Origin of the sequence: Bacillus sp. BF2-3 (genome assembly GCF_008368795.1) — a bacterium.
Lineage (GTDB): Bacteria > Bacillota > Bacilli > Bacillales > Bacillaceae_G > Bacillus_A > Bacillus_A cereus.
In genome coordinates, this window is sequence record NZ_QOSA01000018.1 from 1 (window position 1) to 57,671 (window position 57,671).

A 57,671-nucleotide genomic window follows, 5' to 3' on the forward strand; every position below is an offset into this window, starting at 1 on the left:
TTAAGTTGATGGATGTGTGGTGCTACCCCAATAATAAATCGAAATCTCTTGATTAAATAAAAATGAATTCGGTTTCATTACTGTATAGTACAAAATTATTTTAAATCTTTTAAAGTATGACCACGTTTAATGTCTACACCTAATTCTAGCGCACGCTCTTCTAATATTTCTTCTGTAATAGATTGGGGGATAAAAAGCGTATATGGAAAATCAGTATCTAAATTTTTAAAGTTTAATCTTGTATCTAAGGTAGCAACATGGTTGGTATCTGATTTCTTACCTCTAGATAAAAATCGATTTTCAATACCTCTCATAGCCATTAATTCTAAGGAGCGAGGGTGAAGTGTGAGTGCTCTAGAATTTCTTATCCGATTTAATCTTCTCTCTAAAACGACAACTTTTACACCTTGAATAGCTAATTCACATGTTGTCATAAGTCCAACCGGACCACCGACAACTACCGCTACATCATAATAAATTTCCATGTCATACCCTCCATTTTTTTACGTAATTAAGAGCTAATACAAGAATTTGCACAAGGGATTTATAAACGGTATCTATTGTGCAAATATAATGATATTCTACTTTAGTTTCTGAAGAAACTAAAGTAGAATAACTTGAGATATACCCTATATCAAAAATTCGATATGAAGGTTAATTGGATTCAATATGAGAAAGATAATAGAGTAATCTATTTTTAATTATTTAATGGAAGGGGTACGTGATTGAGATGAATAATACATATAATGAAACGACACATACATTGATTAAACAATTATTGAACAAGTTTTCCCAAAAAGCTCCTGGCTTTTCATATATTGCTAGTTTTGATAGCGGGGTAACTTATAAAGGTGCGGTTGGCTTAGCTTCTATAGAGAAAAATTCACCTATAAACACAAAAAATATTTTTAATATTGCTTCAGTTTCTAAGCAATTCACAGCATTTTCTATATTACTCTTAGAACAAGAGAGGAAATTGAGTTTAGATGATTCAATTGTAAAATTTGTCCCTTCTGTAGGTGCATATGCTGAACCTGTAACATTGAGACATCTAATTCATCACACTGGTGGACTAGTTGATTATATGGAATTGGCTCAAGCAGAAAATATAAAATTTACTGATATATTAACTGTGGAAGAATCGCTAAAGCACCTTAAAAATCATCAAATTGCAATATTCCCAGTTGGCACAAAATTTGAGTATAGCAATACAGGATATTTTTTATTGTCACTAGTGGTAGAGAAGGTAAGTGGCAAGTCCCTACGTCAGTTTGCAAAGGAACGTATTTTTGATCCTTTACACATGAAAGACACAACGATTGTGGATTGCTACCCAACTACTATTTCAATTGCTAGAGGGTATTCAAAGAATGAACAAGGAGCATATATGGTCTATGAAAGCCCTTGGGAACATACAGGGGATGGAGCAGTTCATACAAATGTTGAAGATCTTGTAAGATGGGGAGAAAATTTAACTACAGGCACCGTTGGTGGAAAAGAACTTGTTAAAAGAATGAACGAAATAGGCCCGAAATTCTCTCCAGCTGGAGAGACAATTATTGAAAACGAAGATTATGCTTTTGGGCTGAGAGTTGCAGAAGGTTTTAAGTGTCAATACTTGGAGCATTCAGGAAGCTGGGCAGGTTACCGTTCTTACTTTATGCGGTTTCCAGGAGAATATTTGTCTGTTGTAGTACTAAGTAACTATGATGGATTTGACTCTAAAAAATATGCTAATGAAATAGCAGAAATTGTTTTAGAAAAGTAAAAAATAGGGCGTAGAAGACAGTATCTAGATTTGGTTAACCTCACGTTGTTTTAGGTTTAATTGATTATGAGAACGGAAGGCAAGCATATATTTATACAGTTAAAAATAAATCAGAAATTCTTTAAATATAGATCAATTAATGAAGTCAGATTTTAAATTTTTTAATTAAAATATAAAAATTATATACAATGATTATCAAACTTAATTTTATTAAAAATTGAAATATTAATTAATATTCCTACCGATATTAAATTGACCATTAAAGAACTTCCACCAAAACTTACAAATGGAAATGGAGTACCTGTAAGAGGAAATAGTCCCGTAATACCACCTAAATTTACAACAGATTGCATACCAATCATACACCCTATTCCAATTGCTATAAAACTGCCGAATGGATCTACACATAATTGTGCAATTTTTAAAGAACGAAGTACTATAGTCAAAACTCCAACCAATAGAATAAATACACCAATAAATCCTAGTTCTTCAGAAACTATTGCCATTATAAAATCAGTATGTGGTTCCGGAAGATAACCTGTTTTTTGTATGCTATTTCCAAATCCACGACCAGTGATTCCTCCAGAGCCAATGGAAATAAAAGAATTTACAAGCTGGTATCCATTTCCTTGCGCATCAAGAAAGGGATTGAAAATCGTAGTAATACGTGTCTTTTGAACTTCTGACAAACTATATTGAATCAGGAAATATAAGATAGGTAACCACAAAATAGAACTGATGATAGTTCTTTTGATTAGTAGATTTATATTTATTCCTGAGCAAAGAAATATGCTAAAACCTATACCTAATATTAAAAGTGCAGATCCTAAATTTGGTTGTTTAAAGATAAGAAAAAAAATTGCAGCTAAAAAAAATAAAAGTTTCCCGATACCACTCCAGTTATTTTTAGCTTGTTCTTGTCGTAATGCAAAAAAACGGGCTGTTACAAGTATTGTTCCTAATTTAAGAAATTCAGCTGGCTGTATTCCAAAGATCCATGATTGAGCATTATTTACCACTTTTCCTTTCCATAAAACTATAATTAATAAAAAAATCCCCCCAACCATAATACAGATAGATACTATCCGTTTTTTCCATATTTCATATGGGAGTAAAGCACAAACTATTAACCCTATTGTTCCTAAAAGTAGCTTTGTTAATTGAGAATTAACAAAATGGCTACTGTTATAACCGTAATGTTGGACAGCGACAATGGAGCTTGCACTATACATCATGATAATACCTAAAGTACATGTTATGAATAGAGGAAGGAGCAATAGATAATCGAGTTTTAATATTTTTTTCATTTTAATATCCTCCTGTTTTAAAACAAAACATAATATTACATTTGCTAATGAATAGAATCTTGTTCTCGTCAATTACTAAATATGACTTTTGTTTAGGAAGATTCTATCGCTTACTCCCTGTTTTTTTACGCAAAAATCCCCCTAGTATGTAACTAGAGGGATTCAAAATGGCATGACTAAATAAGGCTTTTTTCCCCCTAGTAGAGCTTTGGCACTATACAACGTAAAGTAATGAAAATTCATTACTTAGCTATCTTAAGAAGAGCCTTAATCCGACAATTCCTGTTCTACCCATTGGCGTCTTTCGACATTTTTGGGCAATAGCCTGTGTTTGCATAGGAGCCTCACCTAACAGGTTAAGCAATATAAATTTTATGTGTTTGTTTCGTGTAGCAAGCATAAATATATTTTTTTTGCTTGTCAAGCAACCATATTGCTAATTTTATTTGTTTTATTGCTTTATAGTCCTTTGAGAAATGATATGAAAAAATGTATGTAATCATCCTGTATAAGTACATATTTTTGACTTATAGTGTATCGTTTGATTAAGTAGTTTAACCATATAAATTTGATAAACAGTAAAGAAGATTTTAATCATAAAAGAAGATTTTTTTATGAATGTTCTTTTGATATACAGAATGACTAATTATTCATCTTTTGTTATAAAGTTGGAATTTGATTAAAAACAATAAGATTCATATGTTTTATAACGTTTCTTCGAATTAAATCTATTTGAATTCTATGTTTTTAAGGGCAATTTTAAATTTATAATAAAATATAATTTCATTTTCTATAAACATTTTTTTATAAATGGAATTGAAAGTCAGTTGACAAATATTAAATTCTGGTTTAAATTTTGAAGTAATTCAATAAACTTTGTTAGGTGAGGCTCCTGTATAGAGAAACGCTGCTGCCCAAAAATGTCGAGAGACGCCAATGGGTCAACAGGAACGGTCGGATTAAGGCCCTTCTTAATGTAGCTGGTTATAAAAACCTATGCTATACAGTGCTAAAACTCAACGAGGGAGTGGTATACGATTTGATAGAAAGGCACCTCTGTGATTTTGGTAGAGCTGTCTTAATAATCATTTATTTGTATTGTGAAAAAACCTTTACTCCTTTTTGAGTAAAGGTTTTTCTGTTTAATTTTATCTTGTCTATATTCAAAAAGGAGGTAATTCTAGCTAATGAATTGATTGCAATGTCACTATTATTGCTCTAATAAAAAATTAAAGAGAGATAAAATAAAACAAAACCACTCATGAAACTCTAGAGTCTCCCTTAGCAATATGAGGAGGAGTTAACATGAAGAAATTATTAAAGGAGTTACTTATAACCAAAAATAACTTGGATGCAGAGAAAGTTTTACGTCATCCATCGTATGATATTGCGCAAGAAGTAAAACAGTTTTCAATTGAAGATCAAGTCATATTGCTAGATACGATTCCTGTATTAAAAAGCTCTAAAATTCTTCAATATATGAGTGCAGAAGAAAAATATAATATCTTAATTCACTTATCTGAAAACAAAGCTAAAAAGTTAATAAATTTACAACCGATTGATGAATTAGTAGACTTGCTGCTAGCGGTTCATCCGGAAAAACAGGCTAAATTAATGGCGTATCTAGATAAAATCACAAAACATAACGTGAAAAAATTGATGACTTTCAAACCTGAAACGGCAGGAAGTCTTGTAACAAGTGATTTTGTTGCAGTTAGAGGAAATTGGTCAGTAAAAATGACATTGAAGTACATTAGGGAACATTCTAAAAATGTAGAATCAATATCTTATAGTTATGTTCTTGATAGTCATGGTTATCTTGAGGGAATCGTTTCCATACATGAGTTATTACTAGCAGCAGATGAAGAGATATTATCTACTATCATGATTCAAGAGGTAATTTCAGTACACGCTGAAGTTGACCAGCAAGAAGTTGTAAAAAAGCTACTGAATTATAATTTAGCAGCAATACCTGTCACAACAGCAAATAATAAAATAATTGGTATTATAACATTTGATGACGTAATGAATGTTATGGAAGCAGAAGCTACAGAAGATATTCAAAAGTTAGGCGGAAGTGAACCATTGAATCAATCTTACTTTGAAGCTAGCATTTGGAGCATTTTCTTAAAACGTTTACCATGGTTATTACTTCTTTTTGTTGCTGAGGCATATACAGGTACAGTATTAAAGTATTTTGAAGACGAAATTGAAACTATAGTTGCCCTTGCTTTCTTTGTTCCATTATTAGTAGGTACTGGAGGGAATACAGGAACACAGGTTGTAGCAACAATTACTCGTGCAATTGGTATTGGAGAGGTGAAATTTAAAGACATTTTCCGTGTAATGAAAAAGGAATTTGCAATTGGTATGCTTCTTGGACTTGCACTTGGGATAGCTGGGCTCACTCGTGCTTATATGTTAGGAGTTGGAACAGAAGTTGCACAAGTTGTAGCAATAACTTTATTATTTATTGTTATTTGGGCATCTCTTGTAGCAGCTGTTTTACCTTTAATTTTAAGGAAATTAAAACTAGATCCTGCAGTTGTTTCAGGTCCATTTATTACAACATTTGTTGACGGAACAGGATTAGTAATTTATTTCATGGTTGCAAAAATGTTATTAAATCTGTAAGTATACACTCAAATAAATACGAAATGTAAATTAAGTATTTTGTATCGCTTGCTAAGACTTAGTGGGGAACTCGGGAATGAGGAAAATAAACACTTTTGTCTTTATTAAAAAATATTTTAAAGGATTCATTGAATGTAATTAATACCGGAGGATAAAACTATGAAACATCTAAGAAAAATCTTCAAACGAATTTTTCTCCTATTTTCTATTTTCATGCTTATTGGCATAGGAATATTATTTGGTACTAGCTATGGCCGAGAGCTTCGTATAACAATCGCTGGGAGTATACTAACTTCTCAACATCCGCAATATGCGAAATATACATTCCTATCCCAAAAGGAACTAGATAAACTGCAAGATAGAATTAATCATCCGAAATGGTCAAACAGTGATGAGCATATTTATAAAAAAATAGCAGGAAAAAGATTAGAAGAATTAAAAAATCAGCCATTAGAAATTAATGTAGAAACAATTAAAAGCAATAAAGATAGTCGTTTTCTTTTCGAAGGAAGGTTAGTTACCATTAGCAATCCCTTCAATGTTAAACTTGTTAGCCATCAAGGAACACAGGGCGCTAACAAGGGAGAAAAAATTAGTGTAATGGCAAAACGTAATCATGCACTTGTTGCTGTGAATGCAAGTGGATTTGCTGATGAAACAGGGAGGGGTGGAGGAAATGTGGCAACTGGCATAGTAATAGAAAATGGGAAAGCTATTGATACGAATATGGATAGAAATACCCCTACAATTATTACGGGTTTAACAAAGTTTGGGCAAATGATAACAGGAAATTATTCTACCCAACAACTTTTGGATAAACAAGTTGTTTCCGCAGCTGGATTTATGCCACAGTTAATTGTTAATGGAGAAAAAATGATTACAGAAGGAGACGGTGGTTGGGGTTCGGCTCCACGAAGTATTATGGCCCAAAAAGAAGATGGTACAATTATGTTTCTAGTTATTGACGGTAGACAGACGCATAGTATAGGAGCTACGTTAAAAGAGTGTCAAGACATCCTATATGAAAAAGGAGCTATAAATGCAATGGCAATGGATGGAGGTTCTTCTGCTACGCTATATTTAGGGGGAAAGGTTATAAATTCGCCTTCCACATTATCTCATGAAGATCGTTATTTACCGAATGCTTGGGTGGTAACAGCAAATTCAAAGCAAAAAATACAGATGACAATAGATGGGGAAAAGGTAAATCCTAAAACATTAGATAATATAGGTACAAATATTTAAACCCATAACCCTTAATTATTTTTTATTTAGATTATTAATACAGTGTATTCCTTATTCCACAATCGGGCTTTTGTCTGGAATAACGAAAAAAGCCTAATTTCTCAATATTAATACTGAGAAATTAGGCTTTTAAAAATTAAAAAGATGGCGGAGTTACTCCAAATATAACAGTTACGTTGTTTAAAGAAGTGTTTTTCCATTTATGTTTTGCGTAGAGGGAGATTTTAACACTATCATCTGGATTAAGGAGTAAAACCTCATCATTTAGATATAGCTTTACTTGCCCTTCCATAATAAATACTATTTCTTCTCCTTTATGTGCCATAGGTTCTATAGATGAAGCCGTTTGAGGTAATAGATTCCTTAGAGCCAATTCCAGTGATCCATCTAAATTAGGAGATAATAACTCATATGAAACGTTACCGCTTTCAGGGAAAGTTATCTTTTTTCTTTGATTAGTCCTTGTACTGTAACAAGACCTGAAAGTCTAAACTTTTGTTAATTTTTTTCATTTTATGTTGATGGGCATAGGAAAGGATTAAATATAAAATAAGATTGACATAGAGAGATTACAAGTGTAATATTCAGTTGTGGATTACACTTGTAATCCAGGGAGGTGTAAATTTAACTAATGAAAGAATTACCTAAAATTTCGGAAGCTGAGTTAGAAGTAATGAAAGTACTGTGGTCAAAATCTCCGCAAACGGCAAATGAAGTGATTGAAGAGTTGGAGAAGAATATGGATTGGAACCCCAAAACGATTCGAACGCTGATTAATCGATTAGTCCACAAAGAAGCAGTTGCTTACCATCAAGATAAAGGACGTATGTATGCTTATTATCCTTTAGTTTCACAAGATAGTTATTTACAAATAGAAACAAAATCTTTGCTTAAACGTTTCTATGGTGCAGCATTTAAGCCCTTGCTAGTAAATTTCCTGAAAGAAGAGAAGCTGTCTTCAGAAGACATTAACGAACTTAAACGTATCCTGGATGAGAAGACTGAGGAAAACCAAAGGAAGGATAGATCATAATGATAGAAATGTTTATTAATGTCTATCTGCCTCATTTTTTCGATTGGTTGATAGAGACCTCTATTATGGCGAGTATATTAGTGGGACTAATCTTATGTATCAAGGTCTTGTTTAGAAATAAGCTAAATCCACGCTGGCAATACATGCTATGGATCATATTAATAATAAGACTTGTATTACCTTGGTCGCCAGATAGTTCCTATAGTATCTATTCTGTTCTTACATACAAGAATGATAATGCATTCATTTCTAGCCGAAACCCTGTAGCTATTTTTCTTTCAAAAGAACGCATGCAAGAATTGAAAGGTATAGACGATACAAAGGTTCTCACAAAAGAAGATACTTATACCTCAAGTTCAACACAAACTAATCAGGCAAACAAGACACAAACACACAATAATGAAAAGCAGGATGATGAGACGGTTCCATTCTATACAATCTGTATATACATTTGGCTTACAGGTGTTATTCTTCTAAGCTTTGCTACTTTTATAATGAACAGGCGTTTATTACTTTACATAAAAAAACAACCGGTTATTACAGATGAGAAGATTGTCCAGATTTTTGAAAAGTGTAAGCAATCAATGTCTGTTCATCGAGATATCCCTCTACTTGTATCTGGAAAGGTTTCCAGTCCAACAGTGTTCGGATTTATTCGGCCTAAGTTGCTGTTGTCAACAGTACATATGGAAATATTAGAGGAACAACAATTACGGTATATTTTTCATCATGAATTAGCTCACATCAAGCGAAGAGATGTTGGTGTGAACTGGATAATGCACGGCTTACTCATTTTAAATTGGTTTAATCCAATTCTATGGTATGCCTACTCATGTATGCGGGAAGATCAAGAACTAGCATGCGATGCATTAGCTCTTACATGTATAGATTCAAAGGAACAAATTGCATATGGCCATACTATTATTAGTCTTTTGGAACATTACTCAGGTTATTATCAAGTACCCGGTGTGGCGAATTTTAGTAAAAACAAAAGAATGTTAAAAAGGAGAATTCTAATGATTAAAAAATTCCAAAAAAAATCATATCGCTGGTCTGCGCTAGGGGCTGTGGCAGTGATTGCTGTATCATCTGTATCTCTATTAAATGCCCATGCTGATAAGCCGACTAATCCTAAAAAACAACAAATAGAAGTAAAAAATAATATGAAAGAATTAAAAACACAAACTGATATTCCAATACAGCAAATTGTAGAAAAAATGATTGGTACAAAAGAACAGGCAGAGGCAGAATTTTTTATTTCAGAAGGAGAATATAATATTTTACTTACAGAAGTTGGAGTGGCGCAAAATCTGTTTACAAAAGAAGAATTTAAGCGATTTATTGATTTAGAAACAGAGGCATATACTTTAGGTAAAAAAGTAAAATTAGTAGGAAGTCCTGACAAGTTAGACCCAGAAGAGCAAAAGAAATATGAGAAAAATGATGAAGAAATAGGACCATTTAGACAGAAAATTTATTCACACTTTAATTTGACTAAAAAGGAAGCACAGGAATATCTTGATTTTCAAATTAAGAAACCAACGTATGTAGTAAAAGGGTATAAACTAAGTGGAGAAGATGTTCAAACACCGTTGGCTATTAAAAAAATGGATCCCACTATTGTTTATGAATATCGAAATGAAGATTCCGTATATATGGTGTATCAATCTGCAGTTAGAGATCAAGGAGAAGATTCGCTGAAGGGGATAGTAGGGACTAGTGAAAAGATAACTAATTATGAATTAGTTGGGACGAAAATAAGTTTATCTGAAAATACAAAGGATAAATTTAAAGTAATGAAGATGATTGTTCCTGCAAAAGGAAAGAATAATACTTATCAAGTTACAATTCTTGCAGATAATTTAAGTAAAGAAGAATTAGAGAAAATTATGCTTTCCTGTTTAAAATAAAAAATAGAGTCTCAGAATCCCGTTCCTGAGACTCTATTTTTATTTTAGGTAGAATCATTCTACGCAACTGTACAGAAATAAAGATCACTTTGAATTAATAGATTTGCTATTGAAAATCAGGGTAAAAATCTACGTACATATAATTAAAGCAAATTCCTTTATAAAAAAGTACCCACTTTCTTGTCTAAAAAGCATCCATTTTAATGTCTTTCTACAGTACAGGAGGGGACAAAATAAACTTCAACTACAAATTTCATCTTCACGTTAAATACCGTTTTAACGAATACAATCGACTTTTGGGTTAATCAGCACTTAGTAATATTTAGTAATTTAATAGAAGGAACTCAAAGTTAAAAAGAATAAATAGGAAAAGAAACATTACTTTCCTTATCTTGTTTATGTATTTCAACAGTTGAAGTTACATAAACAAATACTTAAACATTTGTTAAAAATATATTTAACGTAATCAATAACGATGAGAATTCAGACCTCCATATTTCATCTCATTTTTCTAACAAGAGAGTTTTTAAATCTTGATTAAATTAGAATTTAAACTATGTATTTTTTATATAATAAAATCAATTATTATGCGAATTATATATAGCAGTCAAATCGATGTTTATTAGGGAGAAGGAAAAGAATAAAAGCTCAGCAATTATATATCGCTGAACTTTTATTCTCTATTCTTTCCAATTCTCCCTAAACTATCTTTAATAGTTGTTTCTCCAAGCTGAGTGTATAACAAAGCTGTATCTTGACTCGTGTGCCCAAGTTGCTGCATCACTTGTAATGCATCTTTTTCTTCCATATATAATTTATTTGCTAATGTATGCCTTAATTTATGAGGAGACATTCTTTTTCCATATGCTTTAGTATATTTTTCTACTATATCTTGGATAGCCCTAACAGAAATAGGCTGTGCAGTATGTTTATACCTCGATAAGAATACATTTTGTAATTCTTTCCCTGGAGCATATTTGCTATCTCTAATTTCCATATATTTTTCAAGATCACTCAATGCAATTGGGGTAATCCATACTGAATCTTCTTTATTTCCTTTGCGAATTACATCGATTAGTCTTTCTTTTAGGTTTATATCTTCCATACGGAGATCGGCCAATTCACTTACACGAATACCACTACCAAGAAAGAGGGAGAGGATGGCTACATCACGTTCTTTATCTCTTAGGAAATAGAATAATTGATGTTTTGTTAAAGATTTTTCATGTTCGTACTTAACATAATTCAGAAATTCTTGATCATCATCATTATGGAATATTTTAGATCTCATACGTTTTGCACGAGCATTTAATGTTTCTTTATCTTTATGTATTTCAATTTTAGCCATTACATTTCTATAAAAATAGCATTCTCCATCCTCATTCTCTGATAGGGAGGTGAGGTACTTAAATAAAGACTTTAAGGCCGAAATTTTTCTGTTAACAGAGGAATTCTGCATGTTTTGTTGTAGTTTTAGAAATCTCATAAAGTTCTCAACATCTTTTTTCTTTAAATTCTCCAAATCAGAGAAGGATATGTCTTTGATAGGCTTAAATTCAATAATTTGTTCAGATAATAGCCAATTAAAGAAGACTCTAAAATCATATACATAATTCAGTAGGGTAGAGGGAGAGGCATCATGCAATTCTTTGTACTCCACAAATTCTTCTATGTAAAAGGGCATTTCATTTAAATTCTCGTACAATTTCTTACGATGTACTGATTTTTGACGTTGTTTACTGTAATCCATAAAAATCACCTCATATATACTATAACAGAAAAGATACACGAACACAAGTTCGCGTTAAATTCAATTTTTACACAGACTTATTTACATAATTAAATTATGAGATACTAAAATATACTCGAAATTAAATAAGGATATTGTAGTTATTCTAATAAAATTATAGATAAGCACGCGATAAATCTTTATTAAGCTATAAAAATTAGTACAAAAATCACATTCACAGGTGTGCAAAATAAAACAATTTATATATATAAATTCATGCAAAATGAATACACGAAAGATTTTTAACAGTTGTTATAAAATAAGAATTGGTTAATTTAATCATGATTATAAGGAGTTAAATAGATCAACATAAGAAAAACTTTTAAAAACTTAAATGTAATTTACTATAAAAATTTTGCAATGAGTAATTTAGTATTTGATAATTTCTATATAAAATATGAATTATATGGACACATACTAATTACAGAGATTCATGCTAACGAGCTCGAAATCCCTAAATACTGTATTAGATTTTTATTTATATATCTTATTGTTCGTAAAAACGGTATTTCGTGCAAACTTATAAATATTAGAAAAATAGTAGCTTTACTATCACCTTCCTATTGTTAATAAGCCCTTATTTGTTTTCTAGCTAGTGCTTCAATTACATCTTTAATATCTTTCTCAAGGGATCTTACTGAATATCATGAAATCATACTCTCACCCTTTCATATATCAATTATATTTAGGATATATACTCAAAAAATACAAAGTGATATTGTGAGCAGAATGAAAAATATAAAAAAGTTAATTTAGAAAAAGCACTGCGAAAGTCTTCAGCAATGCCTTTTGATTAGACGTACTTTGATAATGAACGTCTGTTTTCTTCTATTCGTTTGCTCATGAATAGAAGAAAAATTATTATTTAACATAGTTTCTGTATGCTCTTTTTTAGCATAATAACGATATAATTCTATCTCTCTATCAATTTTAAAGTTTCACTTCGAAGTGCACTATTATCTTTAAATATTCCTTTATAGGATGAAGTTATAGTCATTGAACCAGGTTTTTTCACACCTCTCATTGTCATACACATATGCTCAGCTTCAATTACTACAATTACTCCTTTTGGCTTTAAAGTTTCAAAAATTACATTAGCTAATTCATTAGTTATTCTTTCCTGCAACTGTGGTCTTTTGCATATAGTTTCTAAAGCTCTAGCTAACTTGCTTAACCCAGTTACTTTCCCATTATTAGGAATATAACCTATATGGGCACTTCCAAAAAAAGGTACCAAATGATGTTCACACATAGAATAGAACGGAATTTCTTTGACTAATACCAATTCTTCATGATTTTCATTAAATATTTTTAATAAGTGTTCAGAAGGGTTTTGACCTAAACCTTGAAAAACTTCCTTATACATTTTTGCTACTCGCTTTGGGGTTTCCAAAATACCTTCCCTATTAATATCTTCTCCAATTGCTTCAAGAATCATTTTTACTGCTACTTCAATTTTGTCAGTATCTATTTCTACACTTTGGATTGTCTTTAAGCTCATATATTATCTCCACCTTATTAATTTATTCTTAACATGCTCTTATTTATACGCCTCGTTTATTTCCCCATACTAGCGCGTGAAGTTGAGGTAATATTTTTGCATCATTCATTTCTTTACACTGTACAGCTTTTTCAATCAATCTTTCATATTTCAGTAATAAATTTTTAATAAGCGCTGCATCATCCATCGTTTTCGTATCATCGTTACCAACTTGTAAAAAAAATGGTACATGCGGATATCGCTTATGTACCTTTACTGCATATTCAAAATCGTAATCTTCAAATACAACTACTTTTAAACTAATATCTTTTCTTTCTAATTTACGAATAATAGAATCTAACATTATAAAATCTGTTTTCATCTTTGAACTTGGTGGTTTAGGCGAAATTGTCACTTCTTCAATTTGAAGTAACCATTCTTGCCACTTACTCCCTTGCGTCTCAATTGCTGTACGAATTCCATTCTCTTTTAATACAGTAAGAAGAAACTGAATATTTTTCAACAAAACAGGATTCCCACCTGAAATTGTAACGTGAGAAAAATTTTCTCCACCAATTTCAACAAGTTCATTCCAAATTTCTTCTGGAGCCATTTGTCTAACTTGTTGTTTTGCTGAGCCATCCCATGTAAAGGCTGAATCGCACCAAGAGCAGCTATAGTCACAACCTGCTGTGCGAATGAACATCGTTTTTTGTCCGATAACCATTCCTTCTCCTTGAATGGTTGGGCCAAATATCTCCAACACAGGAATCTTACTCATCAAGTATCCACTCCCGTCTTACTTCTGCATAACTCGTTGGTGTTTCAAAGAGACGTACGAATTCGACACGAGCTCCTTTATATTCTTCTGCTCGATACCCTTTTGTTAATGCTTCCGCCATCTTTTCATAAATCCAGACAACCATATTTTCCGCAGTCGTATTCATCACTGGTAATGTCTCATTTAAATAGCGATGATCTAAATAAATTTCGATTTCATTTTTCCAAATTTCTTTTATATCTCCAAAATCAATTGCAATTCCAATATCATTTACATATCCACTAATCCCAAATACAACTTTATATGTATGACCATGTAAATTTTTGCATTTTCCTTCATAACAGTGCAAATGGTGTGCTGCATCAAATGTAAATTCCTTGCTGACCATTACTCTTTTATTATGGTATTTTAATTGCTCAATCTGAATATCCTTGTTCATTTTTTGCAAATTTTCTACAATGCGAAACCCGAAAAAGTTTTCCATTATTTATTCCCCCCTTTGCGTTCTTGTAGATACGTATCTAACCCTGCTTTACGAAGTTGACATGCTGGACATTCACCGCAACCATCACCTATGATTCCGTTATAACATGTTAATGTTTTTTCTCTAATAAACTCGAATGCGCCAAGTTCATCTGATAATTTCCATGTGTCTGCTTTATCGATCCACATAAGTGGTGTATGAATGACAAATGGATAATCCATAGATAAATTTAATGTAACATTTAACGATTTCACAAACACGTCACGGCAATCTGGATAACCACTAAAATCAGTTTCACATACACCCGTTACAATATGACGTGCTCCAACTTGTTTTGCTAATACAGCAGCAAATGATAAGAATAGTAAATTCCGCCCATCTACAAATGTCGATGGTAATTCACCTTCTTCGTGTGTAATCTCCATATCTATTCTTGTTAACGCACTTGGAGCTAGCTGATTTAGTAGGCTCATATCTATCACTGTATGTTTAATGCCAAGCTCGTTCGCAATTTCCGCTGCACAATCAATTTCTAACTTATGGCGTTGATTGTAGTTAAATGTTACAGCTTCCACCTCCGCAAACTGTTGCATTGCCCAAAATAAACATGTTGTGCTATCTTGTCCACCGCTAAAAACAACTATTGCTTTATCATTAGAGTACATTTTATTCTCCCCTTAACTACTTGCACTGTTATAATATCTTAAGGCAAACTTCCAAAAATAAATTGAAATAATAAAAAATCCAATAGAATAACCTATTAACATGAATACATCGTTTAGTTCTAATCGATTAATTAAAGCATAAGTTGGAATATTACTAACAATAACAATAGGGAAAATAAATAAAAAAACAAATCGACTTATTCCTTTATATAAGGAAGATGGGTATCTAAGTAATGTCATAGTACCAAGAAATAACTCATGCATACCTTCAACTTTGGTTAACCATATAGATAAAGTCATTAAAATAAACCACATAGAATACGAGAGTATAATCCCTAAAAACAATAGACCCAAGAAAGAAAATCCATTTACAATACTAACACTCTCTCCCTTTTGTAATAATGCATAACTAATTAACAGTATGGCTGGTAAACAGTTCCCTAAATTCCCTAAATCAAGCTTTCTTAATGAAACTAGAAATTGACTATTAATAGGTTTAAACAATATCTGATCTAAACTTCCTTGGTTAACTAAACTCGGTATATACGGTAGATTATTAATAAAAAGAGTAAACATCAAAGATTTTATCAACTCACTTGTTCCAATTAACAAATAAATATCATTTGTATTCCAACCATTAATATTACCAAAACTATCAAATATACTATTAAAGAATACTAATGTAACAATGAACCAAACAACGCTATCTACTATATTTAAAAAAAAGTTAACTCTATACATCATAATATTACTTAAATTAATTTTAAGAATTGCTTTTAACATTTTTAAATATCTAATCATATTTATGCACCAACAGATTCATATTTATTTAACCCCTTCTTCCAAAGTACTCTAATAAGGACATAGAAAACTAAAGACCATATCACTTGTGAAATTAATCCATTTACAATTTCAGCGCTACTTAAATTTCCTAAATATACATTTACCGGAAAGTGAATTAAGTATGAAAAAGGTAAAAACTGAGTTATTGTATTTAACGGAGCTGGTAAAAATTCAAGTGGAATAAGCGATCCAGATAATAATTCTAATACTATATCTACAGTAAAGAAAAAGGATGATATCTCTACAAAGTAAAATGAGAAGAGCGATATCAAATAATAAATCATATAATATAGTATTAATGCTCCTACTATTGAAAGAATGAACAGGAAAGTATATTTCAAGGTTGGCAAAAGGAAATAATCCCTGTTCAGGAATATTATCGGTATTATTGGTATCACTGACATCACTAAATGAATAATTTTGTTACCTAAATTATGACTAAACCAATATCCAAAATATGAAAATGGTTTTATAAGATATTTTGATAATTCACCGGATTGTATTTCATCATTTATCGACCAGTGCATTTCAGGAATTAGCAAAAGTTCAATTAACTTAGCAATTATTACATAAGTAATCATCATTTCAAGAGTATAACCTTGAATATTGCTTTGTGTTTCAAAGAGGGAATGCCACAATAGTATTAAAGCCACAAGCGGTATTAAACCAAAAATCATATATAATACAACATTCATGCGATACTGAAAAACCGCTTGAAATGAAAGCATCATTGGTTTTAAATACTTCTTCATACTGTTATTTTCACTCCAGTCGATTCCATTGAATAAATATCTTCAATGAGGTCTTGTGATGACATTTCAGTCAAATTGTAGTCAATAACATTGAACTCTTTTAATATGCTAGAAATGGTCTCGTTCACTAACTTTTCTTGCACTTTTATTGTTACACTAAATTTATCCGACTCTTTAACTTCTCCATATTTCTTAAGATCTTGAGAATCTATTTCATTTTCAAAGCTAAGATATATATATTTATAACTCTTAATTTCTTCTTTTATTTTTTGGAAATTGTTATTAAAAACAACTTCTCCATTCTTCAATATTATTAATTCTTCACATAACTCATATATATCCGGGAAATAATGACTGGTTATTACAACTGTTGTATTTCTTTCTTTGCAATAATTTTTAAGGAAATTCCTGATATTCTTTTGAGCGAGAAAATCCAATCCAATAGTCGGTTCATCTAAAAATAATATCTTAGGTGAGTGTAAGATTGACGCAATTAACTCACATTTCATTCTCTCTCCTAACGATAGATTCCTTACTGGCGATTTAAGAATTTCTAATACCCCAAGATTTTTAGCTAATTCATCTACATTCTTTTTAAACTCTGTATCAGACAGTTCATATATTTCTTTATGTAATAAAAATGTTTCGTAAGGGGAAAGATCCCACCATAGCTGATTTTTTTGACCTAAAACAACACCAATAGACTTTAAAAAATCTTTCTTCTTATCATGGGGGTTAAATCCATTTACCAAGATTGTCCCGGAAGTAGGTTTAATTAACCCAACCATGGCTTTCATTAAGGTAGACTTACCAGCACCATTCGCGCCAATAAGCCCTATTATTTTACCTTCTTTTACTTTAAATGACACATCACTTAAAGCAGTAACCTTGACTTTTTCTCTTTTAAATAAACTTTTAAAAGAGTTTATTAATCCTTCTTCAATTTTTACTCTTTCAAAAGTTTTTGATACGTTTTCAATTTCAATCATATCCATCTTCTCTCTCCTTTTTACTACTTACTTACCACTCTAAAAACTTCTGCAAATTGCACTCCTGCCTGCATACCCCTATAAGAATTTAGCCCTAAAACTCCATCAACCAAATTTAATGTTTTAAGTTGGGATTCATATTTTTTAATTGATGCTTTTTTCAGTTCAATAAACCTGGTAATATCTTTTACAACCTGATAGTTTTTCATGGGAGTCCATACTTCATACTGTAAACACATCGGAGCACAGTTCTCTTTTAAGAACCCTGATTGACACAGAAATATTGCTTCTGATACAACTTCATTTACTATCCGATGATCCCTATCACTTTCCATATCATGAGGAAAATAAATAAAATTAGGCTTATATTTTGAGATTTCATGAATAATTTCTTCCACAAAATCTAAAGAATACACAAGTGATCTGTCTTGTTTCTTTAAAAATTTAACATTTTCTTTTTCTATCCCTAATGTATTACAAGCATTTATACACTCGTTCTCTCTATTTGAAATAATTTCATTTAAATCCCCTCTCCCCCCAGATAAATCTCCTTTTGTAATTATTATTACTTTTACATGTTCACCCTTACTAATAGCTTGAGCAATTGTTCCACCACAGCCAATGACTTCATCGTCATGGTGTGGCGCTATAACTAAATGTTTTTTTACAATACCCTTCACTCAGCATCACCTTTATTGAACAGGTAAATTACTTACCTATTATTTAAATTAAAAATTATCTACTCTGGAGTAAACTAACTGGATACATTTTATTTCCACTAGAAAAATATAATTTTTAAGAGCGTCTATTTTCATTGTATATCGTTAAAATTTTCCCCTTGCTGCCTACACTCGTACACCATAAATTCACTATTCCTTCCAAAAGGATTTTTATTGTAATCACCATAAAAATTTTTTATATTGAATCCTTCTATCTCTAAGAGATACTGCATTTCGGATGGTAAAGTATATTTTGCAAGAAATCTAAAATTTTTTTCACTTAAAAAATTATCTGCTATATCATAAACCTCAAAATAACAAGTGGTTTCAACTATTTGCTTATAATGATCTGCTTTTACGACATCCCATGATTTAATTTTATATTTTTTAAAATTCTCTCCTTTAATAGGGCTATTTCCCCCATCACTCACTCTCTTAGAATAAGGAAGAATAGTTGGAGGTGTAATAATATCGAAAACAAAAGTCCCGCTTTCTTTTAATAGTAATTTAATGTTCCTAAGAGCTAATTTTTGTTGTGACGATGTAAGTAAATATTCAAATACACCACCAGACATAAATATAAAATCAAATTTTCTTTCAGACTTAAAATCTGTAGCAGAAGAAACCTTAAATTCTATTTTATCCTTAATATTTGGCATCTCCTCTAACTTCTTACTGGCTTTTTCAATCATTCCTGCTGATATATCAACACTAGTTACATTCGCACCTTTTTCAGCAAGAATAAAAGACAATCTACCAGTACCGCACCCCAAATCTAAAACTTCATCATTTGGTTTTACCAAACCACTGTAAAAATCAAAAATACCATCAGGTTCTGGGATGATAATGTCGTACAATTCAGAAATTCCATCGTATTGTTGCTTCATTGTTTTCCTCCTTAATTCATTTCTTTTCTATATCCCCTATAAAAGGCAAGCTGCCAAAAGATGAGATAGAAAGCAGTTAAATAACCGTATTTTTTTTTGATATACTTATATGAGTTAATAATGGACTTCATTTTATTTTTAGGTTCATAATAACCATCTTTTTTGTGTAAAACCCCACGTGCATGACCTACACCATAATTAAATGAACTTTTCAAATCTTGCTTAATGCTTAACTCTGGATGAATAATTCTTGCTTTATCATCATATAAAATCTTAAGATTTGCAGATTTAACTCTAATATCAAAATCATAATCCTCTGTCCAAGATAAATTCTCATCAAAATAATATCCATTTACCTTCGCTAAGATTTCTTTATTAAATGCCAATGGAGGTGAATATGCATTTTTTTTGCAAGTATGAATATGTCTTGCGCGTGCAATTATTTTTCCAATTTTGCTGTTAAAAGAAAACATCACCCTTCCTTTAGCCAAAGGTCCTGCATCTAATAATTTGAATAATTTATTGATGGTACCTGGCATAAAAACACAATCTGAATCCATAATTAACACATTATCTTTACTAGAAATTTCAATTCCATAATTATAAGCTTTTGCTAAATTAGGTGTAGGTAATTCCCCAATTACTGCATTGCTAGAATAAGCGATTTTTTTTACTTCTTCTGTTGCACCATTTAAGACAACGACAACCTCTACATTTTCATCAATACTTTTTAAACACTTTCCCAATCTAACATCATTATAAGCTGGTATTACAATTGATAGATTCAACATATCTACTCACCTTATTTAAACAATTATCCATACTACTCAAAACTTCATCTAAACAATAAAATTCCCCTGAATCCTTTAACTCGACTAATTTATCTTTATTATTTCTATATGTTTCTATATCTGGGGTTAAAAGAAAAGTAATTCCTAGATCCATACAAATATCTTTAATTACAGGAGCCATTGAATATTTTTTTACCGGTATACCATATTGTACTACTACATCGTATGAATTTGATTCTAGGTAGCTCCTAATTCTTTGTATCAATTTATCCCTATATTCTTTCATTAATTCTTCATAAATTACTGGATCCTCAATGTCATCCATCCAATCGTACGCACAAAAAGTAGGATTCATTTGGTATTCATATGGTATAATTCCCGCATTTGATAGAATAATTGGATGAACCATTGGGTATTTATTTGTAACTTCTCTAATTTTTTTACCAATATATGAAAAATCATATGGTTTAGCCCAAGAACAAACTTGTAAAAAAGCAATTCTTTTCCCTTGAGGCTTTTCGTAATATTCCCCACAAAAATATTCCTGCCATGTATTGAACTCTTCGTGATGAATATACTTTGAGCAAGCTCCTCGTTTAAAAATTGTTTCCTCTTTTATTAAATCTAATAGTATATATTCCGGGTAGTTAGGATAACCTTTTTTATTAAGTACCAAATCCTTTACCCTTTCATCCTGTAGATTAGAATAATTTCTATTTCTCAAAATCTCTCCTCCTTTATTTAAGAATTAAAAATGAACCTAATAAAAGGGCATCCATCTCTGATCCATAAAATGACCTAATAGCATCACTTGGGTTACATATAATTGGTTCTTTTCCTACATTAAACGATGTATTCATAACTGCTGGAATTCCTGTTTTTTGGTAAAAGTTATAGATTGTTTCATAATAATCAGAATTCATTTCCCTTGTAACTACTTGAGCTCTTGTTGACCCATCAACATGAACTATTGCTGGAACTAAATGACGTACCTCTTTTTTAACAGTAGAATTTAACAGCATATAAGGGTTATTTATTTTTTCTTCCAATACTACAGAAGCGTTTTCATCTATGATGCTAGGAGCCAATGGTCTCCATTGCTCTCTTTTCTTAATAGTATTTACTTTATTTAACATATCCCTATTCTGAGGGTTAGCTATTATGCTTCTATTTCCTAAAGCTCTAGGACCGAACTCCATCTTTCCAGAAAATCTTCCTATTATCTTATTTTGAATTAATAACTCGGAGCATTTATCATATTTATTAGAACCTAATTCTATATATGATAAATTATATTTTTTTAATATATTTAAGATACTAGAATCAGGAAATTCCGGACCAGAATATACATGATTTTCAGTGAACATAGGCGCTATACCATTTTCGGCAAGAAACCATGTAGCTGCTCCAATACTTACCCCACTATCTGAAGCACCTGGTTGAATGAACAAATTATTCACTTCTGGTAAATCAGCTATAATTCTATTCGCTATACAATTTAATGCTACTCCTCCCGAAAGACACAAATTATCTATTCCAGTTAGATTAACAGCTTTTTTTACAAGCTTAACAATTGCTCTTTCCAAGGCTGCCTGACCTGAGGCTGCAATATTTTTATATTCCATTACTGATGAATTCATTAATAGTATTGAATCTATTGGATTATATTCATAACTAATATAATTAGGAGCTATCTTTGTTATACTATTAATAACTTTTATCCAATCTTTTAATACTGAAAAATATTTACCATTCATACTAACTGGATTTTTATTTGGTTTCAAAGGATTTTCTAGTATTTCAGGAAATTCAAATATTTCGTCCCCATATGAAGATAGGCCCATTAACTTCCCTTCATTATGCCTCCCTAAACCTGAGAATACAGTTAATGCTTCATAAAAAATACCTAAAGAATGTTCCAATGGGTATTTTTCTAGTACTTCTATTGTATTACCTTTTCCTTTTGCTATAGTTATTGACTCATCTTCTCCACTTCCATCAATAACTATTATGGTAGCTTCATTAAATCCCGAACTAAAGAACGCACCAGAAGCATGTGCCAAATGATGAGAACACATATGGATTTGAGGATCTTTATCTCTCTTAAAAATTCCCTTCGGAAAAATCTTTTCAAGACATTCTTCTTTGTTAAGCTTCTTTGAATACTTTTCAAAATATAGTTGTTCTACATTCCATCCCATAACAATATGATCTACTTCATTTGGAGTAATTTTAGCTTCCTTTAAACAATAAGCTATTGAATTATATGGAATTTTATCTAATGCCTTTTTTTGACGAATAAACCTTTCTTCTTCAGCTGCAGCAATTAATTTACCATTATAAAATAAACACGCACTTGCATCATGAACATCAAAGTCCCATCCATTGACTCCTAAAACATACATTATTTTACCTCGCAGTTATTTTATATTTTTCTTCTAATCTCATAATATTCTTGCGGAAAGAGGATTGGTTTATCTATTAATCGTACAAAAACCAACATGTCTGTTTGGATATATAAATTATGGAATGTATCTTGAGAAAAACCAATGCCATCTAAGTCTTCTTTTATTAATTCTTCATCAATGTAAGGCTCTTCAGCCACTTTATAAGAACTTAAATCGTGAATAATTTCTTTTAAATAAAAGCCTAAAGATGTCAAAAAATTCTGTAAATAAACAGCCCTATTACCTAATCTTTTAACACTTATATTTAAAAAAATTAAATCACCCTTTTGACCTTTTAATAATTCATTAGCTCTATTTAACCACAAATCTAACCCTCTACCATCATCTATAGGGTCACAATGTATTGCATCATACTTATTCCTTAAATCTTCTATAACTTCATTTCTAACATCAAAATTATAAAAATTAATATCATTACTTTCATTTTCCAAATATTCAATTAATTCTTCATCAATATCTCCTACACTTATTTCTCTGTTTTTATATTGTTCAAGGGCCAAACTTGTATAATCATCGTCTCCGCAAAAAAAGATATTTTTATTAGATGATAACTCTTGATTTATTATTTCAGCTCTCCTCAGTGAACTATCCCAAGTAGCTTTAAATTGAGCATAATTTTTTTTGTTTATTTTATTCGTATATACTGTATTAAGAAAAGCGGTTGGTTCATATAAAATACTACTTGTTAAATCTTGTGAAAACCTTATTTTATTTTCTATAATTTCAACTAAATTTCTTTCTTTTAATACTTTTAATAATCTTAAAGCCAAACTTAAAGTCCCAGTTATTTTGACTAGATCATCTAAAGTATCTACAGTATTAATGGATTTCCAAATTATAAATTCAAATTGTTTTTCACTAATTTCATACCATTTTTTCCAAAAATTCAAAAGTACCCCTCTGTTTTTTAATTTTGGTACTTTATCTAACTCTTCTTCATAGTCTAATTCAATAAATCTTTCATATAATAAAATAATCTTATTTTCTTTCATACTGTATACCCTACCTTAAAAAAAGTTACATATACAGTTAAACTGCATATGTAACCTCCTTATTTTAAAAATTAACCTAATGTCTTGCCTGCACGAATTAGTAAATCCTCTTCATCTAATTCAAGATCTTCAAGCTCTAACATTTCTTCATGAATATATTCCTTTTCCATTTCACATTCCCCCTTTTATAGATAATTTTGTATTCCAGATGTTTGTAACAGAGCTGCACAACCAATATTAGCATAAAAGTAGAATTTTCTGATTAATAAAAAAATTGTATTTATAGATAAAATTTATTCAGAAAATTAAGTTAAATTTTTCCTGATAAAACAATACTAGGAAGAATTATGGGTATTTATTTTATTTAAGTTTTTATATTAGGATTTTTTAAAAACCCAGTATAGAGCCTTTTCTTAGAGATTTTTGTCGATTTTTCTTTTTATAAATTTTTCAAAAAATGTTTATTTTCGTGGGTTATTGGGGGAAATCTATTTTATGGGGGGCAAGACAGAAAGAGGCTATATAATAACTTATATAGTTTTAAAACACGCCACTTTATAAACCTTTTTTAGTTTTATCAAAATTATAAAATGGTTCTCTTTCTCTTTGGACTATACATATTCTATTCTTATAGAAGAACAAAAGAAAAAAGTCACATTTTTGCCCAGTTCGGCTTATTATCCGGAAGAATTAGAAAATCATCATTTGAGATTAAGTTATTCTTATATGAGTGAAAAAGAATTAAAAGAGGGTGTTAAAGTTTTATGTCATATATTCCATTTGGTTATTTCAGCGAAGACAACTCATGACAATTCACCATTCTTTTAATTACAGTAAGGCGGCAGATGATTTATAGTTCAATAAATCTATTCAATCTTAAAAAAATAGCAATGTGTCATAGGTGCCATCGCTAATCTATGAGGTAAGTTCACTTTCCCTCCTTACCCGCAGATACTCCAATAAAAACTTTTGAAACAGCTTTTGGCGCTTCTTCTTTGCTAACTGAGTTAGCAGCCATTGTAAAAGCAGCTGAAAAATAGAAGGAATTATTCGAGCAATAATTGCAATGGTAAAGTTAGTTGTAAATATTGATAAAATATTGAATATTACAAAAAAATTATAACAAAGTATATAGACTGCACTCAGCCTTTTATGTTCCCTATTTGTAGCACCTTTTTTGTGCGCAATCGAACGCTTGTATGTTAGAATAGTATTTAATGTGTATATTCGAAAGGAGAAATGTATGGAGTTACGTAAAGTTATAGCAACACTTCTATTTCCAATGCTACTCTTGTCTGCATGTTCAACATTAACGGCAGAGGAGTACTTGGATGCTGTATCAAAAGAAGAGGTTGATGTTAGCGGAGGGATAGAAAAAGGGAATGACAAATCTCTATCGGTTGCTGAAAGAAAAGAGAACATTGACAAACGCCTCTCTCTTTTAGAAGATTCTAAGAAACTATCCGCCCCTTCTGAATGGAAAGACGCACACAAAGAATACGTTAAAAAATTGGATCTAGAGATTGAAAACCTTGAAAAGGCGAAAAAAAAACTTAGCCGTACATCATCTATATTTGATGACTATAGTGATAAAGACAAAGAAGTATACGATAAATATGACAAGTTATTTCTTGAAAAGTTAGGAGTTGATGCTCGCGAAAAACTTTATAAGAAAAATCGTGATTTACGTAGAGTATCAAGAGAAGAATACATTAAAGTATATCAAAAAGAAATAAAAGAATTTCTTGAGTGCTTTAAAGACGCGCAAGTTCCTACAGTTGATGGTAAAGTAGATCATCTTGCTGTCATGGACCTTGTGAACAAGGCTAGAGGGCATCTAACAAACATAATAGCTATAGTTCCGCCTAAAGAGTTAGATGAGGCAGCGGAAAAGTTTAAAGAAGCAAATAAAGAGTTTGACGCAGCACTAGATGCACTGTTTTCTGATCCTAAATTAACAAAAGGAGAAACAGGTAGTACGTTTATGTCTTCGTATCTAAAAGGTTTGAAATTAAATAAAGAATTTATGGAAAAAGTAAAAACTACATCGTAAGTACTGCGGCTTCTTCCGTTTTCGATAAGCTATAGGGTTTTCTGTATTAGATTAGTACAGTGTGAGGTTGAAGGAAAGAATACACCTTCTTACAAGCATTCCTATAATTATAAAAAAGATAACTCCATTTTAATGAGAGATTGCTCAAAATGGAGTTTTTTTGTGGGGTAAAAATAGGGTTTTATCGTTTCGTTTTATTTTAACTAGGATTTAAACTTACATCTATAGAAAAAACGACACTTGAAAGGTGCCGTTTTCTCTCATGATTAACGCTTGTAAATACCTGTCCAGTCTTTTGTTAAGTTACCAAACTTATCTTTTGTTTCATATGCATCCTTCAAATAAAATGTATATCCACATTTCACCATTGTATTTGGCAATGATCCTCTTGATGGGAAGTCATTTTTGTACCAAGCAGTAGGTAATGTTTTGCTGCAATCGATACTATACACATTTTGATAAGTTTCTGTTGCTGAATTAAAGCCTATCACCCCTGCGAAGATAAATCCTGTCACCATAACACCCAGTGCCAATTTATAATCACTTATACCTCGAATGAAAAGAGATATTAATTTCGCAAATTCCATCCGAATCTAGTCCTTTATCTGGACAAAAAAATCGTTCTAGTCAAAAATTTAAAATTGATAATTTATCTGTAGGGACTAAAGAATTAAAATGGATTATTGAGCCTTCAGAGAAAGATCATCCTTCTACTATCTCTTTCAATGTAATGATTGATGTTTCCTTGGGTGCCGATTCTATTCGTTGAAAAAATATTCTACATGGATCTAGGACTGGGGCTTACACAAATACTAAATATTATATCGCAAGTCCAATTGGTGCCACTAGCAAATTCACTGTAAAAATATACGCTATTACAAATTAGAAAATAAAAGAATCCCTTGGAGTTCCTTTTTGATGGAATACCATTGGGATTCTTTTCTGCTTTCATTTCGTAAACATTAGGATGGTGATTAAATTTATTAGTATATTATTTAAATCATTTAAACTATTAAGGGATTTATATTTGGAACGAACCTTTACTCTCAAAGAAAAATTCAAAAATGTTAACTACATTTTCCCACTTATCATTTATTCAAAACTGGCTTCCAAAGCGATAGGGAAAAAATCCAATTTGTGTCACCATTGCCTTGATAATCTTGAACTGCTTCATACACTTTTCCCTCATGTACTACTCTATCACCTTTTGTATATGCTTTTCTCGCATCCCATTTTTCATATGTGGAATCCTCTGACTTTGTTATTACATTTAATACATCACTTCTACTAGATTCATTTCCAGCTAAATCCACCGCCGTCACTACATATTTATACGATGTATTAGCCTTTAATTCTTTATCCATAAAGGATGTATTATCCGTTTCCCCAATTTTATTCATAACTCCAAAGCTTTCTCTATATACAATATAATGGTCTACACCTACATTATCTTCAGACGGACTCCACATCAAGTCAACAGTTGTTGCTGTTGTACTCATACTATGTAATCCTTTCGGTTGAGTCGGAGCTTCTATATCTGGGATTTCATTTGTTGTCTTAACCTTTAGTTCTTCACTTTCTTTTGATATGTTTCCAGCAGAGTCTAACGCCTTTATTGTATAGGTATATTCCGTATTTGCTTTTAGTTTTTTATCAATAAATGTTGTACCTGGTACCGTATCAATTACTTCCCCATTGCGTAACACTTGATATTCCTTTACACCTATATTATCCGTAGAAGCCTTCCATGTTAGTGCAACACTATTGGCAGTAACTTTAGACGCATTTAATTCAGTTGGTTGACTTGGAGCTACTGTATCGGGAGTTTCATTATTTACTAGATTTACATCAATTACATTATAAAACGCATTTGACGTATCTGATACATCCCATACAGCTAAAATAACATGATAACCATTGCGATCAGTTGGTACAGTAATTGTATGTGTTATATTATTTGATGCAGCAGAACCATCATGTTTCACAGTTCCAATTGGTTCTAATTCAGCACGTGTTAATGGTTTATTAGGATCCCATCCCTTTTTTGTAATGTAATAATGCCATTTACTTGTAGGATGTGCAGCTGTATATTTCCATGTAAAGGTATTTGCTCCACCCTTAATCGTGTTTTTGAACCAGCGATTTGATGTTTGTTGGTCAAGAATTCCTCCAAACAGTCCTCCTGCCGAAGCGATTTTCCCATCAATCGGTCCCCCATCTGGGAATCCTTTAGGTGCTTCTAGGCTTTGAGGTTCGTACATTATATTTCCACAATTTAAATTCAATGCTCCATAATTCTGACTACATAAAGCAGCACGGCTACTTGGCTTTTCAACAAATCCATGTGCATAAGCACTTTGAGGAATCATAGTAATAGCCGTTACCCCTGCAGCTAAAACACAAGCACCAATGCTTTTTTTACTTTTTCTTAATCTTTCAAATTTAGATGTAAATTTCAAATTCATTCTTGTCCCCTCAATATATTATAGTTATCGCTAATATAATAGCAATATAGAGATAAACCAGCAAATTACTAATAAATATACTAATACCTCTCATACATTAGTACGTTTATTATTATTTTTAATCTCATATAAAAATAAAATAAATACAATAAGTCTATTTTGTAACATTATGTATTAATAGAGGAATGAAAACCTCACTTAATTTCACAAAAAAATTCAAATATTAATTTAAAGAATTATATTTAACCTTATGTAAAAAAATATACTTTTAAAGTAAAAAAGTCTGTAAGGAACTGATAATATCAGTTTCTTACAGACTTCACATTCCTATTATATAACTTGCAAATAAGTCATTTCTAAAGCTAAATTCACACATATTTTCTAAACCTTAAAAAACACAATAAATACTCTACTTATATTTACATTGTGAATGCACACAAATCCTTTAATCTTAGACATTTACTCCTATAACCACATAACTACTGTAATTTATATATTGATTTGCTTAAGGATGTTCAAACTCATAGATTAAAATTACCAGGCAGAATGAACTACCCACCACTTGGCAAAACATAAAGTTGGAGCTTCTCAGTTACACGACGAAATTAACCTTTCGTTTTCCTGATCGTTTGTCCAACTTAACTTTATAGTCCTTTTTAATAGTCATCTCCTACCCTGTTAATCCTTATTTTAAACAAATCATCAAGAGATTGATTATGTAAGATAAGAAAAAGAGAATTAAAAACCCAATTTTCCCCATAACATTCTAACAATTTATTGTATTATTTTTACCTAATAAGGTACAGAAGCAAAGGAAAAAATTCAGTATGCTTTTAATACTTTTTTAGGGTGAAACGTTTAAAGGGTACATTACTGAATTTTCATTAAATGTTCCTGTACCTAATATTTAAATTAACTTATGTCAAACTATTTTACAATACAAGTGTTTAACGTTACATATTTCTATATTTAATGGTACATTTCATCAACATACCGCCCCTAATCTTTATGCTAACTATAGAAAATTAAGCTCATTAGGATTTATTTTTGGAATTCTCATCATACCAAATGAATAGATTAGGCACATAACTGTCACAAATTAATAGTTTATTTTTTTCAGCCATGAAAACTTTATTACCACTTCAATATTTACTTTTAAACTAAAACACGTCTATAGCTACTTAATAATCCTATAAATACTCTTTCAAAAGTGTCGATAGTTTTATATTTTTTTATTTTTTTATTGTACATTTGTACATTTGATGTTAGGATTATGCCTATTAAAATTGAATCCTAACGATTCTTCTTTAGAATCTATATTTTTATTAACAAATAAAAATATAGATTCTAAAACATGATCAAAATTAGAACAAAATTGTCGTTATTTTATAATGAGGTCATGAAATACCTTTAGAATGGAATGATATATGCAACAACGTGTTAAGGGGTTACAGGGGGAACAAAAATGAGAGATTTTTTTGATGATAAGTATAAAAATATTGAATTAAAAAGGAGGTTACTCAATTTAATAAGTGAAATTAGCGAATTCAAAGGAAAATTAGCTGCTTATCAGGAACAAAATCCTGACATATTTAATAGTTTAGAAAAAACTATACCACTACATTACATAAAAAATTTCACTACTATTTTTGAGGATATAAAAGTTCCTAATAAAAGATTAAAAGAACTTATTTTAGATGATATAGTACCTCAAAACATTTCAGAAGATGCTATTTTTTGTTATTATCAAACACTTTCTTTTGTACATAAAAACTCCTGTACTTTATCAATTAATCCAGCAACTATACAGGAATTACATTTTCAACTAATACATTACCTTACCTCTGACAGTGCCAAATGGCGTGAAAAACCTTTTATTATTCCAGGTATTCCTGAGCATGGAATGCACTTGAATAGTTACCGCATTCTTCCGTATGAACTCATTCCACAGTTTATGGAGCAATTATGTGATCAATACAACTCATTAAATACTAGTAAGGAGCTACATTCACTTTTATTAATAGCTCGTTTTATATTAAATTTTTATTGCATAGTCCCTTTCAATCAAGGTAATGGTAGGCTAGCATTTATGTTAATGCAGTTGCTGCTAATTAAGAGTGGACATACATTTGTAAAATATGTATGTTTGGATAAGTATATTAAGAAAAACGAATCTGAATATTACAATTCAATTTATAAATCTTCGGTAAATTGGTACTGCGAGGAACACAATAGTAGCTTTTGGTTAAAAACATTTTTAACTATTATATTAGAGGCTTACAAAGATCTGCATAACACTGTTCTTGATTCTATATGTAAACATACTAAAGTCGAGAGAATTCAGGATTTTATACTTAAACAAAAACAACCCTTTACTAAGGAAAGTATTCGTAACAGATATCCAGACATTGCAGAGAGTACAATTAGTAAGGCTTTAAACTCGTTGCAATTATTTGGCCATATTAAGCTAGTTACAAAAGGAAGAAACGCAAAGTGGACTAAAGTTTGACCTTACTTTTAATACTTTTACGGTTCAAAAATTCAATTATAACGTTATCAATAGTTTTTATGACTTTGAGCTCAAAGTCATGGAATTTCATTTTAATTTTAGGCTATTATTACTTTAGTTATATCTAATTATTACAAAACATCTTATAGGAAAAGGTACGCTTCCCTCCACCTTTTCCTATAAAAATATGAGATATCAACGTAGAAATTTTGTCGAAAAAAGTCGTATTTTAATATTTTTTCTTTATTTCCTAGTTGTAAACGTTTCAATTTCATGTTACCATCTTAATCAAACAATAGATGGTAATAAAAATGCAAGTATTTCTTTCCCTTAGAAACATATAAACGTACGGTAATCTCAAGAAAATAAGGCCAAGGCAATATTTGATACCTACCAAAATAACTAATAGGAATTTTGCGCATGCATTTTTCTGTTAATTCAGAAAAAAACATTTTGTCCCTAAACAAAATTTGTTAGCGCGCAAACTTTAATTACACTAGAATACCCAAATAAATGTAATATCTTTTTAATTGAGCATTAAGATATGAAAAAAGAATTCTTCCTACAAAATTCAGCTGATGAACTTAAAGACATCTAAATTACTACCTTAAACGCCATCTATTGTTGATAATCTATTTACCAACTATGAAAAAGAGCCTATCAAGGGTTCTTTTTTGTTATAATCATTCCAATTTCAATTCTATCTTGATACTTAGATTCCCCCGCAAATCACCTCTACTTTTTTTCTCTCAATTATTAATTTCCGTTCCCAATTTGTTTAAATTTGTGAATAAAATTCCATCTTATAAAAATAATAAATACAACTAATCGTTATATATTAAAGAGGTGTCAATTTTGTCTTTAAATGAAAAGATCTTAGAAACTAAAACAGATAAAAACATTGAAAAGATCCAAACAAGTAACTTAAAAGAACTTAAAAATACATTAGATAACATCTTTGATATTAGTGCAGATTTAATTGAACACCCTTTGCAATTAAAAACAAATACGAATATTCTACTATATTACTTTGAAGGCCTTACTGATGGTGTTGCTTTAAAAGGCAATGTTGTTACACCATTATTACAAGAAGTAAATGAAGACAGTCAAATATTTAATTCATATATTATCGCTACTCATACCAAAATAGTATATACATGGAATGAAATTAAAGAAGGATTACTTGAAGGTCAATGTGTACTATTTATGGAAGGAGAAAATCGTTCACTTCTAATAAATACAAAAGGCTGGGCAGAGAGAGCAATTCAAGAGCCAATTTCAGAAGTTACTATTAAAGGATCGCATGATGGGTTTATTGAAAATGCTACAAAAAATATAGGTCTTATTCGTCGATATATTCCTTCTACAGAGTTGAAAATCAAAAAGCTGGCGATTGGAGAGCGAGCAACTTCTTTAGTCTATTTGATTTACTTAGGCGATGTAGCAAACGCAGATGTAGTCAAAGAAATAGAAACTAGAATCTGTAATATTAAAACGGATGCGGTATTGAGTATTGGAGAACTATCTAATTATACAAAAGATCAAAATTGGACTCCTTTTCCACAGGCTTATTTAAGCGAACGCCCAGATGCTATTTCAAATCATATACTGGATGGGAAAATAGCAGTATTAGTTGATAGATCTCCTGGCGCAATGATTGTTCCAATGAATTTAATTGGATTTTTTCAAACCCCAGATGACTATAATATACATTGGCTCATTGCATCGTTTTTTCGTTTATTACGATTTGCAGGATTTATTATAGCGATTTTTTTACCCGCAATTTATATTGCTATAGTCTCTTTTCACTTTGAAATCATTCCTATAGATTTATACACTTCCATTGCTACGTCAAGAGTAAAAGTTCCTTTCTCTCCCCTCCTGGAAGCATTTATAATGGAAATCACACTAGAAATGCTACGTGAAGCTGGTATTCGCTTACCACAACCAATTGGACAAACCATTGGAATAGTTGGAGGGATTGTAATTGGACAGGCGGCTGTTCAAGCTGGTCTTGTTAGTAACGTTATGGTTATTATCGTATCTATTACAGCCATTGCTTCATTTATTGTTTCTAATTATGATTTATCAAGTTCTATACGCCTTATTCGTTTTCCAATGATGTTATTGGCTTACTTTTATGGGATTGTAGGTATTGTTAGTGGATTAATGCTCTTATTTGCTCATTTTGTTTCACTAAATTCATATGGTTCACCATATGGATTGCCAATCGCGCCATTTCGTCTCCAAGAGTTAAAAGATTCTTTTGTAAGATTTCCTATTTCTATGCTTACCAGCCGTTCGAGTACAGGGCAGCCGAAACAAAGAAAGAAAAAAGAAGGTGGTTAACATGGAGAATCTTAAATTCAAAAATATAACTTTATTCGAGTTTATTATTTTCATCCATTCGCTGCAACTTGCATCTGGTATGTTAATTATGCCAAGCCCACTTGCTACTACTGCTGGTACAGATGGCTGGATTTCAATCATTCTTGGATGGATGGTTACTTCTATAATCGGTGTATTTATTATAGTAATGTTACAAAAAAATCCAAAAAAAAATTTCTCACAAATCTTAAAAACATACTTTGGTAAATGGCTAGGGACGATTCTTTTTCTTTTATATGCCTGTTATCTATTTTTTGCTGGCTTTAATACTTTATTAAAGGCAACTGATATTGTAAAAGTGTGGATATTTCCTTCCATTCCCACTTATCAAATCACCATATTATTATTATTGCCTTTTATTATTTTAGCCCTGAGTGGGTTAAGGGCTCTTACTAGTTATTCTATGCTTGTTTTCTTCTTCACTACTTGGATGCCATTACTTCTTCTTTTTTCATTAAAGAGTATGTATGCTCCTTTACACCTACTACCTATTTTTAAAGATGGTATATACCCTATTGTAAAAGCAACGAAAGAAACCATTACCCCTTATGCTGGTTTAGAAATTGCATATTTTATTTATCCGTTCTTACAAAAAAAACAACACGCTATTAAGGGACTACTAATTGCGAATACTGGAACCATGTTTTTCTACCTATATGTGACTATTCTTTCTTATATATACTTTAGTCCAGAGGGGATAAAAGACGTAATTTGGCCAGTATTTCATCTGTTAAAAGGGGTTCGTTTTTCCTTCATAGAACGATTAGAAATTATATATATTGCTTACTATTTAATTGTATTTTCCACTACAATATACCCATATTTATTTTTCAGTTTTGATTCTGTGACCATTTCACTTCAAAAAAACGCTCGCAATTGGGCGCTGTTTGGTTTTATGGTATTAATAGTCGGCTTATTTATTTTTCTAAATCCCAATGTGGATCAATATTTGTTTATATATTCTCTTATGGATATCTTAAATGTCGTTTTCTTTATTGTATTACCCATCTTATTTTTCGCTTACAGTATTCTTTTTACTTGGATTACTAGGAGGAAACAACTTTGATTCGAAAATGGATATGGATTGTAATTTGTTGTGTATATATTATTGGTTGTGGTCAGAGAATTCCTCTTGAGAAGGTTTCATTAATCCTGTTAATTGGCTTGGATAGAACCCCTAATGGAGACATAAAAGTTGGAACAAGCATACCACTCTTTCATCATAAACAGTCAAAAAGTACTATAGAACATTGGACACAAGCATCAACTGTATATACTGGATTCAGTAAGATAGATACGAAGTTAACAGGCTTTATGACAGCTTCCAAAGCTGAAATCATTTTAATTGGGAAAAAATTAGCGCAAGAAGCAAATTGGTTGCAGGAGCTTGATTCTTCTTACCGTGATCCTTACGCTACCATTAATGCTAAAGTAGTACTTGTAGATGGACCTGCAGAAGAAATTTTTAAAATTCACAAGCCTAGTAAACCATCACTTTCATCTTATATAAATGGTGTAATTGAATCATCTATTCAAAATAACCAATCCGTCTCTTCTACAATTCAACAATTAATGAGAGAACAAAATGAAGAAGGAATGACGCAAATTATTCCAGTTATAAAAAAAACAAAGAATGAAATTGACACGATAGGAATTGCACTTTTAGATCGTCAAGGAAAATTTTTAACTCGTATCCCTAAAAAAGATGTTAAGTTCTTCAATCTTATAAATAAGTCAAAAAATACTGGCCGGATGATACTACACCTTGCGCTTCCTCCTAAAAAATCCAACAAAAAAACAAACACTTCCATCTTCCTACAGAATGCGACAAGGAAGATAGATGTTAATTTTAAAAACGGGAAGTTTTTATTTAATCTCGATATAAACGCTAATGTAGCGTTAGTAGAAAAAACCAATGCGAATTTAATTAAGGAGCATTATGATAACAAAAAAAACATAAATAATTTAGAAAAAGCTATCGGAAAAGAGATTAATAAGGAATTACAAAATATGTTGGGTGAAATACAGCAGAATAAAATTGATCCAATCGGATTATCCCTATATGCTAGAGCTTTTCAATATAAAGAATGGAAAAAAGTAAAAGGAGATTGGTTACAAGCGTTAGCAGAGGCTAAAATAAATGTAAAGACACACGTCAAAATAAAAGATACTGGGACCATTAGAAATTAATCTAGCATTTCTCAAAGGAATCACATATTGTTTTAGTGATTCCTTTGAGAGAATAATGCTTTGCTTTAACGAAAAGACACTTAAAAGGTGCCTTTTCTTCTTTTAATTTAAAAAACATTTTTCTTTTTCAGGATGATTCAACTATTTCACTAACCTAAATCTCTTATTTAAAGACAATTTGATCATGGTGCTCAAGATTTTTCGTCTATATCAACTTGTAAATTGTTCACTTCCAAATCATATTTCTATCAATATATTTGTTTTCTAAAAGATTTTCTGTATTGTTGTTAATTTTGTCAAAATCCTCATATAGCTACACAAAACATATATGCTATTATGTTTTTAAGAAACTATGTGTTCCCTTAACTCTGTATCCGGCCCTGTATTTTTTACAGGGTCTTTGTTTATTTTATTTACTTTCGGCTTATAAGAGTTAATACACACCCCATTTCAATTAGAATCGTTTATATATTAGTGAGAATTTGAAATGATAAATCTATTAGCTTTTTTGACAATTGTAATCTAATACTAGATTTCTAGATGTATACTACACTAAATATCAGTTAAAACTATACACATAGTGTTAACTATCTTAATTGAATATTAGTAATAGTAAGTATGAAGATTATCAATTTACTATATCTTACATTTATGTAAAAGTAGATGTATGTTAAGCTTTTTCAAAATCTTTCCCCTAATAAAGATTTGAAGTAGCATTTCATGATTCTCCTTACTGTTAATATGCCTTGAAAAAGAACCCTATAGGGTTCTTTTTCTTCTCATTACATCCTCAGTAATTATTTATTTAACATACAAAAAGGACTGACAATTACTTGCAATCCTTTTTACACCTTAATATACACTTGTATTAAGTACTTAACTCTTTATTTAGCATGCATATGAACTAAACCAGTCATTATTATTTATATATAAAACACTTCAAAATTTAGAAATACACAATAACAAATCTTTCCCAACTTCCAGCTACATAACTAGTAGCAGTTAATTCTCTACCACCATTTGCTGATATAAATCTACCATTACTTAACGCTTGTAATACATATATCCTATTGTCTCCACCATTATATAAGATAAATTTTTCCCATGCTCCAATTGATGTACGATCTGCTACTACTTTACCATTTGGCTCAAACGAAACGTACTTTCCATTACTTTTTGCTTTTAAAGCAAACGTATATAATTCCCCAGTCGGAATTAATTCGAATTTCTCCCATTCATTAACTGCACTACGATTTGCTACTACATTGCCCGATGGCTCAGCAGAAACATATTGTAAATTTGCAGCTTGTATAGCAACAGTCCAGCTTCCATTAAATAGACTCACACCTTTTAGTGAACCGGTATTTGATTGGTCGGCTGCCAATGCACCATTCGAGGGGGTTATCATCATTATCATTAGAACCATTGGCAACACCATTAAAACTAACTTTTTAAAGATCTTATTACCATTTGCATGAGTTATGAACCTCTTCATTCCCATTCCTCCCTTAATATATATAGCACTCATATACATCATACTAAATATGTAAAAATTTGTAATAAATAAAGATCTTTATCAACAAATACCTTATTATTCTGTTTCTTTTTTCTCAAATCTATAACATCTAAACATCAATCGGTCCTTAAACATATTTTTAAAATTAATTTCACTTTATTTTAAATAAAAGCCAAATAGCCCGTTCATAATGAACGACTATTAAGCATCTAACTAATAATTTGAATGTTTTTCATGTTAATCTATTTTGTTTAATCCCGTTGAAGTAACTTGATAGATTCTTTTTTTGCCTATATATTCTTGTTTATTATTCTCAGGGTTAGTAAGTGTAGCCCATGTCTTTTCATTTACTGCTTCCCTTTCTATATGGGTAAACTCGATATAATCTCCTACTTTAACTGGAACTTTTTGCTATTCAGCATTTTGTTGTTTGTTTCCATAAATGTCTTTTAAGTATCGTCACCTAAGTTTGAATCTTCGTATCTAATACTGTTCGATATTCTTCTAAGGTCAGTACATCAAGAAACATGCTACTTCCCTTTTGAATACTAATTAGTAATTATTTTACCAAGACTAGATTTATGTTATCGAATGAGGCTTTGATTTTGCAGCTCGTTCATACTTTTTTCTTTGTTGTAGTTGTCAGAAACGTTCGGGTTTAAGGAGTCTAAGTATGTTTGCAAACTTACACGTTCTTGTAAAATATAATACCGCTCATCTTGATCCCTGCTAATAGCTATACCTCTCTCATTTACACAGTTATACAAGATTTTTCTTCTAGTGGAATGTAATCCGCCCCTTTTAGCTCATTAAAAGGGCGTAATTGTACACTGTATATCGTTTCTCCCGCTGCTTTCATTCCCGAGAAAAAATAAATTTCTCCTTCTATTTCGTAGGCAGGACGTATGATTAGTCCTTTTTGACTTTCATATTGGACATGGCCAATTTCAACGATTCCTTCATTTAACAAGGCATCTCGAGCATTTGTATAGTCATTTCGAAAATCGGTATGAATCGTTTTATAAGACATTGTATCCCTCCAGCGTTTGATGAGTTGCTTTTAGCTATGTACATCCAGGTGTCTGGCATCTATTGTACTTTTAAATTCGATGTAGGAAAAAATAATTCCTAGTTTGTTCTTGTTCTTTTATGGAAAAGTAACATTTGTCATATTGTGTTTATAGAGTCCAAAAAGAGTAGCACCCTTTTCAGGTACTACTCTATCTTTACGCAATTGTATATATGGCTTAATATCCAAGTATGCCGACAATTTGAGTTGCTTTGTTATTACGAATTGAATAATAAATTTCTAAGCCTTTACGTTCAGCTTTTAGTACTTTACCCTTCATTTTCGATAAATGTTGTGAAACAGATGATTGGGGTATCTCTAAAATTTTTGTTAGCTGCGAAACATTAAAAGTATTATGTTTGCTTAGCTCGTTTACAATACGTAAACGAATTGGATGCGCCATTATTTTTAAAATTTCAACATCTTCTTCAGTAATATTAGTTTTTTTTGATTCCAGTACTGTGCTTGTCATAACTATTCTCCTTTATTACTTTCTTATAAGAAGTTATTTACCCTAGTATTCCGTATCGAAATTTTATATTTTATATATCTCAATAGATAAAAATTAATGTAACATTAATAAATTCTATAGTTATTATATAACGGATTTTCTATTCGAGTGTGAAGTTCATCTGGAGTTTACGTGATTTTTATATATCCTAATGTGCAACTGAGCGAATGTATATCTGAGATCTGATATTGCATAATCGTAAATAATAAAAATATAAAGTTCTCATATTTACTAAAGGTAAGTAATCCTTCTATTTTATTTTTCTACAATACAATTACGTTTTTACAGGGGGGCACCACACATCTATCAACTTAAGAATGGAAACAAAGTGTACTTTCATTTTGTGGGGTAAAGCATTCCTAAAATACAAGAATACTCTTAATAATACGCAAACCCAATAAACCCTATCGTTTTATCGTTTTCCGACAGAAGACTCCTTCCTCAAAAATGTGAAGGTGTGAAACACCAATTTTAGGTGGGAGATGAATGTCGGTTGGCATAAGCCAACATGTTTGTTATCATTTACTTGTACAGATTGCTCTTCGAAAACTGAAGATATGAGGTTGGTTGCAGAAAAACGTTGCAACCGTAAAATCTTCAACGTTCTATCGCCCCATGCTTACCGAAGTTGCGAAAACCAAGCTAAAGTAGGGAGTGTGGTGCGTTAACGTACAAGATACTTATGTTCTCACCGTAGGGACTACGGGTAGAGCCTGCTAAGATAACCGGTAGATACACCGGTGTTCGCAGGAATCTCCCACTTCAAAAAGTCCGTAAGGACGTTAAGTTGTGAGTAGTTCAATAAAAGTCAAGGAAATAGTAATGAAATCCTATATATATACGATTGAATACAATGTCACACATTTTATAAGGTAAAAAGAAAAGGATAGATGAACAGGAGAGTATACCTGTTTACATCTATCCTTTTTTACAAAAAATATGACCATATTCACTACTACAACAAGGATTTTTACCACAACAAATTTTCATATAGTTATTGAACTATTTTTAAATAACTAAATTAACCTCTTCGTTAACTTTAATTAAGAATAATTGATCCCCTTCACTTTCAATTGGATCAACTACATCTTCATTAAAAGATTCAGTATGTTATCTACCATTTCTATTAAACAAGCGGTTTTTATTTTCCCTGATTCCTTTCCATACCTAAGGTACCCAAAAGTCCACTGGATTCCCGAGGCTACCATCCACATTTGTGGCTCTGAAAAGACATTTTGTGCCACTAAACGTAACTGTAGATTCCTGAACAAGCTAAATCATGAAAATACACACAAAGATAGATTATCTTCCATTACATTACTGTTTTGCTTCGTTTGAATAGAAAAACTCGGAAGAACGCCACTTGTTCGATATCTCCTCAATGTGATAAGGTGTCGTCCTGCAGCATCCACCTATTAAACGTGCACCTGCTTGGTACCATTCTTCAGATTGAATATTCAACGCGTTACATTGTTCATGACCATGCCATGTTTTTGTTTCTGGATTATAAGTTTCACCAGAGTTTGGATAAACAATAATCGGTTTTTTTGTGTTTGCCCTCAACTCTTGGATTGCACGAGTCACAACGGTTACTGACGCACAATTGATGCCTATCGCTACAATTTGTTCACTTTTCTCAAAAGCTCGTGCACACTCCACGAGTTTCATACCTTCACTAATCTCTTTCTCATTTTTTAGCGAAAAGGAAAGCCACGCATATGTTTCTGGAAACTCACGTAATAATGTATCTAATACTCTTGCTTCTTGCAGGGAAGGGATCGTTTCAAATGCCAATAGATCTGCACCTGCTTCGATTAACGCAGACATTCTCGAACGGTGAAAGTCTGCTAATATTTTATCTGTCACACCATAGTTGCCTACATACTCTGAACCATCTGCTAGGTAAGCGCCGTACGGCCCAATTGATGCAACAACCAATGGTTTAGGCCTATTCGTTTGTGTATTTTCCTTCCAAAAATCATCTCTTGCCCTTCTTGCAAGTAACACCGTTTTCTTAATTAATTCCAAAGCTTCCTGTTCTTGTATTCCACGCTTGGAAAAACCACTAATAGTAGCTTGATAGCTTGCTGTTATGGCACAGTCCGCTCCAGCACGAAAATAGTCTGAATGAACCTGATAAATTAGTTCCGGATTATCTAGTAACACACGTGCCGACCAAAGAGGATCGTCCAAATTACATCCATGCGCCTCCAATTCTGTAGCTAATGCTCCGTCAAGAAGCATAATGGAATGTTGGGATAAAATATCATCAATTGGGTTGATTTTGTTCGACATAATCTACGCCCCTCTTTTTTAGATTTTTTGTTAGATAATAACTTCCATAGCAAAATAAAATAAACGGTATAGCGCAATATAAGGCAATTCTCTGTGTTGGATCGAATGCAATTCCAATACACGATGCCAGACAAAGGATAAAAGAAGCAATTGGTACTAATGGATATAGTGGTGTGCGATAAATCAAGTCCTTCTCAGAATTTCCTTCTTTCAAAAATTTTCTGCGAAATAGGAACTGCGAAGCACTGATACTCATCCAAACTACAACTACTGCTAGACCGGAAATGGAAACAAGTACGATATAGACAGTATCTGGTGCCACAATACTCGAGAGCAAAGCCAAAGCTCCACCCACCATGCTGAAAATGACGGCGTTGATTGGAACACCTTGCTTCGTCATTTTTCTAAAAATCGGGGATATCGTATTCTTATTAGCAAGCGACCAAAGCATTCTAGAAGAGGCATAAAGGCCTGAGTTTGCCGCAGATAAAATGGCTGTTAAGATAACGAAATTCATTATGTCAGCTGAATATGGCACCCCAATTCGTTCTAGAACTGCAACAAAAGGGCTCTCTAATACCCCCGCATCGGAAATAGGCAATAACGCAGATAAAACAACAATCGTTCCTACAAAAAAGATGATCAATCTCCACAGAGTAGTTCGAATTGCCTTCGGTATCATTTTTTCCGGGTTCGCTGTTTCTCCAGCTGCAATACCTATTAATTCTGTTCCCGAAAAAGCAAAATTAACCGCAAGCATGGTCATCATAATAGCCGTAGCACCATGGGGAAATAAACCTCCACTTGTAAAATTAGAAAAGAATGGTGCAGCTTTTGAATGAGCCATCGGAAGAAACCCTAGCATTGCCGCTACTCCTAAAACAATAAAAATCGCAATAGCTATAACCTTTATTGTTGAAAACCAAAATTCGGATTCGGCAAAAAATTTAACAGTCAGGACATTTAATACAAAGATCAAAATGGCAAAAAGAGCACTCCATACCCAAACATTAATTGATGGAAACCATCGCTTCATAAGTAATCCTGCGGCTGTAAATTCAGAACCTAAAGCAACGGTCCAAGTTAACCAATACAACCAGGCTACTGTATACCCTGTACCCGGTCCAATGTATTTAACTGCATAACTATGAAATGCGCCCGTTTCAGGCATATGTACGGAAAGTTCTCCTAAACATAGCATAACTAGATAAACCACTAGCGCACCAACCAGATAGGATAGAATTGTTCCAAATGGGCCAGCTTGTTGAATAGTGTAACCCGAACTTAAGAATAAGCCAGTTCCAATCACCCCACCAAGTGATAGCATGACTAAATGACGTGCTTGCATTTTCCTTTGAAATTCTTGCCCATTTTTGTTCTCCATTTCTACTCTCCTTTAGTTATTACCCAGAAAAAACAAAAAACGCACTCTAAAAAAGAGGGCGCTACTGACAAATAAAAACGGAAGCTCTCATCTATCAGGATTATCACCCGCTGGAATTAGCACAGTGTCTACTTAAGCAGACCTGTTGCTGAGGTTTCATAAGGCCAGTCCCTCCACCTCTCTGGATAAGAAATATTTTTTTATAACCTTATCAATCCATTCAATAACTGTCAAGATAATTCTGTTTTTTTAAAAAATTATCTATTATAGAAATACAAAATAGAGTATTACTATAACTGCAACCCAATCCTTCTTGGGTATTATTTAAAAATCGAGCATACAAAACCTCATTTATTTATGCTACGGTTCACAAGCACTTCCTCAAAACTTGATGCACTTCACACAAATTAACCAGATCCGTAAAATCAGGAACTGGTTAATTTGTGTTTAAATAGTATTTTCTATAATCTTTATATAAAAATTATAAAATTTATTATATACTTGAAACAATACATATAGAGTTACCTACCAAATTGTATCCTCCAAAGTAATTAGGTATTATAAAGTGGTCTCCTTTTTTAAAGAAATAGTGCTCACCTTCTTTAATTAACTCACCTTCTCCCTGTATTACACTAACAAGAAGGAAGGCTTTTTGTTGTTCCAAACTAGCTGATCCATCTAACTCCCATTTTTCCACTGAAAAATACGGACATTTAATAAAATTAGTTATACTCAAATCATCTACTTTTTCATTTTTAAATGTTAACTGATTCGAAATACATGGAGTTTCTATTACATCAATACTGCTTTCAAGATGAAGATCACGTAAATTACCTTCTGAATCTCTTCTATCATAATCATACAATCTATAGGTTGTATCAGAGTTTTGCTGCGTTTCTAATATCAAAATCCCTTTACCAATTGCATGAACAGTTCCACTCGGCACATAGAAGAAATCTCCAGGTTTCACCTTCACGCGATGCAACAGTTGGTTCCACTCTTTCTTTTCAATCATAGCCATGAATTCTGCTTTTGTTTTCGCATGATGTCCATAAATAATTTCCGCGTCTTTTATGGAATCGATTACATACCAGCATTCTGTTTTTCCTAGTTCTCCATTTTCATGTACGCTGGCATACTCATCGTTGGGATGAACTTGAACAGATAAATCTTGATTGGCATCCAAAATTTTTGTAAGAAGAGGGAAACGCTCCCCCTCCATATTTCCAAATAAATCTCGATGGTTATCCCACAATTCACCCAAGGATAGCCCTTTATACTTTCCGTTCTTAACAATACTTTGTCCATGTTGATGCGCTGCAAAAGCCCAACACTCTCCAGTTTGATTTGATGGAATTTCATATCCAAAAGAAGTTAAATGTATCCCACCCCAAATTCTTTCTTTAAAAACAGGTGCAAAAAATAATGGTTCAGTCATGATTTGAATCCTCCATTCTATGCAATTTCATCTAGTAGTTTGTATGCTTCTGCTTTTGTTTGAACAGATAATAACCGCTCTCTATAACTATCATCCATTAGTTTTCGAGAAAGCATTTGAAGGATTTTTAAATGTTCATTCCCTTCATTTCCTTTTGGTACCGCAATCATAAATATTAACTTCGCTTCCGTTCCATCAAGGCTTTTCCAATCTATGCCCGATTGTTTAATTCCAAATACCACACTCGGTTTCCTTACGGCAGCTGATTTCCCATGTGGAATCGCAATGTTTATGCCAATACCTGTAGTACTTTCTTGCTCACGGTTCATAATAGCCTGTTTAAATTCTGTCACTGAATGTAATGCACCTACATGCTTTAATTTTTTAATCATTTCATCAATGATGTCATCTCTTGTTTCCCCTTTTAAGTCCGTTTCAATTAATTCCAAACTTGTAATATCTGTTAATTTTTTTATCTCTACCTTATCTACTTGTTCGCCTCTTGCTTGAGTTTCTTGTTCCAGTTGTTGTACTTCTATTGTTGCTGAAACTTCTTTTATTTGTTCATTTTCTTGTTTTTCTAACTTTGAAACGTCTTTTTTCAATACATTTACTACAACAGCTGTCACAATAGAGCCTACAATTACAGCCACAAAAAACATAAATACATTATCTACTGCTCCTAGCACAGCAACAATTGGACCACCATGTGCTACTCTGTCTCCTACATGACCAATCATCGCAATCACAGCACCCGTCATCGAACCAGCCATTATACTTGGAATAACACGGAGTGGATCTTGTGCTGCAAAGGGAATTGCACCTTCCGTAATACCAAATAGCCCCATTGTAAATGATGCTTTACCCATTTCTCTCTCTGAATCTTGAAATTTCCTCTTACCTATGAAAGTAGCCAGTCCCATTCCAATTGGTGGTATACAAATTGCTGCAGCAATTGGACCCATAATTTCATAGTTTCCTTCTCCAATCATTGCTGAACCAAATAAGAATGCTACTTTATTGACTGGACCACCCATATCAAATGAAATCATTGCCCCTAAAATTAATGCTAAGAGAATTGAACTTGACCCTTGCATACCTGCTAACCAAGCTGTTAATGATACGAAAACTTGTGCAACAGGAGCACCAATAATAAATACAAATGCTAAGCCTACAATAAGAGAAGTAAATACCGGAATAATAATAATCGGCATAATTGGTTGAATCGCTTTTGGAACTTTTAATTTTTTGATTCCTAACGCTATGTAACCAGCTAGAAAACCAGCGATAATTCCACCAAGAAAACCAGCACCACTTTCACTTCCGTAAAAGCTTCCTGTTGCTGCAATATATCCACCAATCATCCCAGGAACAAGTCCAGGTTTATCCGCTATACTATATGCAATATATCCAGCCAGTATTGGGACCATGAACGTAAATGATGCACCACCAATTTGTTCAATGGTTTTCCAAAAAGAACCCTCTGGAATCACTAAACCCCCAGGAGTTTTTTCTCCCCCAAGTGTTAACGCAATAGCAATTAATAATCCCCCGACTACGATAAATGGAACCATAAAAGATACACCATTCATTAAATGACGATATATCGGATTTTGCTTTCTTTCCTGATGGTTACTTTCTACTATTTTTGATTGTGAATGATAAATAGGTACATTCCCGCTGATTACTTTCTGAATTAATTCTCCTGGTTTACGAATACCATCTTGCACTCCGACAACCAACAATTTTTTTCCTATAAATCTATCTTTATTTACGACTCTATCTGCAGCTATAATAATGCCGTCTGCTTCGCGAATTTCTTGTTCAGTCAACTCATTTTCTACCCCTATTCCACCTTGAGTTTCAATTTTCATTTTGACTCCTAATTTATCCGCTGTTTTTTGCAAATTTTCAGCTGCCATATAAGTATGAGCAATCCCATTCGGACACGATGTAACCGCTAACAATTTCATTCTTAATCCTCCTTACACTTCTTACTAAGCGCCTACACTTACTATAAATCAATATTACGACGTCAAAAATTTCATTTTTTACCGTAACTTCCGGAAAAATATAATTTTTACCAAAGCATACAACAGGTTATTTGACCCTCCACTTTTCGGTTAATTATGTAAAAAGGACAAAAATTTCATTACATTTGTTTCTTTCGTAAGCTTTTGAATAAAGGATGGTTGCTCACTTATAAAGGATAGTTCCTGAAACAATTGTTTCGTTACCTCTTGTCCATCACTTTTAACTGCTAGCATAAATACAAGTGATACCTTCTCTGCTCCCCAATCAATTGGTTCCTTTAATGTAGCGATTGCAATTACTGATTCTTGAATAAATTTTGGGTTGCCATGGGGAATTGCTATTCCTGCCCCAATCGTTGTTGCTGACATTTTTTCTCTTATGATTGCATTTTCTGCATACTCTTTATCTACATACCCCTTACTATGCAAAGCATACGCTAACTTTTCAATTAGCTCATATGGGTGCTGTATATCCTGTTGTAAAAACACTAAAAATGGTGATGTATAATTGAACATAACAAAGTCTTTTGGTTCTTTATAACTTGGCTCATCATAATTTTGTATAAAGTCCCCTAGCTTCTTTTCTTCTGGCCCCTCTAATAATGGGGATACTACTATATGAGGAATGTTTAATCTTGAAAGAGTAGTAGTTGAAATAACGAGATCCACATCACGATGTTTCATTATATAACTTTGTAAATCAGCTTTTGAAATACAGTCCATCACATGGATATGACGAAATTTACGCTCGATTTTTGTACGTAACAACTGCGACATGCCAATGCCCATATGGCAAACAATAATTACATTTTTAGATTTTTCCTGGTCATTTAACCGTTCAACAGATGCTTCAAAGTGTAGAGTAAGATAAGCCGCTTCTTCTTCTGGAATATATATAGTTAGAGATTCGTTTATCTCTTCTAATACTTGTATCAATACATTAAAAACATAGGGATACATTCTCTTTATATCGTGTAACATCGGATTAGAGACAGAAAGATCATAGCTTAAGCGATTCAATGCGGTATATAGATGAATCGTTAACCCTTCAATTAAAATTTTGTCTTTACTGAAATCAATTTCATACAACTGAGACATACGTTTAACTAATTGCTGTATAACTATAGAAAGAATTGGATTACTTTCAGTAAGTGTGCTATCCTGCATTGGTTTATCTTGATAACGGATTTTCCCACCTAAAATATGAGCTGTTAAATACGTAACTTCTTCTTCTGTAAAATGGACTGAAAAAACACATTCCAACTGTTTTAAAAATTCCAATGTCCATATATATTCTTTTGTTTCTTTCAGTATTTTAATTTCCTTTTCAGCATTTAAAATAGGTTGTTTAAGTTTCATTCTCCGTACCATGAGCAATGTATGCACTAATAAACTTTCAAATGTATCATCTGTAAAAAACAATGCATTTCGTTTTTGTAACGCTTTCAATTCGTTCGTAACAAATTCAACCTCATGATATTGAAATTGTTCTTTAATAAATTGATTCGTAAGATCAGAATTACGAATCAAATCTGATAATCTAGCCAATGCTCTTCTTTTTTTCTTTTCATTTCCATCAATAATAAGCCCAACTCGCTGTTTTGAAACAATGGTTAAATCAAAATGATGTAACCATTTTTCAATTCTATCTAGATCTTTTTTTATAGTCGTTCGACTTACAAAATGTTGAGATGCCATTTCCTGTGCAGTAACTGCCTTTACATTCATTAATAAGTTGTATGCAATTTGTAGAATTCTTTCTTCATCTGATTCATACTTTGTGCGATTATGAATACAATAAAGTTTATTAAACAAGTCCACCTTTTCATATTCCTCAATCTCTAAGTACACACCTAATCCCGGTTTCCTAACAAGAATCGCACTTGAATAATTTTCAAGGTGCTCCTCAATTATTTTAAAGTCATTACGAATTGTTTTTTCAGAGCAATTCACCTTATCTGCAAGGTCTTGTACTAATGAATAGTTGTTAGATTCAGATAATAGTAGAAATAAAATTTCTTTTTGTCTTGTATTCATAAATTTCACCTATCTCTTATATCCTTCTATGTTATATGCATTACTTTACAAGATACTTTTACCCTCTCCTATAACTAGCAATTTCAATTAATTATACTCACTTTCAAATTTTAGCTACCTTACGTTAAAACTTCTTATTTAGAATTAATTATTTTTCTCAATACTCCAACATCATTTCTATATTAAGTATCTTCAACAACTAAGAAGACAATTAATTTCAATATACCGTAAAGTATCCCAATTAAAAGTTTAATTTATTACCAAGGCTCCGGAAAAGCTGCTTTATTTCTGTAACGAAATAAAATTAGTTAAAACTAGCTTTGAGAGCGACAATCGAAAATAGAATAACGTTTTTTTGTTGAAATTCTGATAGCAAAGTACTTGCACTATACATACCCCATCCTTATTTGCTTAAATACGTAAAACTCATATAATGCTAACTATTTCAATTTACGAAGACTGTAGTAATAACGAACTCTTTAATAAAATCCTGTATTAGTAGTTTTTTTATCTACATAATTAATTTTAATCTCTCTTCTAGAACTTCCCTATCCGATTGTGATTTTGAAATTACAAGACATGTATCATTCCCACAAATACATCCTACTTTTTCTTTCCAGTCTAAAGAGTCTAATAACACACCTATAACATGTGCATTACCTGGTAAAGTTTTAATAATGGTTAATTGATTTATATAATCAACCTTTACGACAACTTCTCTCAATTTTTTCTTTAACATCATATCAGTTTGTATATTATCTCCTGTGAAGTTTTTATATATAGTTAAACCGTTTGAAGAAACAGTCTTTATTATATTTAATTCGCGAATATCTCGCGAAATAGTAGCTTGTGTTACAATTGCCCCCTTTTTTGCTAACAGCTCTACTAACTTTTCTTGTGTATCTATTTCATGCTCTCTCACTGCTTGTTTAATTAGCCTTTGTCTTTTCTCTTTTCTCATAAAAGACGCCCCTTATATCGTTATACTTTTATTATATCTTCCTATAAATTTTATTCGAAAGAGGCAAAGGGGAATGTTGCGGAAACGTTCATAGTTTTTAGCACTTTACACCCTTATAGAGAGCTCACTACACATCCATCAACTTAGGGATTTGGAATGCTTTTTATGGACCTGGATAAAAAATTATCTTTATTTGCTGAAGAGTTATATTGATATATCTATCAAAGTGCCAACCATCTATTGCCAATCATATCCATTGCAATAAAATAAAATAGGTTGTAACATCTACCAGTATTTAAATGACGAACATTGTCTAAAGCATTTCAACTAATAATTAAGAGGAGCATACAATGAATAAAATAAAAAGGTTATTAAAACGTAAAACGACTTTGATAATTCTTATCCTATTCGTATTTGTTTATGTAAATAATAGTTCTTTTTTTGCTGAGAGGACCGAGGTGACTCCTCTTCTTCTTGCTCACCGAGGGCTTTCGCAAACATTTAGCATGGAGGGAATTGAGGGTGATACATGTACAGCTGAACGTATAAATAAACCTGAATATCCTTATTTAGAAAATACAATTCCATCTATGGAAGCGGCATTTAAAGCTGGGGCTGATTTAGTAGAGTTTGATGTTCAACCAACTAAAGATAATAATTTTGTTATTTTTCATGACTGGACTCTTGATTGCCGTACTAATGGTAAAGGTGTTACAATAGATTTTACAACAAAAGAATTACAAGCACTTGATATTGGTTACGGTTATACAGCTGATGGTGGTAAAACATTCCCATTTCGTGGTCTGGGGATTAATCTTATGCCAACACTTGATGAAGTACTTAACCATTTTCCAGATCGCTCTTTTCTTATTCATATTAAAAGTAATGATGAAAATGAAGGAATCCAATTGGCTTCTTATCTTAAGAAACTACCAGCAAAACGCCTTGAGCAACTAACTGTATATGGTGGCGATAAACCAATTGCTGCGATAAAAGAGCGCATCCCTAGTTTACGATTAATGTCTAAAGCAACCATGAAAAAGGATCTTCTTACTTATATGGCGTTAGGATGGACTGGTTACATGCCTTCAAGCCTGAAGCATGGAGAGTTACATATACCAGACAAAGTAGCGCCTTGGCTTTGGGGATGGCCAAATCGTTTTCTTAATCGAATGGATAAAGCTGATACTCGAGTTATCGTTGTAGGAGGAAATGGATTTGGATTTTCAAGTGGATTTGACTCACTTGAAGATATAAAACGTCTTCCTGACGATTATACAGGTGGAATTTGGACAAACCGCATTGACAAAATAGCACCTGTATTTCAAAAATAAAAGATAATATAACAATCGAAGTTTTTTCATATTTTTAACCATTTATATTTTAAAAGAAGACTTATTAATAATGTTGAGTTTTATACACCGATAAACACCGCTGATGACCTCCATTATCTATAGGAAATTAGCGGTGTTTTTTGGATGAATGCAACTCACTGTAATTCAAACCGAAGTACGACAACAATCAAAGAATCACCTGCTACATGTAAAAAATGAGCTAAATCCACATTAATAACTCATTGTAGATAAATTATTACCCTTGCAATACCCTCTTAAATTTAATTATAGGGGTACCGCCACATTTCTATTAAGCTAAGGCTTTCATATAATTCCTAAATGAAAAAACACAATCTATTCTTTCTATAAAAACATAAGAATAGATTGTATTTTTTATGTCTAAATTTATATTTAATATTCAAATGTATTTCAGTCCTATAGGTTTCCTACATGGAAGAATAGAATTTTATCTATTTATAGTGACTTTTAAGCATTGCAAAATGGAATTTATATATTTATATAGTATTCTATTTAGTTTAAAAGAAATTTATATTATACTTGTAATAATTGGATATGTGATATAACAATATGGAATGAACTTTCATATTAAATTTATCAAAAAAGAAAGAGGAAAATGAGAGATGAAAATCAATTCAAACATAAATAACAGGTTTTATCCTTTAAATATTACAGTTTTAAATAATAAATCTCTAAGTACTACAACTTCACGTATAGTAAACAATAATCAAAAATATAATCCTGAAAGTAAGACTAGGGATAATCAACTTTCCGAAAAAAATATAGAGCAACATATCAATAACAAATATAATGCAATTAACTCACAGGGTCTCAGTATATTTGAATTTCTTAAAATGTTATTGGATAAAGGTGTACCTATGTCAATAATTACAGAAATATTGGTGGGGATGTTAGAGGGGCATAGTAAGAAGAATGAAGAAGCGGAGAAAGGGACAGAAAAAGGAACGGAGAAAGAATTGGTAAAAGGATTAGAAAAGGGAACAGAGAAAGAATTAGTAAAAGGATTAGAAGAAGGATTAAGTAATATTCAGAAGGAATAACAATTTTTAGATTTTTATGAGAGTGTAATATAAACCGTGTAAGTAACCTACCATCCTAGGTAGTGGGTTGCTTCACGGTTTTTCTTTTTCTAAAATTATTACGAAGGAGTGGTTACACTTGTGGTTAGAAAGAAAAGAGATTCAAGATCCGTGAAGTTGGCTCAATCAAACTGAATCGAAGAATCGCTGGATGCAGATTTTTGATGAACTCAAAACTCGCGGTGTCGAAGATGTATTCTTCATCTCTATGGACGGAGTTTCGGGTCTTGAAGATGGCGCTCGGGCAATCTTTCCACAAGTTGTCGTACAGCGTTGTATCGTTCATTTGGTGCGTAATTCACTTCGCTACGTGCCAAGTAAAGATTACAAGGAATTCTGTAAAGATTTGAAGAAATTCTATGGTGCTTCATCAATCAAAGCGAGCCACGCGGCGTTTGACGTGTGGAAACGCAACTTCTCGCATGTCGAACAGTTCTTTGACTACGGCTCTGACATTCGCAAAGTTATGTACACGACAAACGCTGTCGAAGGTGTCAATTCAAGTTTCCGTAAGGTAAAGAAAAAAGGCGATCTCCCGAACGAAAACGCCTTACTAAAGGTTCTGTATTTACGTGTAAAAGAACTCCAAAACAAATGGAATGGCGGTCATATCCGTAATTGTTCAATGGTGTTGAATCAACTTATGGTTAATGATAAATTCGCCAAACGTATTGAAAAATATAGTATTTACCTACCGTAATTTAAATACTTCGTTTGTTCGATAAGATAATTTGATATATCTGTGTTAGTGCCATTCCGCAAGAGGAATTCCACTAAATCTTGCTTTTGAAGAACAGGATTAATAACGGCTCCATCTAGCTGACTTAGGATCTCAACGATGCCATGATGTGAAAAACTCTTGATTGCTTTAAAAAGTTCTGCATCACGTTTCTTTCGCTCGGCGGATTCTTCAGGGTACCCAGTATTGAACGGTTCTTCAAATAGTTTCTCAAGCGTGAAGCGAAGATTTAATTCGCCCGCCCAACCGAAGTTCAATCCAAGTGGCAGTGATGCACAGTTTCCGTTATTTATCCTACCGAATAGGAACGCATCTGTTGGAGTTGGCAGATAACCGCTAATGACATTCGGAAGTGTATTACAGGCAATCGACATACCAACACCGCTACTACATCCAGTGACGACAAAATCAACTGCACCTGAATTTAGAAGTAGACCAACAGCTAAGGACACTTGGATATAGCTTAACTCGGATTCCTCAACTGTAACACCAAAATTGAGCACTTCATATCCATGCCTCGCCACAGCCCTTTTTGTCTCTTCAAAAATCAGTTCATTTTTGCTAGTTTGGGTACTTGCTTGTATCACCGCAATCTTCATTCTTCCACGACCTTTCGATTTAATTATCACACAAACCGAAAGTCAAAAGAAGATAAAAAAGACAGAATCAATCTTGCCTTAATATTTGCTATTCTATGTGTTCGTTTCAAAAACTTACACAGATTTCTTGACAATCCCTTTTTATCTTATTAAGTATTCAAAATTCTTTTTAAATATCTACTTTTCTTTTGATTATTTTTCTTATTCTTCTTTAAAGTGTAAAAATACGCTATTCTTTCTGTAGAATTATGGGAAAGGATGGCGTTTTTTATGTCTGTTTCTGTGTCTGACGAATTACAACTATTTGCTCAAGAGATTCAAAGTGCCCTCTCTCCAAATGCCTTACGGGTTCTTGCTAGAGATGCTGGTTTTGTACAACGAACCAGTAAGTACCAAGCAAAAGATTTAGTCGCTTTATGTATATGAATGAGTCAAAATATCGCTACAAACTCTACTATGATTGACGTTGTATGAGTTTAGCTTGATAGTGATGTGGCGGTACCCCTTGTATAAGAGTTTGTTTTTAAACAATTCTGCCTCAATAGTATCCTGATGTTACAAAAAAGAACTAAGATGTTTCATCCTAGCTCTTTTTTTAGCAATATCAACTTATTATTTACATTCCTCAATCATTATTTTACTTCATTGGCAACAAAGAAATGCTCACATACACTTGAAATACGTTTTAAATCCACATTGCCGCCTGAAATAACCGCTACTACTTTTTTACCCTGTACATATTTATCAACTTTGCCTGCAAGAAGAGCGGCTGTGGCTAATGCTCCCGCACCTTCTACGACAGCCTTTCCGCGTTGTAGTAAGTCTTTCATCGCTACTTCTAATTCTTCTTCTGATACAGTTACAATTTCATCTACTAGTTTTTTTACAATTTCAAAGGTTAAATTTCCAGGTATTTTAACTGCACAACCATCCGCTATTGTTGGAGCTTTATAATGTGATACAATTTCTCCAGCATCGTAAGAAGCTTTCATACCGTGTACGTTTTCAGCTTGAACCCCAATAATATTAATGGAGGGATTAAATGATTTCAGTGCTACAGCAATCCCTGAAATAATTCCTCCACCACCAATAGGTACAATAACAGTATCAACATCCCACATATCATCCAGAATATCTAACCCAATTGTCCCTTGACCAGCCATTACTTCTACATCATCATATGGATGTAGATATGTTTCGCCTGTTTCTTTTATAATCTCTTCACATTTCGCTTTTGCATCATCAAACGTATCACCATATAAAATAACTTCAGAACCATACCCTCTCGTCGCATCCACTTTAGCTTGCGGTGCAGAGGTCGGCATCACAATTTTGCTTTTAATTTTAAGTAAATGAGAAGATAATGCAACACCTTGTGCATGATTTCCAGCTGAACAAGCGATTACACCACGTTCTTTTTCTTCATTTGTTAGTTGGGAAATTTTATTAAATGCACCACGAAACTTAAATGAACCCGTTAACTGCATATTTTCCAACTTCAAATAAATTTCTCCACCGGTTTTACTGGTTAAATAGAAAGATTTAACCAAAGGCGTTTTTCTAGCATTTCCATCTAAAATTTTTTGTGCTTTTTTTATATTCCCAATGTTGAGTGGTAAAACTTCATTACTCATATTAACACTTCTTTCAATGGCTTATAATCTAACTCTAGTGTTGCACCTAAATTCTCATAAGTTATCGTGCCCTTGTAAATATTAATCCCCGTCCCTAAAGCCGGTTTATTTTGGATTGCATTCTCTAATCCATTTTTAGCTATTTCTAGTAAATACTCAATATTTCCATTTGCTAAGGCCATAGTAGAAGTACGTGGAGTAGCACCAGGCATATTTGGTACTGCATAATGGATTACATCATGCTTAATAAATATAGGATTATCATGAGTTGTATAATGATCGACTGTCTCTACCGTACCACCTTGATCTATTGCAATATCCACAATCACACTTCCTGGCTTCATAGATTGAACCATATACTCTTTAACAATTTTAGGAGGGCGAGATCCTGGTATTAAAATTGTTGAAATAAATAAATCTGCTTCTTTAATCGTTCGCTCTAGATTTTCAGTATTAGATTCAATTATATTTACTTCTTCTGTTGCGTATTGCTTTCTTAAATATGCAATTCTTTCTTGATTAACCTCTAGGATTGTAACACTACATCCAATTCCAATTGCCATATCACAGGCATTAGTTGCAGCATTTCCTCCACCTAAAATAACTACATTTCCGGCAGGGATTCCCTCAATACCTGATAATAAAATCCCTTCTCCTTGATGTTGTTTTTCTAAATAATATGCTCCCATAAATACAGCACGACGACCAGCAATTGCACTCATTGGCTTTAATAATGTCAAAACACCATCTTCGCTAATTGTTTCTCCTGCAATTGCAGTAGTACCAGCATTTCTCATTGCTTCTACGCATTCTTTCGACGCAGCCAAATGTAAAAAACCCCAGATTATAAGATCTTTTTTAAAGTAACGAGATTCTTCAGGTAATGGTTCTTTTACTTTAACTACCATATCAACTTCCCAAGCTTCTCCTTGTGCTACTAAATTTGCACCTGCGCCTGTATATTCATCATTTGTATATCCTGATCCAATACCTGCATCTTTTTCTACTAAGATTTGATGCCCTTCTTCAACTAACTTCCGAACATTTTCAGGGGTCATTCCTACACGTGCTTCTCCCTTTTTTATCTCTTTAACTACTCCAATTCTCACTTCTAACACATCCTTTTATAAGCAATATAATACCTAGGATTTAAAAAGTAATACGTGAATTTACCAAACTTATTATGTCCATTCATGTTATTTTTATCGCCTAACTAGCTTTTAAGGTAGAAAACATTCAATATCAATTATTGTTATATGGATATGTAAACATTTTTGACTAGGTAATATTCCTCCTTCCAAAAGTATGTGGAATTGATTCGGCGACTAAAGAGACGATGCACTGAAAGAATGTATGTACTGAAATTGTCGCGATAACAGCATTGCTACTTGTATTAATAACAGAAACTGTATTAGAATTCAGTCAATGATGACCTCATAAACATAGATTTAAATTAAGAAACCTCTTTAGAGAAAAAAACCTAATTAGGGACTGTTACTGTGCTTTTACAGCAAGGCTATTCAAGAAATTACTAATTGAAGAAGCTTGAAAAATACGTAGGCTAAAAGAGCTGATATTATAATACTTTTCAGTAATTATAAGTATTGATGGAAAGAATTTAGATTCTTTTGGCTGCCAAGATTCGTTATGCCATTCCTGACTGTGGAAGTATAATTCATACCTATTTATTTTATCTTGCATAACTTTTTTGCTGTAAACTGACTTCTGGACTTCAATGAAAAATGGAGATCTACGCCAAATTGTAAATGCATCAGGTTCCATGAATTCTTTACCGTACTTTGGCTCCACTTTAAACAGTTTAGGTTTTTCATAATAGATAAGCTGTTTATACACATCTAATATGCCTAGAAAGTGGGGAATCTTTTGGCTAGTTTTGCGAAGTGTGCTGGATTGAGGGAAGTAAATGTATGGCTGTTGCGAGATATTGGCATTCACATGACCATCTCTTCTTAATCGCTTCATCACCGTATTACAGCATGTAACCGCGTTCTTTAATCCTTGAAAATGCAAATCAATAATGTCATCACGAGACATACATCTAAAACGCTTCAAATTGTTTAATATGGCTTTGTCTCTATTCCTCATAATCTAACACCCCGAATAATTGATTTTCTTCTTGTGGTAGGTTTTGCAACTTTATATTCTCTTTCGGAACGCGATAAGGTTCAACTATCTTCTTGGCTTTACTTAATTCTAAATAAGGAGATTGTACTTTCTTTAATCCATTTAACTTTAATATCATTTGGCCAGATTGCTCCAAGCGTTCTGAACCAGGAGTACCCATAATATTACTATTAATTGTACTATCACATTTAAAGCCCATTCTAACCGTCATATTGAGCTTTAGCTTACCATCCAACACTTTTGCATCAGGTCGTTGCATACTTAGCATTAAAAAAACTCCAAGTGCCCTTCCGACTGCCGATATTTTTTCAACTATAGACATACATTCCTTTTCATCTTGCAACATAACCACTTCGTCGATAGCAAGTAAGATATATGGTTTCTGATTATCAGGATTTAATTTGTTGTATTCGTCAATATGATCTACTTCATACTCTTCCATCAATTTTCTACGTTCGCGTATTTCCTTCCACACTTTCTGCAGCATAATCTTCATTTCTATTTCTTCCATGCAAACCTCTTTTACGTGTTTCACCCTTCGCAAGAAATGAAATTCGGAATTCTTCAAATCTCCCAGGTACAAATGTAATTTATCAGGAGACATATATTGAATAAGTGTAGACAGTACAACGCGTACCATACTACTTTTCCCGCTCCCCGTCTCTCCTGCAATTAGAAGATGCGGCGTGTTTGAAGCAATCATGTCATACGTAATCATATTTCCAAATTGGTCACGCCCCACAATTACAGGAAGATGATGTTGTATAAGTAATGGCTGCCACTTCTTATAACTGTAATTGTATGCTTGTAGCCCAGCATCCGAATGAAACACATTAAGTACAAATCTTTTAATATCACCTTCAATTGCTACATTACGCCCTAATATTTGTTGAAAGCAAAACCACTTCTTTTCAATGGTTTTCGGATCTAATCCGTTTGGAATGGTAAATATGTATCGAACCTTTTCTTTTGAGGAAGAAATATCATGTATCTTCGGGTAAATGGGTACTTTCCCACCTCGTGTTTGATGATCTACATATAAACCTGCCTTTACAAACACCTCTATAAGTCGATTCTTCAAAGTTTGTTTATGAAGCCAATCCTTTAAAATCCCCATGTAATTTCCTCCTTAAAACATCACCACAATTTGAATGAATACATAACCAATGAAACAAACTCCACCTATCCTTATTCCATGATATATTCCATCGCTTACAAGTTTCGCTGCTGCAACATAATCGTTTTTTACAAGATGCTTTTCTAACAGCGCCCCTCCAATTGTCGTTACTCCTAAAGCTCCTAAAGAGATAAATGTAGTTAACATATAAATTTCCCCTTTATAAACAGAATTTTGAATGTCGATGATACATGGACTTACAAACTTAGAAGTTTGGTAGAGGTATCTTGATAGCTACTTTGGTAGCAACCTTGATACATTTTATTGTGAATAGCTTGTACAATATGCAAATTTTTCTGTGCAATTGCGTATAGTTTTTTGCATTTCGGACAAGGATGATTAAAAAAGATTATGGAGGAGATTAACGTGTGGGGTAGAGGTATTGGGAGACATAGAACAAAGCTAGCTAAATTTTTAGCTAGCTACAATTACTCAATTCAGGGTTTTTCTAAAGCTAGTAAGGTAAACAGAAATACATTAGGTCAACTGTGTAATGACAAGGATTATGTGCCATCACCAAATACAATGCAGAAAATAAT

44 protein-coding genes, 7 pseudogenes and 3 riboswitches are annotated in these 57,671 nt (G+C 32.3%); of the genes and pseudogenes, 15 read left to right on the forward strand and 36 right to left on the reverse strand.

Going from position 1 to position 57,671, the window contains the following annotated elements:
- Window positions 1-98: 98 nt before the first annotated feature.
- Window positions 99-485, reverse strand: a pseudogene (locus tag DN401_RS14480) (FAD-dependent monooxygenase); the annotation flags it as partial.
- 245 nt (window positions 486-730) lie between these two features.
- Between DN401_RS14480 and DN401_RS14485 the strand changes: the two are divergent.
- Complete coding sequence (locus DN401_RS14485) at window positions 731-1,768, forward strand: serine hydrolase domain-containing protein (RefSeq protein ID WP_149287778.1); 1,038 nt, start codon at window positions 731-733, stop codon at window positions 1,766-1,768.
- Between the two features lie 179 nt (window positions 1,769-1,947).
- On the opposite strand, the gene DN401_RS14490 is transcribed toward DN401_RS14485, so the two are convergent.
- Window positions 1,948-3,075 (reverse strand): FtsW/RodA/SpoVE family cell cycle protein, encoded by a 1,128-nt coding sequence (locus tag DN401_RS14490; protein ID WP_149287779.1) that lies wholly within the window; start codon window positions 3,073-3,075, stop codon window positions 1,948-1,950.
- 186 nt (window positions 3,076-3,261) lie between these two features.
- Window positions 3,262-3,438: riboswitch (M-box (ykoK) riboswitch) on the reverse strand.
- 505 nt (window positions 3,439-3,943) lie between these two features.
- Window positions 3,944-4,109: riboswitch (M-box (ykoK) riboswitch) on the forward strand.
- Between the two features lie 271 nt (window positions 4,110-4,380).
- Between DN401_RS14490 and mgtE the strand changes: the two genes are divergently transcribed.
- Both mgtE and DN401_RS14500 read left to right on the forward strand, forming a co-directional pair.
- A complete protein-coding gene (mgtE, locus tag DN401_RS14495; RefSeq protein ID WP_149287780.1) occupies window positions 4,381-5,709 on the forward strand; it encodes a magnesium transporter in 1,329 nt (442 codons plus the stop codon).
- A gap of 159 nt (window positions 5,710-5,868) precedes the next feature.
- A complete protein-coding gene (locus tag DN401_RS14500) occupies window positions 5,869-6,954 on the forward strand; it encodes a phosphodiester glycosidase family protein (RefSeq protein WP_149287781.1) in 1,086 nt (361 codons plus the stop codon).
- 136 nt (window positions 6,955-7,090) lie between these two features.
- On the opposite strand, the pseudogene DN401_RS14505 reads toward DN401_RS14500, so the two are convergent.
- Window positions 7,091-7,417: pseudogene (locus DN401_RS14505) on the reverse strand (cupin domain-containing protein); the annotation flags it as partial.
- Between the two features lie 168 nt (window positions 7,418-7,585).
- Between DN401_RS14505 and DN401_RS14510 the strand changes: the two are divergent.
- Both DN401_RS14510 and DN401_RS14515 read left to right on the forward strand, forming a co-directional pair.
- On the forward strand, window positions 7,586-7,987 hold the full coding sequence (locus DN401_RS14510; RefSeq protein WP_149287782.1) for a BlaI/MecI/CopY family transcriptional regulator: 402 nt from the start codon (window positions 7,586-7,588) through the stop codon (window positions 7,985-7,987).
- A complete protein-coding gene (locus DN401_RS14515; protein ID WP_149287783.1) occupies window positions 7,987-9,897 on the forward strand; it encodes a M56 family metallopeptidase in 1,911 nt (636 codons plus the stop codon). Before DN401_RS14510 ends, DN401_RS14515 begins: the two co-directional genes overlap by 1 nt.
- Window positions 9,898-10,570: 673 nt before the next feature.
- Here the strand turns inward: DN401_RS14515 and xerS are convergent.
- From xerS to DN401_RS30185, 15 genes and pseudogenes are all read right to left on the reverse strand, one after another.
- Complete coding sequence (gene xerS / locus DN401_RS14520) at window positions 10,571-11,647, reverse strand: tyrosine recombinase XerS (RefSeq protein WP_139020082.1); 1,077 nt, start codon at window positions 11,645-11,647, stop codon at window positions 10,571-10,573.
- A gap of 952 nt (window positions 11,648-12,599) precedes the next feature.
- On the reverse strand, window positions 12,600-13,187 hold the full coding sequence (gene folE, locus DN401_RS14530; RefSeq protein WP_086401037.1) for a GTP cyclohydrolase I FolE: 588 nt from the start codon (window positions 13,185-13,187) through the stop codon (window positions 12,600-12,602).
- A 43-nt stretch (window positions 13,188-13,230) separates the two neighbouring features.
- Window positions 13,231-13,947 carry a 7-carboxy-7-deazaguanine synthase QueE gene (queE, locus tag DN401_RS14535; RefSeq protein ID WP_086401036.1) on the reverse strand — a complete coding sequence of 239 codons (717 nt, stop codon included), beginning with the start codon at window positions 13,945-13,947 and terminating at the stop codon, window positions 13,231-13,233.
- Window positions 13,940-14,431 carry a 6-carboxytetrahydropterin synthase QueD gene (gene queD, locus DN401_RS14540; protein WP_149287784.1) on the reverse strand — a complete coding sequence of 164 codons (492 nt, stop codon included), beginning with the start codon at window positions 14,429-14,431 and terminating at the stop codon, window positions 13,940-13,942. The genes queE and queD overlap by 8 nt, the downstream gene beginning before the upstream one ends.
- Window positions 14,431-15,096, reverse strand: coding sequence for a 7-cyano-7-deazaguanine synthase QueC (gene queC / locus DN401_RS14545; protein ID WP_100618949.1), 666 nt, complete (start codon window positions 15,094-15,096; stop codon window positions 14,431-14,433). Before queC ends, queD begins: the two co-directional genes overlap by 1 nt.
- Before the next feature lie 12 nt (window positions 15,097-15,108).
- Window positions 15,109-15,897: an ABC transporter permease gene (locus tag DN401_RS14550; protein WP_000621954.1), complete on the reverse strand. Its 789-nt coding sequence runs from the start codon at window positions 15,895-15,897 to the stop codon at window positions 15,109-15,111.
- Between the two features lie 2 nt (window positions 15,898-15,899).
- Entirely contained in the window at window positions 15,900-16,691 is a 792-nt protein-coding gene (locus DN401_RS14555; protein WP_016083415.1) for an ABC transporter permease, read from the reverse strand.
- Window positions 16,688-17,686, reverse strand: a complete 999-nt coding sequence (locus DN401_RS14560; RefSeq protein ID WP_016083416.1) for an ABC transporter ATP-binding protein — start codon at window positions 17,684-17,686, stop codon at window positions 16,688-16,690. Before DN401_RS14560 ends, DN401_RS14555 begins: the two co-directional genes overlap by 4 nt.
- Window positions 17,687-17,703: 17 nt before the next feature.
- The gene (locus DN401_RS14565; protein WP_016083417.1) at window positions 17,704-18,360 is read right to left on the reverse strand and encodes a PIG-L deacetylase family protein; all 657 of its coding nucleotides are present in this window, start codon (window positions 18,358-18,360) and stop codon (window positions 17,704-17,706) included.
- Window positions 18,361-18,491: 131 nt separating this feature from the next.
- The gene (locus tag DN401_RS14570; protein WP_149287785.1) at window positions 18,492-19,286 is read right to left on the reverse strand and encodes a class I SAM-dependent methyltransferase; all 795 of its coding nucleotides are present in this window, start codon (window positions 19,284-19,286) and stop codon (window positions 18,492-18,494) included.
- Between the two features lie 11 nt (window positions 19,287-19,297).
- Window positions 19,298-20,077 (reverse strand): glycosyltransferase family 2 protein, encoded by a 780-nt coding sequence (locus DN401_RS14575; protein ID WP_016083419.1) that lies wholly within the window; start codon window positions 20,075-20,077, stop codon window positions 19,298-19,300.
- On the reverse strand, window positions 20,043-20,801 hold the full coding sequence (locus DN401_RS14580) for a DUF5591 domain-containing protein (RefSeq protein WP_016083420.1): 759 nt from the start codon (window positions 20,799-20,801) through the stop codon (window positions 20,043-20,045). Before DN401_RS14580 ends, DN401_RS14575 begins: the two co-directional genes overlap by 35 nt.
- 13 nt (window positions 20,802-20,814) lie before the next feature.
- On the reverse strand, window positions 20,815-22,482 hold the full coding sequence (locus tag DN401_RS14585) for a carbamoyltransferase family protein (RefSeq protein WP_149287786.1): 1,668 nt from the start codon (window positions 22,480-22,482) through the stop codon (window positions 20,815-20,817).
- Window positions 22,483-22,502: 20 nt separating this feature from the next.
- A complete protein-coding gene (locus tag DN401_RS14590; protein WP_149287787.1) occupies window positions 22,503-23,537 on the reverse strand; it encodes a bis-aminopropyl spermidine synthase family protein in 1,035 nt (344 codons plus the stop codon).
- Between the two features lie 943 nt (window positions 23,538-24,480).
- Window positions 24,481-24,650 (reverse strand): annotated as a pseudogene (locus tag DN401_RS30185) (MFS transporter); the annotation flags it as partial.
- 130 nt (window positions 24,651-24,780) lie between these two features.
- Here DN401_RS30185 and DN401_RS14605 point away from each other — a divergent pair.
- Window positions 24,781-25,590 carry a hypothetical protein gene (locus DN401_RS14605; protein WP_149287788.1) on the forward strand — a complete coding sequence of 270 codons (810 nt, stop codon included), beginning with the start codon at window positions 24,781-24,783 and terminating at the stop codon, window positions 25,588-25,590.
- Window positions 25,591-25,856: 266 nt separating this feature from the next.
- Here the strand turns inward: DN401_RS14605 and DN401_RS14610 are convergent, their stop codons facing one another.
- Window positions 25,857-26,177: a hypothetical protein gene (locus DN401_RS14610; RefSeq protein WP_149287789.1), complete on the reverse strand. Its 321-nt coding sequence runs from the start codon at window positions 26,175-26,177 to the stop codon at window positions 25,857-25,859.
- On the opposite strand from DN401_RS14610, the pseudogene DN401_RS14615 reads away from it, so the two are divergent.
- A pseudogene (locus DN401_RS14615) lies at window positions 26,150-26,476 on the forward strand (phosphatidylinositol-specific phospholipase C); the annotation flags it as partial. The gene DN401_RS14610 and the pseudogene DN401_RS14615 sit on opposite strands and share 28 nt — an antisense overlap.
- A gap of 202 nt (window positions 26,477-26,678) precedes the next feature.
- Here DN401_RS14615 and DN401_RS14620 read toward each other — a convergent pair.
- Complete coding sequence (locus DN401_RS14620) at window positions 26,679-28,055, reverse strand: lytic polysaccharide monooxygenase (protein WP_149287790.1); 1,377 nt, start codon at window positions 28,053-28,055, stop codon at window positions 26,679-26,681.
- Window positions 28,056-29,520: 1,465 nt separating this feature from the next.
- Between DN401_RS14620 and DN401_RS14625 the strand changes: the two genes are divergently transcribed.
- The 4 genes from DN401_RS14625 (at window position 29,521) to DN401_RS14640 (ending at window position 35,142) form a co-directional block, all read left to right on the forward strand.
- The gene (locus DN401_RS14625; RefSeq protein ID WP_086401804.1) at window positions 29,521-30,564 is read left to right on the forward strand and encodes a Fic family protein; all 1,044 of its coding nucleotides are present in this window, start codon (window positions 29,521-29,523) and stop codon (window positions 30,562-30,564) included.
- Between the two features lie 855 nt (window positions 30,565-31,419).
- Window positions 31,420-32,913 (forward strand): spore germination protein, encoded by a 1,494-nt coding sequence (locus tag DN401_RS14630; protein ID WP_149287791.1) that lies wholly within the window; start codon window positions 31,420-31,422, stop codon window positions 32,911-32,913.
- A gap of 1 nt (window position 32,914) precedes the next feature.
- Window positions 32,915-34,018, forward strand: a complete 1,104-nt coding sequence (locus DN401_RS14635) for a GerAB/ArcD/ProY family transporter (protein WP_149287792.1) — start codon at window positions 32,915-32,917, stop codon at window positions 34,016-34,018.
- Window positions 34,015-35,142 (forward strand): Ger(x)C family spore germination protein, encoded by a 1,128-nt coding sequence (locus DN401_RS14640; protein WP_149287793.1) that lies wholly within the window; start codon window positions 34,015-34,017, stop codon window positions 35,140-35,142. The genes DN401_RS14635 and DN401_RS14640 overlap by 4 nt, the downstream gene beginning before the upstream one ends.
- Window positions 35,143-36,088: 946 nt before the next feature.
- Here DN401_RS14640 and DN401_RS14645 read toward each other — a convergent pair.
- From DN401_RS14645 to DN401_RS14710, 10 genes and pseudogenes are all read right to left on the reverse strand, one after another.
- On the reverse strand, window positions 36,089-36,637 hold the full coding sequence (locus DN401_RS14645) for a fascin domain-containing protein (RefSeq protein WP_149287794.1): 549 nt from the start codon (window positions 36,635-36,637) through the stop codon (window positions 36,089-36,091).
- Window positions 36,638-36,895: 258 nt separating this feature from the next.
- Window positions 36,896-37,114, reverse strand: a pseudogene (locus tag DN401_RS14655) (hypothetical protein); the annotation flags it as partial.
- A gap of 295 nt (window positions 37,115-37,409) precedes the next feature.
- Entirely contained in the window at window positions 37,410-37,688 is a 279-nt protein-coding gene (locus tag DN401_RS14665) for a hypothetical protein (RefSeq protein ID WP_061660994.1), read from the reverse strand.
- A gap of 217 nt (window positions 37,689-37,905) precedes the next feature.
- Window positions 37,906-38,199: an ArsR/SmtB family transcription factor gene (locus DN401_RS14670; protein WP_000204906.1), complete on the reverse strand. Its 294-nt coding sequence runs from the start codon at window positions 38,197-38,199 to the stop codon at window positions 37,906-37,908.
- Window positions 38,200-39,555: 1,356 nt separating this feature from the next.
- Window positions 39,556-40,533, reverse strand: a complete 978-nt coding sequence (gene mmuM, locus DN401_RS14685; RefSeq protein WP_149287796.1) for a homocysteine S-methyltransferase — start codon at window positions 40,531-40,533, stop codon at window positions 39,556-39,558.
- Complete coding sequence (gene mmuP / locus DN401_RS14690; protein ID WP_149287797.1) at window positions 40,508-41,917, reverse strand: S-methylmethionine permease; 1,410 nt, start codon at window positions 41,915-41,917, stop codon at window positions 40,508-40,510. Before mmuP ends, mmuM begins: the two co-directional genes overlap by 26 nt.
- Before the next feature lie 84 nt (window positions 41,918-42,001).
- Window positions 42,002-42,109: riboswitch (SAM riboswitch) on the reverse strand.
- Window positions 42,110-42,410: 301 nt separating this feature from the next.
- A complete protein-coding gene (gene manA / locus DN401_RS14695) occupies window positions 42,411-43,355 on the reverse strand; it encodes a mannose-6-phosphate isomerase, class I (protein ID WP_149287798.1) in 945 nt (314 codons plus the stop codon).
- Between the two features lie 17 nt (window positions 43,356-43,372).
- A complete protein-coding gene (locus DN401_RS14700) occupies window positions 43,373-45,328 on the reverse strand; it encodes a fructose-specific PTS transporter subunit EIIC (protein ID WP_149287799.1) in 1,956 nt (651 codons plus the stop codon).
- Between the two features lie 150 nt (window positions 45,329-45,478).
- Window positions 45,479-47,425: a BglG family transcription antiterminator gene (locus DN401_RS14705; RefSeq protein WP_149287800.1), complete on the reverse strand. Its 1,947-nt coding sequence runs from the start codon at window positions 47,423-47,425 to the stop codon at window positions 45,479-45,481.
- A gap of 511 nt (window positions 47,426-47,936) precedes the next feature.
- Window positions 47,937-48,386: an arginine repressor gene (locus DN401_RS14710; protein WP_149287801.1), complete on the reverse strand. Its 450-nt coding sequence runs from the start codon at window positions 48,384-48,386 to the stop codon at window positions 47,937-47,939.
- Between the two features lie 350 nt (window positions 48,387-48,736).
- On the opposite strand from DN401_RS14710, the gene DN401_RS14715 reads away from it, so the two are divergent.
- The 3 genes and pseudogenes from DN401_RS14715 to DN401_RS14725 form a co-directional block, all read left to right on the forward strand.
- Window positions 48,737-49,720: a glycerophosphodiester phosphodiesterase family protein gene (locus DN401_RS14715; RefSeq protein ID WP_149287802.1), complete on the forward strand. Its 984-nt coding sequence runs from the start codon at window positions 48,737-48,739 to the stop codon at window positions 49,718-49,720.
- Between the two features lie 641 nt (window positions 49,721-50,361).
- A complete protein-coding gene (locus DN401_RS14720) occupies window positions 50,362-50,799 on the forward strand; it encodes a hypothetical protein (RefSeq protein ID WP_149287803.1) in 438 nt (145 codons plus the stop codon).
- A 157-nt stretch (window positions 50,800-50,956) separates the two neighbouring features.
- A pseudogene (locus DN401_RS14725) lies at window positions 50,957-51,538 on the forward strand (transposase); the annotation flags it as partial.
- On the opposite strand, the gene DN401_RS14730 reads toward DN401_RS14725, so the two are convergent.
- On the reverse strand, window positions 51,526-52,176 hold the full coding sequence (locus tag DN401_RS14730) for an RpiB/LacA/LacB family sugar-phosphate isomerase (protein WP_149287804.1): 651 nt from the start codon (window positions 52,174-52,176) through the stop codon (window positions 51,526-51,528). The pseudogene DN401_RS14725 and the gene DN401_RS14730 sit on opposite strands and share 13 nt — an antisense overlap.
- Before the next feature lie 270 nt (window positions 52,177-52,446).
- Here DN401_RS14730 and DN401_RS14735 point away from each other — a divergent pair.
- Window positions 52,447-52,599, forward strand: a pseudogene (locus DN401_RS14735) (IS4 family transposase); the annotation flags it as partial.
- A 209-nt stretch (window positions 52,600-52,808) separates the two neighbouring features.
- On the opposite strand, the gene tdcB reads toward DN401_RS14735, so the two are convergent.
- From tdcB to DN401_RS14760, 5 genes are all read right to left on the reverse strand, one after another.
- Complete coding sequence (tdcB, locus tag DN401_RS14740; protein ID WP_149287805.1) at window positions 52,809-53,810, reverse strand: bifunctional threonine ammonia-lyase/L-serine ammonia-lyase TdcB; 1,002 nt, start codon at window positions 53,808-53,810, stop codon at window positions 52,809-52,811.
- Window positions 53,807-54,919, reverse strand: coding sequence for an alanine dehydrogenase (gene ald / locus DN401_RS14745; protein ID WP_149287806.1), 1,113 nt, complete (start codon window positions 54,917-54,919; stop codon window positions 53,807-53,809). Before ald ends, tdcB begins: the two co-directional genes overlap by 4 nt.
- 385 nt (window positions 54,920-55,304) lie before the next feature.
- Window positions 55,305-55,916: a replication-relaxation family protein gene (locus DN401_RS14750; protein WP_016513387.1), complete on the reverse strand. Its 612-nt coding sequence runs from the start codon at window positions 55,914-55,916 to the stop codon at window positions 55,305-55,307.
- Window positions 55,906-57,072 carry an FtsK/SpoIIIE domain-containing protein gene (locus DN401_RS14755; protein ID WP_000511837.1) on the reverse strand — a complete coding sequence of 389 codons (1,167 nt, stop codon included), beginning with the start codon at window positions 57,070-57,072 and terminating at the stop codon, window positions 55,906-55,908. The genes DN401_RS14750 and DN401_RS14755 overlap by 11 nt, the downstream gene beginning before the upstream one ends.
- 12 nt (window positions 57,073-57,084) lie before the next feature.
- Window positions 57,085-57,279: a hypothetical protein gene (locus DN401_RS14760; RefSeq protein WP_016513385.1), complete on the reverse strand. Its 195-nt coding sequence runs from the start codon at window positions 57,277-57,279 to the stop codon at window positions 57,085-57,087.
- Window positions 57,280-57,671: the final 392 nt, after the last annotated feature.

Bases quoted from the DNA above. Each gene is read 5' to 3' on its own strand.
- queC (WP_100618949.1), bottom strand. From the start codon at position 15,096: ATGTACTCTAATGATAAAGCAATAGTTGTTTTTAGCGGTGGACAAGAT.
- mmuP (WP_149287797.1), bottom strand. From the start codon at position 41,917: ATGGAGAACAAAAATGGGCAAGAATTTCAAAGGAAAATGCAAGCACGT.
- DN401_RS14620 (WP_149287790.1), bottom strand. From the start codon at position 28,055: ATGAATTTGAAATTTACATCTAAATTTGAAAGATTAAGAAAAAGTAAA.
- DN401_RS14510 (WP_149287782.1), top strand. From the start codon at position 7,586: ATGAAAGAATTACCTAAAATTTCGGAAGCTGAGTTAGAAGTAATGAAA.
- DN401_RS14570 (WP_149287785.1), bottom strand. From the start codon at position 19,286: ATGAAGCAACAATACGATGGAATTTCTGAATTGTACGACATTATCATC.
- mmuM (WP_149287796.1), bottom strand. From the start codon at position 40,533: ATGTCGAACAAAATCAACCCAATTGATGATATTTTATCCCAACATTCC.
- queD (WP_149287784.1), bottom strand. From the start codon at position 14,431: ATGGAAAACTTTTTCGGGTTTCGCATTGTAGAAAATTTGCAAAAAATG.
- DN401_RS14625 (WP_086401804.1), top strand. From the start codon at position 29,521: ATGAGAGATTTTTTTGATGATAAGTATAAAAATATTGAATTAAAAAGG.
- manA (WP_149287798.1), bottom strand. From the start codon at position 43,355: ATGACTGAACCATTATTTTTTGCACCTGTTTTTAAAGAAAGAATTTGG.
- DN401_RS14715 (WP_149287802.1), top strand. From the start codon at position 48,737: ATGAATAAAATAAAAAGGTTATTAAAACGTAAAACGACTTTGATAATT.
- DN401_RS14645 (WP_149287794.1), bottom strand. From the start codon at position 36,637: ATGAAGAGGTTCATAACTCATGCAAATGGTAATAAGATCTTTAAAAAG.
- DN401_RS14760 (WP_016513385.1), bottom strand. From the start codon at position 57,279: ATGTTAACTACATTTATCTCTTTAGGAGCTTTAGGAGTAACGACAATT.
- DN401_RS14550 (WP_000621954.1), bottom strand. From the start codon at position 15,897: ATGATTAGATATTTAAAAATGTTAAAAGCAATTCTTAAAATTAATTTA.
- DN401_RS14750 (WP_016513387.1), bottom strand. From the start codon at position 55,916: ATGAGGAATAGAGACAAAGCCATATTAAACAATTTGAAGCGTTTTAGA.
- DN401_RS14700 (WP_149287799.1), bottom strand. From the start codon at position 45,328: ATGAAATTGTTAGCGGTTACATCGTGTCCGAATGGGATTGCTCATACT.
- DN401_RS14670 (WP_000204906.1), bottom strand. From the start codon at position 38,199: ATGACAAGCACAGTACTGGAATCAAAAAAAACTAATATTACTGAAGAA.
- DN401_RS14755 (WP_000511837.1), bottom strand. From the start codon at position 57,072: ATGGGGATTTTAAAGGATTGGCTTCATAAACAAACTTTGAAGAATCGA.
- DN401_RS14560 (WP_016083416.1), bottom strand. From the start codon at position 17,686: ATGGATATGATTGAAATTGAAAACGTATCAAAAACTTTTGAAAGAGTA.
- mgtE (WP_149287780.1), top strand. From the start codon at position 4,381: ATGAAGAAATTATTAAAGGAGTTACTTATAACCAAAAATAACTTGGAT.
- DN401_RS14575 (WP_016083419.1), bottom strand. From the start codon at position 20,077: ATGTTGAATCTATCAATTGTAATACCAGCTTATAATGATGTTAGATTG.
- queE (WP_086401036.1), bottom strand. From the start codon at position 13,947: ATGAGTAAGATTCCTGTGTTGGAGATATTTGGCCCAACCATTCAAGGA.
- DN401_RS14720 (WP_149287803.1), top strand. From the start codon at position 50,362: ATGAAAATCAATTCAAACATAAATAACAGGTTTTATCCTTTAAATATT.
- DN401_RS14665 (WP_061660994.1), bottom strand. From the start codon at position 37,688: ATGTCTTATAAAACGATTCATACCGATTTTCGAAATGACTATACAAAT.
- DN401_RS14490 (WP_149287779.1), bottom strand. From the start codon at position 3,075: ATGAAAAAAATATTAAAACTCGATTATCTATTGCTCCTTCCTCTATTC.
- DN401_RS14710 (WP_149287801.1), bottom strand. From the start codon at position 48,386: ATGAGAAAAGAGAAAAGACAAAGGCTAATTAAACAAGCAGTGAGAGAG.
- DN401_RS14500 (WP_149287781.1), top strand. From the start codon at position 5,869: ATGAAACATCTAAGAAAAATCTTCAAACGAATTTTTCTCCTATTTTCT.
- DN401_RS14590 (WP_149287787.1), bottom strand. From the start codon at position 23,537: ATGAAAGAAAATAAGATTATTTTATTATATGAAAGATTTATTGAATTA.
- DN401_RS14635 (WP_149287792.1), top strand. From the start codon at position 32,915: ATGGAGAATCTTAAATTCAAAAATATAACTTTATTCGAGTTTATTATT.
- DN401_RS14555 (WP_016083415.1), bottom strand. From the start codon at position 16,691: ATGAAGAAGTATTTAAAACCAATGATGCTTTCATTTCAAGCGGTTTTT.
- DN401_RS14585 (WP_149287786.1), bottom strand. From the start codon at position 22,482: ATGTATGTTTTAGGAGTCAATGGATGGGACTTTGATGTTCATGATGCA.
- tdcB (WP_149287805.1), bottom strand. From the start codon at position 53,810: ATGAGTAATGAAGTTTTACCACTCAACATTGGGAATATAAAAAAAGCA.
- DN401_RS14605 (WP_149287788.1), top strand. From the start codon at position 24,781: ATGGAGTTACGTAAAGTTATAGCAACACTTCTATTTCCAATGCTACTC.
- folE (WP_086401037.1), bottom strand. From the start codon at position 13,187: ATGAGCTTAAAGACAATCCAAAGTGTAGAAATAGATACTGACAAAATT.
- DN401_RS14485 (WP_149287778.1), top strand. From the start codon at position 731: ATGAATAATACATATAATGAAACGACACATACATTGATTAAACAATTA.
- DN401_RS14610 (WP_149287789.1), bottom strand. From the start codon at position 26,177: ATGGAATTTGCGAAATTAATATCTCTTTTCATTCGAGGTATAAGTGAT.
- DN401_RS14730 (WP_149287804.1), bottom strand. From the start codon at position 52,176: ATGAAGATTGCGGTGATACAAGCAAGTACCCAAACTAGCAAAAATGAA.
- DN401_RS14515 (WP_149287783.1), top strand. From the start codon at position 7,987: ATGATAGAAATGTTTATTAATGTCTATCTGCCTCATTTTTTCGATTGG.
- xerS (WP_139020082.1), bottom strand. From the start codon at position 11,647: ATGGATTACAGTAAACAACGTCAAAAATCAGTACATCGTAAGAAATTG.
- DN401_RS14705 (WP_149287800.1), bottom strand. From the start codon at position 47,425: ATGAATACAAGACAAAAAGAAATTTTATTTCTACTATTATCTGAATCT.